General features: G+C 72.8%; 51 protein-coding genes and 2 pseudogenes (2 of these 53 running past the window's edge). 26 read left to right on the forward strand and 27 right to left on the reverse strand.

The window, feature by feature from the left end; translation table 11 throughout:
- Positions 1–184, reverse strand: the start of a protein-coding gene (locus LQ326_RS17845; protein WP_234538170.1) for a DUF4230 domain-containing protein. 449 nt of this gene lie to the left of the window's left edge; the window shows 184 of its 633 coding nt (coding positions 1–184); it begins with the start codon at positions 182–184; the stop codon falls past the left edge of the window.
- A gap of 234 nt (positions 185–418) precedes the next feature.
- Positions 419–1,231, reverse strand: coding sequence for a helix-turn-helix transcriptional regulator (locus LQ326_RS17850; protein ID WP_234537876.1), 813 nt, complete (start codon positions 1,229–1,231; stop codon positions 419–421).
- A 77-nt stretch (positions 1,232–1,308) separates the two neighbouring features.
- On the opposite strand from LQ326_RS17850, the gene LQ326_RS17855 reads away from it, so the two are divergent.
- Positions 1,309–2,025: an SDR family NAD(P)-dependent oxidoreductase gene (locus LQ326_RS17855; RefSeq protein WP_234537879.1), complete on the forward strand. Its 717-nt coding sequence runs from the start codon at positions 1,309–1,311 to the stop codon at positions 2,023–2,025.
- A 240-nt stretch (positions 2,026–2,265) separates the two neighbouring features.
- Here the strand turns inward: LQ326_RS17855 and LQ326_RS17860 are convergent, their stop codons facing one another.
- Both LQ326_RS17860 and LQ326_RS17865 read right to left on the reverse strand, forming a co-directional pair.
- Positions 2,266–2,658 carry an anti-sigma factor antagonist gene (locus LQ326_RS17860; protein WP_234537880.1) on the reverse strand — a complete coding sequence of 131 codons (393 nt, stop codon included), beginning with the start codon at positions 2,656–2,658 and terminating at the stop codon, positions 2,266–2,268.
- 171 nt (positions 2,659–2,829) lie between these two features.
- Positions 2,830–3,258, reverse strand: coding sequence for a MarR family winged helix-turn-helix transcriptional regulator (locus tag LQ326_RS17865; RefSeq protein WP_234537882.1), 429 nt, complete (start codon positions 3,256–3,258; stop codon positions 2,830–2,832).
- Between the two features lie 116 nt (positions 3,259–3,374).
- Between LQ326_RS17865 and LQ326_RS17870 the strand changes: the two genes are divergently transcribed.
- Positions 3,375–4,832, forward strand: coding sequence for an aldehyde dehydrogenase family protein (locus tag LQ326_RS17870; protein ID WP_234537884.1), 1,458 nt, complete (start codon positions 3,375–3,377; stop codon positions 4,830–4,832).
- Positions 4,833–4,857: 25 nt separating this feature from the next.
- Positions 4,858–5,964 carry an NAD(P)-dependent alcohol dehydrogenase gene (locus tag LQ326_RS17875; RefSeq protein ID WP_234537886.1) on the forward strand — a complete coding sequence of 369 codons (1,107 nt, stop codon included), beginning with the start codon at positions 4,858–4,860 and terminating at the stop codon, positions 5,962–5,964.
- Positions 5,965–5,974: 10 nt separating this feature from the next.
- Here the strand turns inward: LQ326_RS17875 and LQ326_RS17880 are convergent, their stop codons facing one another.
- A complete protein-coding gene (locus LQ326_RS17880; RefSeq protein WP_234537888.1) occupies positions 5,975–6,925 on the reverse strand; it encodes an NADP-dependent oxidoreductase in 951 nt (316 codons plus the stop codon).
- Between the two features lie 155 nt (positions 6,926–7,080).
- On the opposite strand from LQ326_RS17880, the gene LQ326_RS17885 reads away from it, so the two are divergent.
- Positions 7,081–7,926 (forward strand): hypothetical protein, encoded by an 846-nt coding sequence (locus tag LQ326_RS17885; protein ID WP_234537890.1) that lies wholly within the window; start codon positions 7,081–7,083, stop codon positions 7,924–7,926.
- 4 nt (positions 7,927–7,930) lie between these two features.
- On the opposite strand, the gene LQ326_RS17890 is transcribed toward LQ326_RS17885, so the two are convergent.
- Both LQ326_RS17890 and LQ326_RS17895 read right to left on the reverse strand, forming a co-directional pair.
- On the reverse strand, positions 7,931–8,497 hold the full coding sequence (locus tag LQ326_RS17890; protein WP_234537893.1) for a TetR/AcrR family transcriptional regulator: 567 nt from the start codon (positions 8,495–8,497) through the stop codon (positions 7,931–7,933).
- Positions 8,494–8,856 (reverse strand): DUF1304 domain-containing protein, encoded by a 363-nt coding sequence (locus LQ326_RS17895; RefSeq protein ID WP_234537896.1) that lies wholly within the window; start codon positions 8,854–8,856, stop codon positions 8,494–8,496. The genes LQ326_RS17890 and LQ326_RS17895 overlap by 4 nt, the downstream gene beginning before the upstream one ends.
- 347 nt (positions 8,857–9,203) lie before the next feature.
- Between LQ326_RS17895 and LQ326_RS17900 the strand changes: the two genes are divergently transcribed.
- The 5 genes from LQ326_RS17900 to LQ326_RS17920 are packed head-to-tail and all read left to right on the forward strand — an operon-like array spanning position 9,204 to position 13,653.
- On the forward strand, positions 9,204–11,027 hold the full coding sequence (locus LQ326_RS17900; protein WP_234537898.1) for a sensor histidine kinase: 1,824 nt from the start codon (positions 9,204–9,206) through the stop codon (positions 11,025–11,027).
- Positions 11,028–11,032: 5 nt separating this feature from the next.
- A complete protein-coding gene (locus LQ326_RS17905) occupies positions 11,033–11,452 on the forward strand; it encodes a roadblock/LC7 domain-containing protein (protein ID WP_181806189.1) in 420 nt (139 codons plus the stop codon).
- On the forward strand, positions 11,449–11,820 hold the full coding sequence (locus LQ326_RS17910) for a DUF742 domain-containing protein (protein WP_234537899.1): 372 nt from the start codon (positions 11,449–11,451) through the stop codon (positions 11,818–11,820). Before LQ326_RS17905 ends, LQ326_RS17910 begins: the two co-directional genes overlap by 4 nt.
- Positions 11,801–12,406, forward strand: coding sequence for a GTP-binding protein (locus tag LQ326_RS17915; protein ID WP_234537901.1), 606 nt, complete (start codon positions 11,801–11,803; stop codon positions 12,404–12,406). The genes LQ326_RS17910 and LQ326_RS17915 overlap by 20 nt, the downstream gene beginning before the upstream one ends.
- Entirely contained in the window at positions 12,403–13,653 is a 1,251-nt protein-coding gene (locus LQ326_RS17920; protein ID WP_234537903.1) for a cytochrome P450, read from the forward strand. Before LQ326_RS17915 ends, LQ326_RS17920 begins: the two co-directional genes overlap by 4 nt.
- A gap of 203 nt (positions 13,654–13,856) precedes the next feature.
- On the opposite strand, the gene LQ326_RS17925 is transcribed toward LQ326_RS17920, so the two are convergent.
- The 4 genes from LQ326_RS17925 to LQ326_RS17940 form a co-directional block, all read right to left on the reverse strand.
- Positions 13,857–15,587 carry a hypothetical protein gene (locus LQ326_RS17925; protein WP_234537905.1) on the reverse strand — a complete coding sequence of 577 codons (1,731 nt, stop codon included), beginning with the start codon at positions 15,585–15,587 and terminating at the stop codon, positions 13,857–13,859.
- Between the two features lie 292 nt (positions 15,588–15,879).
- Entirely contained in the window at positions 15,880–16,050 is a 171-nt protein-coding gene (locus LQ326_RS17930) for a hypothetical protein (protein WP_234537907.1), read from the reverse strand.
- 177 nt (positions 16,051–16,227) lie between these two features.
- Positions 16,228–17,862 carry an amidohydrolase gene (locus tag LQ326_RS17935; protein ID WP_234537908.1) on the reverse strand — a complete coding sequence of 545 codons (1,635 nt, stop codon included), beginning with the start codon at positions 17,860–17,862 and terminating at the stop codon, positions 16,228–16,230.
- A gap of 12 nt (positions 17,863–17,874) precedes the next feature.
- The gene (locus tag LQ326_RS17940; protein WP_234537910.1) at positions 17,875–19,368 is read right to left on the reverse strand and encodes an APC family permease; all 1,494 of its coding nucleotides are present in this window, start codon (positions 19,366–19,368) and stop codon (positions 17,875–17,877) included.
- A gap of 126 nt (positions 19,369–19,494) precedes the next feature.
- Between LQ326_RS17940 and LQ326_RS17945 the strand changes: the two genes are divergently transcribed.
- Positions 19,495–20,223, forward strand: coding sequence for a TetR/AcrR family transcriptional regulator (locus LQ326_RS17945; RefSeq protein WP_234537912.1), 729 nt, complete (start codon positions 19,495–19,497; stop codon positions 20,221–20,223).
- A 52-nt stretch (positions 20,224–20,275) separates the two neighbouring features.
- Positions 20,276–20,668 (forward strand): VOC family protein, encoded by a 393-nt coding sequence (locus LQ326_RS17950; RefSeq protein WP_234537914.1) that lies wholly within the window; start codon positions 20,276–20,278, stop codon positions 20,666–20,668.
- A 6-nt stretch (positions 20,669–20,674) separates the two neighbouring features.
- Here LQ326_RS17950 and LQ326_RS17955 read toward each other — a convergent pair whose 3' ends face one another.
- Complete coding sequence (locus LQ326_RS17955; protein ID WP_234537915.1) at positions 20,675–20,980, reverse strand: DUF4235 domain-containing protein; 306 nt, start codon at positions 20,978–20,980, stop codon at positions 20,675–20,677.
- 16 nt (positions 20,981–20,996) lie between these two features.
- Positions 20,997–22,013, reverse strand: coding sequence for a glutathione S-transferase family protein (locus LQ326_RS17960; protein WP_234537917.1), 1,017 nt, complete (start codon positions 22,011–22,013; stop codon positions 20,997–20,999).
- A 196-nt stretch (positions 22,014–22,209) separates the two neighbouring features.
- Between LQ326_RS17960 and LQ326_RS17965 the strand changes: the two genes are divergently transcribed.
- A complete protein-coding gene (locus tag LQ326_RS17965) occupies positions 22,210–23,181 on the forward strand; it encodes a cation diffusion facilitator family transporter (protein ID WP_234537919.1) in 972 nt (323 codons plus the stop codon).
- A gap of 105 nt (positions 23,182–23,286) precedes the next feature.
- Here LQ326_RS17965 and LQ326_RS17970 read toward each other — a convergent pair whose 3' ends face one another.
- On the reverse strand, positions 23,287–23,727 hold the full coding sequence (locus LQ326_RS17970; RefSeq protein ID WP_234537921.1) for a nitroreductase family deazaflavin-dependent oxidoreductase: 441 nt from the start codon (positions 23,725–23,727) through the stop codon (positions 23,287–23,289).
- Between the two features lie 130 nt (positions 23,728–23,857).
- Positions 23,858–24,490 (reverse strand): LysE family transporter, encoded by a 633-nt coding sequence (locus LQ326_RS17975; RefSeq protein ID WP_234537923.1) that lies wholly within the window; start codon positions 24,488–24,490, stop codon positions 23,858–23,860.
- Positions 24,491–24,783: 293 nt separating this feature from the next.
- Between LQ326_RS17975 and LQ326_RS17980 the strand changes: the two genes are divergently transcribed.
- Together LQ326_RS17980 and LQ326_RS17985 are read left to right on the forward strand one after the other, a co-directional pair.
- The gene (locus tag LQ326_RS17980) at positions 24,784–26,025 is read left to right on the forward strand and encodes a cytochrome P450 (protein ID WP_234537925.1); all 1,242 of its coding nucleotides are present in this window, start codon (positions 24,784–24,786) and stop codon (positions 26,023–26,025) included.
- Positions 26,026–26,037: 12 nt separating this feature from the next.
- Entirely contained in the window at positions 26,038–26,238 is a 201-nt protein-coding gene (locus tag LQ326_RS17985; protein WP_234537927.1) for a ferredoxin, read from the forward strand.
- A 202-nt stretch (positions 26,239–26,440) separates the two neighbouring features.
- Here the strand turns inward: LQ326_RS17985 and LQ326_RS17990 are convergent, their stop codons facing one another.
- Positions 26,441–27,364: a sigma-70 family RNA polymerase sigma factor gene (locus LQ326_RS17990; RefSeq protein ID WP_234537930.1), complete on the reverse strand. Its 924-nt coding sequence runs from the start codon at positions 27,362–27,364 to the stop codon at positions 26,441–26,443.
- 69 nt (positions 27,365–27,433) lie between these two features.
- On the opposite strand from LQ326_RS17990, the gene LQ326_RS17995 reads away from it, so the two are divergent.
- Positions 27,434–28,111: an FMN-dependent NADH-azoreductase gene (locus tag LQ326_RS17995; protein ID WP_234537933.1), complete on the forward strand. Its 678-nt coding sequence runs from the start codon at positions 27,434–27,436 to the stop codon at positions 28,109–28,111.
- A 2-nt stretch (positions 28,112–28,113) separates the two neighbouring features.
- Here the strand turns inward: LQ326_RS17995 and LQ326_RS18000 are convergent, their stop codons facing one another.
- Positions 28,114–28,665: a TetR/AcrR family transcriptional regulator gene (locus LQ326_RS18000; RefSeq protein WP_234537936.1), complete on the reverse strand. Its 552-nt coding sequence runs from the start codon at positions 28,663–28,665 to the stop codon at positions 28,114–28,116.
- 85 nt (positions 28,666–28,750) lie between these two features.
- On the opposite strand from LQ326_RS18000, the gene LQ326_RS18005 reads away from it, so the two are divergent.
- The 3 genes from LQ326_RS18005 to LQ326_RS18015 all read left to right on the forward strand — a co-directional run bounded on the left by LQ326_RS18005 (position 28,751) and on the right by LQ326_RS18015 (position 30,827).
- Positions 28,751–29,209 (forward strand): nuclear transport factor 2 family protein, encoded by a 459-nt coding sequence (locus LQ326_RS18005; protein ID WP_234537937.1) that lies wholly within the window; start codon positions 28,751–28,753, stop codon positions 29,207–29,209.
- Positions 29,210–29,229: 20 nt separating this feature from the next.
- Positions 29,230–29,763: a flavoprotein gene (locus LQ326_RS18010; RefSeq protein WP_234537939.1), complete on the forward strand. Its 534-nt coding sequence runs from the start codon at positions 29,230–29,232 to the stop codon at positions 29,761–29,763.
- A gap of 95 nt (positions 29,764–29,858) precedes the next feature.
- Positions 29,859–30,827: an aldo/keto reductase gene (locus LQ326_RS18015; protein WP_234537941.1), complete on the forward strand. Its 969-nt coding sequence runs from the start codon at positions 29,859–29,861 to the stop codon at positions 30,825–30,827.
- An 85-nt stretch (positions 30,828–30,912) separates the two neighbouring features.
- On the opposite strand, the gene LQ326_RS18020 is transcribed toward LQ326_RS18015, so the two are convergent.
- Positions 30,913–31,695, reverse strand: coding sequence for a phytanoyl-CoA dioxygenase family protein (locus tag LQ326_RS18020; RefSeq protein ID WP_234537943.1), 783 nt, complete (start codon positions 31,693–31,695; stop codon positions 30,913–30,915).
- Positions 31,696–31,764: 69 nt separating this feature from the next.
- Here LQ326_RS18020 and LQ326_RS18025 point away from each other — a divergent pair, with 69 nt between their 5' ends.
- Positions 31,765–32,661 (forward strand): helix-turn-helix domain-containing protein, encoded by an 897-nt coding sequence (locus LQ326_RS18025; protein WP_234537945.1) that lies wholly within the window; start codon positions 31,765–31,767, stop codon positions 32,659–32,661.
- A gap of 414 nt (positions 32,662–33,075) precedes the next feature.
- Positions 33,076–34,947, forward strand: coding sequence for an RICIN domain-containing protein (locus LQ326_RS18030; RefSeq protein WP_234537947.1), 1,872 nt, complete (start codon positions 33,076–33,078; stop codon positions 34,945–34,947).
- A 12-nt stretch (positions 34,948–34,959) separates the two neighbouring features.
- Here LQ326_RS18030 and LQ326_RS18035 read toward each other — a convergent pair whose 3' ends face one another.
- From LQ326_RS18035 to LQ326_RS18055, 5 genes are all read right to left on the reverse strand, one after another.
- Entirely contained in the window at positions 34,960–35,445 is a 486-nt protein-coding gene (locus LQ326_RS18035; RefSeq protein ID WP_234537949.1) for a universal stress protein, read from the reverse strand.
- 16 nt (positions 35,446–35,461) lie between these two features.
- Positions 35,462–36,721, reverse strand: a complete 1,260-nt coding sequence (locus tag LQ326_RS18040) for an arsenic transporter (RefSeq protein ID WP_234538171.1) — start codon at positions 36,719–36,721, stop codon at positions 35,462–35,464.
- A gap of 99 nt (positions 36,722–36,820) precedes the next feature.
- A complete protein-coding gene (locus LQ326_RS18045) occupies positions 36,821–38,074 on the reverse strand; it encodes a polysaccharide deacetylase family protein (RefSeq protein ID WP_234537951.1) in 1,254 nt (417 codons plus the stop codon).
- Between the two features lie 190 nt (positions 38,075–38,264).
- Positions 38,265–38,966 (reverse strand): DUF4232 domain-containing protein, encoded by a 702-nt coding sequence (locus LQ326_RS18050; RefSeq protein WP_234537954.1) that lies wholly within the window; start codon positions 38,964–38,966, stop codon positions 38,265–38,267.
- 126 nt (positions 38,967–39,092) lie between these two features.
- Complete coding sequence (locus tag LQ326_RS18055) at positions 39,093–40,490, reverse strand: serine/threonine-protein kinase (RefSeq protein WP_234537957.1); 1,398 nt, start codon at positions 40,488–40,490, stop codon at positions 39,093–39,095.
- A 46-nt stretch (positions 40,491–40,536) separates the two neighbouring features.
- On the opposite strand from LQ326_RS18055, the gene LQ326_RS18060 reads away from it, so the two are divergent.
- The 5 genes and pseudogenes from LQ326_RS18060 (at position 40,537) to LQ326_RS18080 (ending at position 47,670) form a co-directional block, all read left to right on the forward strand.
- Entirely contained in the window at positions 40,537–41,085 is a 549-nt protein-coding gene (locus tag LQ326_RS18060; RefSeq protein WP_234537960.1) for an RNA polymerase sigma factor, read from the forward strand.
- Positions 41,086–41,264: 179 nt separating this feature from the next.
- Positions 41,265–42,464 carry a glycosyltransferase gene (locus tag LQ326_RS18065; RefSeq protein ID WP_234537962.1) on the forward strand — a complete coding sequence of 400 codons (1,200 nt, stop codon included), beginning with the start codon at positions 41,265–41,267 and terminating at the stop codon, positions 42,462–42,464.
- A 350-nt stretch (positions 42,465–42,814) separates the two neighbouring features.
- Entirely contained in the window at positions 42,815–45,040 is a 2,226-nt protein-coding gene (helR, locus tag LQ326_RS18070) for an RNA polymerase recycling motor ATPase HelR (protein WP_234537965.1), read from the forward strand.
- A 160-nt stretch (positions 45,041–45,200) separates the two neighbouring features.
- Positions 45,201–45,577, forward strand: a pseudogene (locus LQ326_RS18075) (toxin Doc).
- Positions 45,578–46,041: 464 nt separating this feature from the next.
- On the forward strand, positions 46,042–47,670 hold the full coding sequence (locus LQ326_RS18080) for an RICIN domain-containing protein (RefSeq protein ID WP_234537968.1): 1,629 nt from the start codon (positions 46,042–46,044) through the stop codon (positions 47,668–47,670).
- Positions 47,671–47,893: 223 nt separating this feature from the next.
- On the opposite strand, the pseudogene LQ326_RS49225 reads toward LQ326_RS18080, so the two are convergent.
- Positions 47,894–48,004 (reverse strand): annotated as a pseudogene (locus LQ326_RS49225) (Rv1265 family protein); the annotation flags it as partial.
- Between the two features lie 385 nt (positions 48,005–48,389).
- Here LQ326_RS49225 and LQ326_RS18090 point away from each other — a divergent pair.
- Positions 48,390–48,812 (forward strand): subtilase-type protease inhibitor, encoded by a 423-nt coding sequence (locus LQ326_RS18090; RefSeq protein ID WP_234537971.1) that lies wholly within the window; start codon positions 48,390–48,392, stop codon positions 48,810–48,812.
- Positions 48,813–49,162: 350 nt separating this feature from the next.
- On the opposite strand, the gene LQ326_RS18095 is transcribed toward LQ326_RS18090, so the two are convergent.
- The 3 genes from LQ326_RS18095 to LQ326_RS18105 all read right to left on the reverse strand — a co-directional run.
- Entirely contained in the window at positions 49,163–50,665 is a 1,503-nt protein-coding gene (locus LQ326_RS18095; RefSeq protein WP_234537974.1) for an MFS transporter, read from the reverse strand.
- Positions 50,666–51,038: 373 nt separating this feature from the next.
- Complete coding sequence (locus LQ326_RS18100) at positions 51,039–53,858, reverse strand: NHLP bacteriocin export ABC transporter permease/ATPase subunit (RefSeq protein ID WP_234537975.1); 2,820 nt, start codon at positions 53,856–53,858, stop codon at positions 51,039–51,041.
- A 1-nt stretch (position 53,859) separates the two neighbouring features.
- A protein-coding gene (locus LQ326_RS18105; RefSeq protein WP_234537977.1) for an NHLP family bacteriocin export ABC transporter peptidase/permease/ATPase subunit crosses the window boundary here: on the reverse strand, positions 53,860–55,675 show its 3' portion. It continues 407 nt past the right edge of the window; 1,816 of the gene's 2,223 nt are visible here — the last part of the coding sequence; the start codon falls outside the window, past its right edge — the gene reads right to left on this strand; its stop codon occupies positions 53,860–53,862.

Below are 55,675 nucleotides of genomic sequence, written 5' to 3' on the forward strand. Positions count from 1 at the left end.
TGCCGGAGGCCGCGTCGTAACGGCTCATGTCCTGGATGGACTTGAGCAGCGCCGGGCCGGTGTTGTCGCGGGTCTCCGTGCCGAACAGGTCCTTGATCCCGGGCAGCACCGCCAGTTTGATCCCGGCGAACAGCACCACGAGCACCAGCACCAACGCGGTGACCAGTTTCGCCCAGCCGGGCATGCGCCGGGGCCGGGCCGTGACGGGAGCCTCCGGTACGGAGCTCGCCTTGCTCTCCTTGGTGGAACTCGCCATGTGACGGTCCTCCTTTCCAACGACACGCATGCCCGCCAAAACCCCTGCCAGACCGTGCTGTCGGCGGATTGAGACACCTGAGGCAGGATTGATACACGCGGTGGCGTGACGCGCCCGGCGGGCTCGCGGGCGGGGCGCCCACCGCCCCGCCCGGAAGGCCGGTCAGGACCGTGCGGCCAGCTCCGCGATCCGGCGCGCCGACGCCGAACCCGGGTCCGCGGTGACGAGGACGACCTCCTGGTCGTCCTCCGGTACCAGCAGGACGTCGCAGTTCAGCCGCAGCCGGCCCAGTTCCGGATGGTCGACGACCTTGGCGCGGTGTCCCGGGGCGTGCACCGGATGGGTGGTCCAGATCCGCCGGAACTCCTCGCTCCCGGCGCGCAACTCGCCCAGCAGAGAGGTGAGACGCGCGTCGGCCGGATAGCGCTCGGCGGCCCGCCGCAGCCGGGCCACCACGATGTGCCCGAACTCCTCGGCGCTGGAGCTCTCGTACATCCGCCCCTGGCCGAGGAAACGCCGGCGTGCCAGGTTGGTCGTGCCGTCTCCCAGGTCGCCGCCGAGCAGCAGCTGGGCGAGGGGGTTCCAGGCCACGAGGCCGTAGGCCGCGTCGGTGACGATCGCCGCGGTGTCGGGCAGCCGCTCCAGCATCCGCGCGACGTGCGGGCGCACCTGCCGGACGGCCAGGGTGCCGGGCGGTGGCGCGGCCGAGCCGGCCAGCCGGAAGAGGTGGCTGCGCTCGGCGGGGGCCAGCCGCAGCGCCCCGGCCAGGGCGTCCAGGACGCGCGGAGAGGGGCGGGGAGCGCGGGCCTGCTCCAGGCGGACGTAGTAGTCGACGGAGATGTGGGCCAGCCCGGCGACCTCCTCGCGGCGCAGCCCGGGGGTACGGCGGTCGGTGCCCGGCGGCAGCCCCACCGACTGCGGGCGCAGCCCCGCCCGGCGCTCGCGCAGGAAGCGGGCCAGTTCCTGCCTCGCCATGCCGTCGTCGCCTCCTCGTTCCGCCTGGTACAGGTGGTCCCTGGCAGGGCGGACGCGGCCGGGGGACCGTGGCTGTCATGAACGATCGCACAGCACTCGTCACCGGTGCCAACAAGGGCATCGGCTTCCACGTCGCCAGGCTGCTGGCCGAGCGGGGTTTCCTCGTCCACGTCGGTTCGCGGGCCGCCGAGCGCGGCGAGCGCGCCGTGGCGGAGATCGGCGGCAACGCTCGGCTCCTCGTACTGGACGTCACGGACCCCGGCAGCGTCGAGCGGGCCGCGGCCCGCGTCGGCCGTCTCGACGTCCTGGTCAACAACGCCGGTGTCCAGCCGGTCACCGGCACCCCCTCCGAGACCGGCGTCGACGGCTTCCGGCAGACGTACGAGGCCAATGTCTTCGGCGTCGCCACGGTCACCAACGCCTTCCTGCCCGCCCTGCGCCGCTCCCCCCACCCGCGCGTCGTGAACGTCTCAAGCGGCACCGCGTCGCTCACCTGGAGTACCCGGCCCAACCCGCAGTTCGCCGAGGGCGTCCCCCGGTCCGCCGCCTACCGCACCTCCAAGGCCGCGCTGAACGCGCTGACCGTCCTGTACGCCCAGGAACTGGCCGACGACGGGATCAAGGTGAACGCCCTCGCCCCGGGGCGGCGGGCGACCGACCTGGTGCCGGGTGCGGCCGCCGGGGGCGGCGACCCGGCCGAGGGCGCGCAGGGTGTCGTACGGCTGGCGCTGCTGCCCGACGACGGCCCCACCGGCGGGTTCTTCTCCTGGGACGGCACACCCGTGCCGTGGTGAGAGCGGCGCGGTCCGCAGCCTGAGCCCGTAGCCCGCCGTGCGAGCCTCTCGTGGCGTGTGACCGGTCACGTCGAGCGCGGCCAGGTCCTCATCAATCCCGCCGCCTCCTCGCGGGGGACGAGGGCGGCCGGGCACCCCGCTCTTCGAGAGCTCGCGGTCCGCGGGGGCGGGCGGACCGTCGGCGCCGGGCGGTACGAGAATCCTGCCGGAGTTCCGCAGGCGACCAGGGTGACAACGGTGTCACAAGGTGCCGGACGTGGCCTCGGGCTGGCCCAGGGCCGCGTCCAGCGTCGTCCTGGGCGGCAGCAGCCGCGACAGCCCGGTCACCTTCAGCACCCGCAGGGTCAGCGGGTGCGCGCAGACCAGCTGGAGCTGTCCGCCGCGCTCCAGCACCCGGCTGCGCGCCCGGTACAGCAGCCGCAGCCCCGAGCAGTCGAAGAACTCGACAGGCAGCAGGTCGATCACCACGCGGGCGTTCGTCTGGCCGGTCACCCGGTCCAGGTGGGGTGCGATCTCCGTGGCCGCGGCGATGTCGATCTCCCCCCGCAGCTCCAGCACCGTGTGGCCGCGGTCCTGATGGATGCGCAGGTGCCGGGAGAGCGGAGCGGGATCCTGCCGGGGTTCCTGGCGCACGACGACATCACCTCCCACCCCTGCCGGTTCAATTCCGTTCCCCGCCTTGCAAGTTACCCTCGATGGAGGGAATTTGAGCATGTTCGATTGACATATGTCTGCTGCTTCGGCCCGCCATTTTCTGTGGCGTGCGCGACAGTCGGGGAACCGGCACGTGAGAGCGCTGCTCTGCTAGGAGAGCGCGTGCCACGCCTTGCTCAGTGCCAGGCGGAACTGTTCCTCCTGGTGTGCGGTGAGTTCGCGGACCATCCGCTCCTCCAGTTCCCGCACCGGGCCGGCGACCCCGGCGAGCAGTTCGCGCCCGGCGTCGGTCAGCAGGATCAGCAGCTCGCGCCGGTTGCGCGGATTGCGCTCCCGCCGGATCAGCCCACGCGCCTCCAGCGACCGTACGAGGTCGGCCATCGACTGGGCGGTCACGAACGAGTCCCGGGCCAACTGGGCCGCCGACAGGCCGTCATGGCGCTCCAGGACGGTCAGGGCCGTGTACTGCAGCGCGGTGATCCCGGCGGGCCTCACCAGCTCGTCCAGGTGTGAGCGCACCACCAGCTCCACCTGCTTGATCATGTACAGCAGTGAGGGGCGTGTCTTTGTACCGACCATGCGTTCACCCTAGACCATTGACAGGAATCCTGTCTGTGGTGAGACTGCGGATCAGCGGCAAGACCAACAGGAATCCTGTTTGTTGAAAGCTAAGTGATCGACGCTGGGAGTGGGCAATGACGACCACCTTCGAGGCCGGACCGGGGCAGCTGTTCATCGGTGGACAGTGGCGGGAGGCCGCCGACGGGGCCCGGACGGAGGTGACCGACCCCGCCACCGGCCAGGTGATCACCACCGTCGCGGAGGCCGGGGCCGCCGACGTCGACGCCGCCGTGCGCGCCGCCCGCGAGACCTTCGACGCGGGGGAGTGGCCGGGGCTCAGCGGCCGGGAGCGCGGCCGTGTGCTGCACCGCGTCGCCGAGCTGATCCGGGAGAACGCCGCGGACATAGCCGCCCTGGAGAGCCTGGACGTCGGCAAGCCCATCACGCTCGCCGGGGCCGTCGACGTCACCAACGCGGCTAACGACTACGAGCACTTCGCGGCCCTCGCCCACTCCCTGGACGGCGCCGTCCGTGACGTCCCGCTCAACGCCCTCGCCTACACCCGCCGTGAACCCCTCGGTGTCGTCGCGGCCATCACCCCCTTCAACTTCCCGCTGATCCTGGCCGGTTCGAAGATCGGACCGGCCCTCGCCGCCGGCAACACGGTCGTCCACAAACCCGCCGACGAGACCCCGCTCAGCGCCCTCTACATGGCCGGCCTCTTCCAGAAGGCCGGCGTCCCCGACGGAGTCGTCAACGTCGTCACCGGCGCCGGACCGGTCGCCGGCGAGGCCCTGCTGCGCCACCCGGGCGTCGACAAGGTCGCCTTCACCGGCTCCACCGCCATCGGGCGGCACGTCGCGAGCACGGCCGGTCAGGCGCTCAAGCCGGTCACCATGGAACTCGGCGGCAACGCGGCCCACCTCGTCTTCCAGGACGCCGACCTGGACAAGGCCGTCGGCGCGGTCATCAAGGCCTTCGTCTTCAACACCGGCCAGTTCTGCATGGGCGGCCCGCGTCTCCTGGTGGCCCGCCCGGTCTACGCCACCCTGCTCCGCATCCTCGCCGAGGCCGTCCCCGCCGTCCCGGTCGGCGACCCGCGCGACCCGGCCACCGCGGTCGGCCCGATGGCGGGGGAGAAGCACCTGCGCAAGGTCGAGGAGTACGTCGCACTGGCCCGCGAGGAAGGGGGCCGCGTCGTCTGCGGCGGCGAACGCCTCGACCTGAACGGCGGCCACTACTACAAGCCGACCGTCATCGCCGACCTGCCAGGCGACTCCCGCGTGATCCAGGACGAGATCTTCGGTCCCGTCCTCACCGTGCAGCCCTTCGACTCCGAGGACGAGGCCGTCGCCCTCGCCAACTCCACGCCGTACGGCCTCGCTTCGGGCATCCAGACCGGCAACCTGGCCCGCGCCCACCGTGTCGCCGCCCGCCTCCAGGCCGGCATCGTCTGGGTCAACGACTGGGCGATGCTCGACCCCGCCGTCCCCTTCGGCGGCGTCAAGGCCTCCGGCTTCGGCCGCGAGTACGGCCCCGAGTCCCTCACCGCCTACAGCAAGGTCAAGTCCGTCGTCGTCTCGCTCGACTGAGCCCAGCAGACCAGGAGTTCGTACGATGTCCTTCACCACCCGGGCCGCCGTGGTCGAGTCCGGCGGCGCGCCCTTCACCCTCAGCGACGTCGAACTCGACGCGCCGGGGCCGTACGAGGCGCTCGTCGGCATGGTGGCCACCGGTCTGTGTCACACCGACCTCAGCGTGGCGAGCGGCGGGCTGCCCTTCCCGCTGCCCGGAGTCCTGGGCCACGAGGGCGCCGGCGTGGTCGAGGCCGTGGGCTCCGCCGTCACCGGCGTGGCTCCCGGCGACCACGTCGTGCTGTCCTTCACCTCCTGCGGCACCTGCCGCAACTGCCACGGCGGCCACCCCGCCTACTGCACCACCTGGCTGCCGCTCAACCTCATCGGCGGCCGGCGCGCCGACGGCACCGCCACCGTCAGCCGGGACGGCAAGCCGCTCGGCGGCCACTTCTTCGGCCAGTCCTCCTTCGCCGAGCGGGCGTTGGTGGCCGAGCGCAGCCTGGTCAAGGTCGACCCGGACGTGCCGCTGGAGTCGATCGCCCCGCTCGGCTGCGGGGTGCAGACCGGGGTCGGCGCCGTCTGGAACGTCCTGGAACCGGCCGCCGGCAGCACGATCGTCGTCCTCGGCGCCGGAGCGGTCGGCCTGTCGGCCGTCATGGCCGCCGCGCTCACCCCCGCCACCACGATCATCGCCGTCGACCGGCTGGCCGGACGGCTGGAGCTGGCACGGGAGGTGGGCGCCACCCACACCGTCGACGCGACCCGCGAGGACGTGCCCGAGGCCGTCCGGCGCCTCACCCGGGGAGCCGGCGCCGACGGCGTCGTGGAGACCACCGGCAACGTCGGTGTCCTCCGCCAGGGCGTCGACGCGCTGGCCGCCCGCGGCACCCTGGTCGTCGTCGGCGCCCCGCCCTTCGGCACCGAAGTCCCCCTGGACGTCAACGGACTGCTGGCCGGCAAGCGGATCGTGGGCCTGACCCTCGGCGACGCCGAGACCCAGGCCTTCATCCCGGCCCTGGTCCGGCTGGTCCGCGAGGGGCGACTGCCGCTGCACCGGCTGATCAGCACTTATCCGTTCGCCGAGATCGACCGGGCGGTGCGGGACATGAGCACGGGCAGGGCGGTCAAGCCCGTGCTCGTCTTCTGACCCGCGCGGATCAGTCCGTCACCAGGACCAGCTTCCCCGTGGTCCGGCCGGTGCCGCCCAGCTCGTGCGCCTTGGCGGCATCGGCCAGGGGGAAGGTCCCCGCGATCGTGGCCCGCAGCTTCCCCTCCTCGACCAGGCCGGCGACCGCCCGCATCCCGGCCCGGTCGGCGTCCACCAGCATCCGCACCGCCCGTACGCCCAGCCGGTCGGCCTCCTGGTACAGCTCGGGCGTGCCCACGGGCAGGATCGACACCACGATCCCGCCCGGCCGCAGCACGCGCAGCGAGGCCGTCGACGTGTCACCGCCGATCGTGTCGAGCACGACGTCGACGTCCCGGACCGTCTCGGTGACGTCCACGGACCGGTAGTCCACCGGCTCGTCCACGCCGATCTCGCGCAGGAAGTCGTGCTTGCCGGCGCTCGCGGTGCCGATCACGTACGCGCCGCGCGCCTTGGCGATCTGCACCGCCACATGTCCGACCCCGCCGGCCGCCGCGTGGATCAGCACCCGCTGCCCCGGCTGTACGTCCGCGTTCTCCACCAGGGCCTGCCAGGCGGTCAGCGACACCAGGGGCAGCGCGGCCGCCTGGACGTGGTCGATCCCGGCCGGCTTCGGCACCAGGGCGCGGGCCGGGACGATCGCGTACTCGGCGTGCGTGCCGTGGCCGAACGGGTAGGGCGCCATGCCGAAGACCTCGTCACCGGCCTTGAAGGCGGCGACGCCGATCCCGGTCTCCTCGACCGTGCCGGAGACGTCCCAGCCGAGGACGAACGGCGGCTTGCCCAGGAAACCGCCGTTCTCCCGGTGCTTCCAGTCGGTCGGGTTGAGGCCGGCCGCCCGCACCCGGACCAGTACTTCGTTGGGACGCGGCTTCGGCCGCGCCACCTCGATCACCTTCAGCACCTCGGGGCCGCCGAGGACGTCCTGGCCGATCGCGCGCATCGTGTTCACATCGTTCATGGTCACCCAGCCTGCCGGGACGCGCCCGGCGAGAAAACGGCACGATGGCCAACCTTCGATGGAATCGTGCCAGCCTTCTCGCTCTGACGCGCGTGAACGTTTCGGCCCGCTCGGCCGTCCACGGACGGCAACGGTGGCGAGCGGCAGGGGCGGGCATGCGCAGAGGGCTGGCGGCGACGGTACTGGTGGCGGCCGCGGTGGTGGGCTGTGACGGCGCGGGCGGACCGCCCGTCGTGGTGAAGGGGACGCCGCCGGCGACGCCGTACCGCGGGCCGCTGGACATCCCCACCGAGGAGACCGACGCGAGCACCCCGCAGGCCCTGCGCACCGCCTCCGGCGCGGCCGGCCGCGCGCTGGAGTGCGACGGGGAGATCCACTGGGGCATCGGGCCCGACGGCTGGAGCGAGGACGACGGCGGCGGCTCACCCGAGGACGGGCTGCGGCTCTTCTTCGACATGTTCGACCCGCAGGTGCCGCGCGGCGGCTACCGCGTGGAGCGCCGGGAAGCCGGCCGCGTGCTCTACTCCTACGACGTCGGCGGGCGCACGAAGGTGGCCGTCGTGGTCGCCAGGGACCAGAAGGACAGGCCCGGCTGGGGTCCGGAGACCAGCGCCTCCTGCGATCCCTCCGAGCTCCCGGCGAGTGTGACGTCGGGGCCGGGGTGGCCCGAGATCTGGGCCGACGCGCGTGGCCGCCGGGTGCCGGTCTCGAAGATCACCAGCTTCGCCGGCGCCGAGCACTGCGGCTGGCAGTCGGCGCACTTCCTGACGTTCGGCGGCAGGACCTACGTCCGCGACCCGTACGGCGTGTTCGCCGAGGGCCCGGAGCCGGCCGGACGCTACGACGGTGACGCCGCGCTGCCCGCCGGCGCGCACGACACCGGCTACCGGCTCCGCGACTGGCGCCTGTGGCTCACGGACGACGGCGACACGGCGTACGTCCGCACCTCGCACGGCGTGCAGGCCTGGCCGATGGAACGGCGCGCCTTCGCCTGCGACTGACCGGTCAGCGGCTCATGTGCAGGGCGACCAGCAGCTGCCAAGCCTGGTCCGCCAGTTCGTCCGGACCGGCGTCGAGCAGACCGTGCAGCCAGTCGGCCAGCACCCCGGCGAAGGTGGCGGCCACCGCCGAGGCCACCAGCGGGGCGTCCGCCGCGCCCACGAGCTCCCGCTCGGCGAGGCTGCGCGCCCGCAGATCCCGGTGCAGCACCCGGCCCAGCGGGCCGCCGCCGCCCGGTGCGAGCAGCTCCCGGTACAGGGCCGCGTGCGGAACCAGCCCGGCGAAGAACTCCCGCAGCGCCGGCGGCGCGTGCACCGGGTCCGGCCGGCCGCGCCAGGCGTGCAGCGCGTCCACGGCGTCCCGGACGACGTCCGCGCAGGCGTCTACCGCCAGCGCCTGAAGGCCGTCGTAGTGGACGTAGAAGGTGGCCCGGCCCACCCGGGCCCGGCGCGTCACTGCGGCCACCGTGACGTCGGCGAGCGGTCGTTCGGCGCACTCGTCGAGGAGGGCCGCCCGCAGCCGCGCCCGGGTGCGGGCGGCCCGCGGATCCGCCGCGGGCGGGCGGCCGGTCATCGGGCGGCGAGGACGGCGGCCAGTGCGAGCGCGCCGGGCAGCGCCTGCGCGAACAGGATCCGCCGGTTGGCCGTGGCCGCGCCGTAGATCCCCGCCACCACCACGCACGACAGGAAGAACACCCGGGCACCGAAGCCCGTCGGGTCGGCCACGACCAGCCCCCACACCAGGCCGGCCGCCAGGAAACCGTTGTAGAGACCCTGGTTGGCGGCGAGCGGCGCGGTCCGCCGGGCCAGCTCCGCGTCGAAGCCGTGGAAGCGCATCCCGGGGCTCTTCCGCCACAGGAACATCTCCAGCACCAGGATGTACGCGTGCAGCGCGGCCACCAGTCCCACCAGCACGTTCGCCAGGATTTCCATGATCGACGGACCCTCCCCATGTCTTGAACAGATGTCCATTATAACTGGACAGTTGTCCAGGACGTGGGGGTCCGTGCGAACCGGGGCGTGGCGGCGCATGTCGGGAAGTCGCAGCCGGGAATGGGTATTTGTTGATTTGCCGTTAACTGGCGGAGCGTGACGGAACCCTCACTTCCTCTGCCCGTCGAGGTTGATCCTTTCGCGTTCAAACCCGATAAGCTCCCTTCCGTCGCAGCGAGTTGACGCGCCCCATGGTGGGTCCGTCCCGCCGTGTGCACTCACGAGTGCGGCCTTCGCGCACTGACCCTGTTCACTGCTGATCGATTGTGTTGTTTCTAAGGATGCAGATGGAACTCGCCACTCCGCCGCCGGCGGCGCGGGCCCCTGTCGCCTGGTACAGCTGGTGGCTGATGCCGCTGGCCTTAGGGGGAGGGACGGTCGCCGCCACGTTCATGAGCTCGGAGCGAATAACCGCGGCCCTCGCCGGCGCCGCGGCCACCGTCGCGAGCTCTGTGTGCGTGCGGCTCCTGATTCGCTCGCAGCGTCAACTGCGCAGCTCCGAAGGGTCGTTCCGCAGCTCCCAGGCCGAGTACTCCCAGCAGTGGCAGCAGCATGTCTCGGGCCTGGAGCGCAAGTTCTCCACCGAGCGCGCCACGCTGGAGGCCCAGCTCAACGAGCAGTCGGCCGCGTTCGACACCCAGCTCGGTGAGCAGGCGTCCGCCTTCGAGACCCGGCTGGCCGACCGGACCGCCCACTACGACGCCCAACTGGCCGAGCAGGCCCGGGTGTACGAGGAGCGGCTCGCCGACCAGCTGAAGTCCTCCGAGGCGCAGCTCGCCGACCAGGCCGAGGTCTGGCAGGAGAAGGTCACGCACCAGCGGGCCGCGATCTCCCGGCTCGCCGACGAGCAGCTGCCCGAGGCGCTGAAGCGGTTGCGTGACGGCGACGCCATCGACGACCTGCTGCCCGTCACCGAGCAGTGCGCCAACGTCGACAAGGCCCTCCAGGCCGACCTGCGCCGCATCCTGCGTACCGCCCTGATCGCCGTGGAGGAGGAGTTCAACCGCTCCACCTCCGCCGAGCAGGCCGTGATCAGCATCGGCAACCGCATCCACGTCCTGACCAGCAAGCTGCGCGGCCGGCTGCACGAGATGCAGGGCGAGCACGGCCGGCTGCCCGCCGTGGCCCGCGGTCTCATGGAGCTCGACCAGGAGCTCGGCCCCGCCGACTCGCTCGCCGCCAGTATCGGTGTGCTCGGCGGCTCGGACCGCCCGGGCCGCCAGTGGCAGGAGCCCCAGCGCCTGCTCAGCGTGGTGCGCGGCGGCATCGGCCGGATCAAGGACTTCCACCGCGTCGAGGTCCGGCACCTGCCCGAACTCGGCGTCGACGGCGGTCTGGTGGACCACCTCACGCTGATCTTCTCCCACCTGCTGGACAACGCGGCTCGCTACTCGCCGCCCACCGAGCGGGTCGTCGTCTCCGGCAAGGAGGTGCCGAACGGAGTCGGCATCGAGATCCAGGACTCCGGCAAGGGCCTGAGCGAGGAGAAGAAGCGCGAGGCCGAGCACTCCCTGGCGGGCACCGCGGCCGGACCCGGTATCGGGGGCATCTCCGAGGACGCCAGCATCGGCCTGCGGGTCGTCGGCACCCTCGCCCGCCGCTACGGCATCCGGGTCACCTTCGCGGACTCGCCCTGGCTCGGTACCTCCGTGGTCGTCGTGGTCCCGCACAAGTTCTTCAGCCCGCTGCCCGCGGCCCCCGCCGCTCCGGTCCCCGTGACGGCCGCCCCCGCCGCCGCGTCCCCGGCGCAGGCGCACGGCTCGGTCGCCGTCGAACCCGTCAGTCAGCCGGAGCCGTCCGGCGAGGCCCAGGACATCACCCCGGGCGGACTGCCCCGGCGGCGCAGCCGGCGCCGTGCGGACGAGCAGCCCGAGGAGCGCGTCGTCCGCACGGAGGGCACCGCGTTCACCGCGGTCCCGCCGGAGGAGTCCTTCGCGGGCCTGGCCGCCTTCGCCACCGCCGGCCGCGTACCCGTCGCGGACGAACAGGCGGTCAGCGAGGCCGATCTGACCGGAGACCAAGACGTCGTGGCACCCGCGACCCCGGCCGGCGCCGATGACGCCGCCGCCGGGCGCGAGTCCACGGAGCACCGCACTGAAGAGAGCGACTAGTCCACATGACGCAACAGGGAACCGACGTGAGCTGGGCGCTCCGTGATCTGGTGGAGAGTATCCCGGAGATCCGTTTCGCCCTCGTGGCCTCCAGCGACGGCAAGGCCATCACTTCCTTTGGTGCCGAGGACCCCGACGACGTGGACCGCTTCGCGGCCGTGGTGGCGGGGCTGCAGGCCCTGGCCCAGCCGGTGGCCGAGCAGTTCGCCCGACAGGCCGGACAGCTGGGCCAGTTGCGGCTGGCGATGATCGAGGTCGACGGTGGTCACCTCTTCGTCGTACGGGCCGGTGTGGAGACGTATCTCGGCGTCCTCGCCCGGGAAGGACTCGACCAGGGGTTGCTCGGCCACCAGATGAGGGACCTTTCACGGCGGATGGGTGAGTTGCTCGGCACCTCTCCGCGCCTGGAGGAGCACTCTGGATGAGTGCTCCCCGCCGGCCCACGGATCCGTCCGGTCTCGAACGTTATTACGTCCTCACCGGGGGACGCAGCGGACCGGGCGGGTCGGCGTCGAGCCTCGACGTGGCCACCCTCGTCGTCTCTCGCACCGCCCCCGTCCCGGGGATGCAGCACGAGTACGAGGAGATAGTCCGGCGCTGCCGTGATCCGCTGTCGGTGGCCGAACTCACCGCACATCTCGGATTGCCCTTCAACATTCTCGCGGTGCTGTTGGCGGATCTGCTGGACGCAGGCCGTATTGAAGCCCGTGATCCCATTCCGGCGCACCACGCCGGACGCGGGCCTGACCTCGCGCTCCTCCAGGAGGTACTCAGTGGACTTGAAAGGCTTTGACCATCCCGGCGACCCCGGTGCCGGGGGGACCCGCTCGGTCAAGGTGATGATCGCCGGGGGGTTCGGCACCGGGAAGACCACCATGGTCCGCTCCGTCAGCGACATCAAGCCGCTCACCACCGAGGAGACCCTCACCCAGGCGACCGTCGGCGTCGACAACCTCATCGGCGTCGCGGACAAGGCCGAGACCACGGTCAGCCTCGACTTCGGCAAGATCAGCCTCAACGAGAACCTGATGCTGTACCTGTTCGGCACCCCCGGGCAGGAACGCTTCTGGTTCCTGTGGAACGGCCTGTTCAAGGGCGCGCTCGGGGCGGTGGTCCTGGTGGACACCCGGCGGCTGGCCTCCAGCTTCCGGGCCATCGAGGAGATGGAGCGGCAGAACGTGCCCTTCGTCATCGCCCTGAACGTCTTCCCGGACTGCAAGGAGCACCCCGTCGAGGAGATCCGGGACGCCCTCGACATCTCCCCGCACACCCCGATCGTGGCTTGCGACGCCCGTGACCGGGCCTCCAGCCGTGACGTACTGATCACCCTGATACGTCATCTGAAGGAGCGCTCCACCGCCGCACTGGAGCCCCGATGAACGACCAGAACCCCGACAGCCCCGGCACCCCTCGCGGTTGCCCGGTCGCGCACGGTTCGGCGGAGGTGGCCCGGCTGTACGGGCCCGAGGCGGCGACCGACCCGTTCGGCATCTACGAGCGGCTGCGCAAGGAGCACGGCTCCGTCGCGCCGGTGCTGCTGGAGGGCGACATCCGGGCCTGGCTGGTGCTGGGCTACCGGGACGGCCGGCGGGTGCTCGACAATCCCCGCCAGTTCGCCCGGGACGCGCGGATCTGGCGGGACTGGCAGGAGGGGCGGGTCGCCGAGAACCATCCGCTGGTTCCGATGGTGGCCTGGCGCCCCGACTGCGTGTCCCAGGACGGCGAGGCGCACCGCCGGCTGCGCGGTGCCGTCAACGACGGGCTCCAGGCCGCCGTGAGCCGTGGTATCCGGCGCCACGCCACGCATTTCGCCAACAAGCAGATCGACGCGTTCGCGGACCACGGCCGCGCCGATCTGGTGGCGGAGTACGCCGGCTACCTGCCGATGCTGGTCCTCACCCGCATCCTGGGGCTCACCGAGTCGGAGGGGCGCCAGCTGGTCGAGTCCAGCGCCATGGTGTTCCAGGGCGGCGAGGACGCGATACGCCACGACGGGATCATCAAGGAGATCCTCGGCGAACTCGCCGAGCGCAAGCGGACCGAGCCCGGCTCCGACCTCGCCACCGGCCTGCTGGAGCATCCGGCGGGCCTCGACCACGACGAGGTCGTCAGCCATCTGCGCCTGGTGCTGGTGGCCGGGCACAGCACGACCAGCAATCTGCTGGCCCGGGTGCTGCAGCTGATCCTCACGGACGCCTCCCGGCTCTCGGACCTGATCAGCGGTCAGCTGACCATCTCCGCGCTGGTGGAGGAGGTCATGTGGAACTCTCCGCCGCTGTCCGTCCTGCCGGGGCGCTTCGCCGTCAGCGACGTGGAACTGGGCGGGCACCGCGTCGAGGAAGGCGACCTGCTCGTCCTCGGTCTCGCACCGGGCAACCTCGACCCCGAGGTCCGGCCCGACCCGGACGTCTCCGTGCAGGGCAACGAGTCGCACCTGGCGTTCAGCGCCGGCCCGCACGAGTGCCCCGGGCAGAGCATCGGGCTGTCCATCATCGAGATCGCGGTGGACGTCCTGCTGCACCGGCTGCCGGGCCTGCGCCTGGCCGTGCCGCCGGAGGAGCTCACCTCGACCGCGTCCACGTGGATGTCCGTGCTGGACAGCCTGCCGGTCGAGTTCCCGGTATAGGTCCGCACGCGCCGCCGCCCGGCCGGGTCTCACCCGACCGGGCGGCGGCGTCGTCCCACCCGGCGGGCAGGCCGTCGGACAGCCCTGCTGGGCCCGTCCGGCGAGGCCGAGCGTCGGCGGTCTCACGGGAGCGGCCGCGGGCCTGCCGGCCGCTCCCGTTCGCCGGTGTGGCCGAGGCCCCCACCCGCGGCGCTGCCCGGGCGTCAGCCGTCGAGCCAGTCACCTGTTACGCCCGTGGGACGGTGTCCCGTGGCGTTCCAGAGGAAATGCGGGTGGGCGCAGCCGAACATGTAGGCGAGCAGGGCGGTGTCCTCCCGCCCGGTCCGAGGGTCGTGCAGGGTGTGGAATCTTTCGGATCCGACCACCCCGGCGTCCTGCTGGACCTCACGGGCACGGGCCGGGGACGGTGCGGCGCTGGACGCCTCCACGGCGGCGATGTAGGTACGGCGCAGGATCTCCCATGAGTTGTCGGTGTCGCCGTACCACGGGCCGTGCACTGCTTCGAAGGCGTGGAGCTCGGCGTCGAAGAGGGGCCATGTCCGGGGGTACTGGGCCCGGCAGCGTGCGGACAGCTCGGCGGTCCGGGGGCTGAGTGCCGGTACGGAGGGCCGCGGGCTGATGGTGAGGGTGGTGCCGTGGGTGAGGATGCCGGTGCACGCGTTGGGCTGCAGGTCGCACAGCGCGCACCCCTGCGCCGGGGGGAGGCCCTCGGTGATGCCGTCGAACCACAGGGCGTGGCGGCCCGTGAGGCCCATCCAGACGATGGTGGTGGTCATCAGCCAGGTGTTCCACATCGGGCGGTGCGCCTCGGGCGTGCAGCCGTACTTGACGAGGGCTATGGCGCAGGCGGCGTAGAGGGCCTTGGTGTGGGTGGGCATCTCGGCGAGCCAGAAGTTGCTGATCTCCCCGGTGAGGGCGTCGGCCCGTACGTCGGCCATGTCGTCGATGACGCGGCACAGCAGCAGGGCGGCGAGGTTCTCCTCCTGCCAGAGTTCGCTGTCGGGCGCGACGTGCCAGAACAGGCAGTCCAGCATCTGCAGGACCGAGTAGGTGCTCTGGCCGAGCGGGTTGGTCTGGGGGAGCGTGACACTGCCCGCGTGGTGCTGTCGGAGCCAGTACTCGTCGACGGACCGCTTGTGGGCGGCGAAGAGCCCGGAGACCAGGGCCCGTGCGCTGTTGGTGCTGAAACTCTCGGCCAAGCGGTCTTCCACGTGCTGGGTGAGGCGCGTGGTGTCGATGGTGTCGATCACGCGTTTGTATTCGTGGAAGACGAGGATGTCGTCCTCGAAGCGGTGACGGTGGCCGAGGTCTCGTTCGAGGTCGTTCATCTGCCGGGTCCAGGACCATCCACCGGTCAGGACGCTGTCGAGTTCCCGGCGGTACGGCCAGGTCTTGACAGCGAGGGGCCGCCCGGCGCTGTGCCGCCAGTGGTAGTCGTCCAGCGTGCGCGCGGGGGGCGTGGGCAGCCGGTGGCACAGCGGGCAGTCGCAGGCGGTTGTCCGCTCCTCCTCGCGCGGCGGGGTCAGTGCCCGGCTCCGCCAGGCCCCCTCCAGCATCGCGCAGGTCAGCCGGCAGATCTCGGCATCGGTGCCGACCTGCGGGAAGGCCGCTTCGATCAGGCGCAGGCTGGAGTCGAGGCGGCGCAGCCTGGCGTAGCCCTCCTCGTCGGGCGGGAGGAAGTCGCGCTGCGCCAGACGGAGAGCTCCCTCCACCCGCAGCGTGGTGCCGGAGTGCGGGGATCCGAGTGCGTCGAGCCGTTGCTGAGCGGCGTCCTGGCAGGCTCGGTACTGCTCCGTGCTCCCGTTGACGCGTTCCAGGAAGAGGCCGGCCAGGGTCTTCCCCGCCTCGGCGGGCTGGAGCAGGGCGCTTGGCCCCGCCGGAAGCAGGCTGTCGGCGGACGCCTTCGGAACGGCACCTACGCCTTGGGATGTCACACCGGTCTCCTTCAAGCTGTGGTCGTGGCAAGGGAATCGACCGACCGGGGTGCGTCGGCCGGTCGTGTCCGGGAATCTGCTGTCCCTGCCGCGTCGGCCTCGCCGCACAGCCGGACGCACGCGACCGGCTCCGGTTCAGGCTGTGAAACGCCCGCGAGGGCACGGCTGCCGCGTCGACGGCCGGAGAACGGAGCGAGGTCTCCCACCTGCCGCTCGACGCCGCAGGTCTTCCATGAACGGCCCGTCCCTGCCGAAGCACCCTTGCTACAGGACGAGCACCCGCGTGGCCGCCTCAGCCGTGGCGGCCGAAGGGCACTCGCGGCCCCTCAGGCACGGCGCGACCCCCGGGTCCGGGGCGGGCGGCCGCCCGCGGCAGGTGGCGCGACCGGCGGGCGCGCTCGAACTCCGGATGCTCGCTGACGGGGGTCTCGAAGGCCAGGCCGAACATGGCGTCCTGAGGCATGTGTTTCCTTTCGGGCAACAGTGCGCAGAGTCCCCCCGGTCCTGCGAACGGGTGGCCTGTCGGCCACCCGTGGACTCGAACTGGCCTTCGTGGCTCGAAAGTTGAGCCATGAAGCGTTACGAGGCTGCCCAAGCGTAAATGATCTACGCGTGACCTCGCCGTGACGTGTGTTACTGCTCATGCCTCCCCGGCCGAGTACACTCGCGCGCCCCCGACGTATGTGTGCGCGACCTGTGTGTCCGCGATGTGCTCCGGGGGACCGGTGAACGGATCGCGGTCCAGCACCACCAGGTCCGCGAGCGCGCCGACCGCCACCCGCCCGGTGTCGTCGAGGTGGTTCACATAGGCGGAACCGGCCGTGTACGCCCTGATCGCGTCGCCGAGTCCCAGTCGCTCCCCGGGCAGGAACACCGGCGCGTCGCCGCCCGGTTCGACCCGGTTCACCGCGACATGGATGCCCTGGAGGGGGTCGGGGCTGCTCACCGGCCAGTCGCTGCCGCCCGCGAGCCGCGCCCCGGAGCGCAGCAGCGACCCGAACGGGTACTGCCGCCCGGCCCGTTCCGGGCCCAGGAAGGGGATCGTCAGCTCGTCCATCTGCGGCTCGTGCGCGGCCCACAGTGCCTGGATGGTGGCGGTGGCGCCGAGCCGGGCGAAACGCGGTATGTCGGCGGGGTGCACGACCTGGAGATGTGCCAGGTGGGGCCGCGTGTCGCTGGGGCCATTGGCGGCCCGCGCGGCCTCCACGGCGTCCAGCGCGTCCCGCACCGCCCGGTCGCCCAGCGCGTGGAAGTGGCACTGGAAGCCGAGCGCGTCCAACTCGGCGACATAGGCGGGGAGTTGTCGTGGGTCGATGAAGCTCTTACCGCGATTGCGCGTCGCACAGCCGCACTTGTCCAGGTAGGGGTCGAGCAGCGCCGCCGTGCCGTTCTCGGCGACCCCGTCCAGCATCAGCTTCACCGTGCCCGCCCGGAACCTGCCGTGACTCAACGCGGCCCGTTTCTCCACGAGTTCGGGTATCTGCTCGGCGCCCCGCGCCCGGTCCCACCACAGCGCGCCGACCACCCGTGCGGTCAGCGAACCCTCCCGGGCGGCCGTGAGATACGCCTCGGACGGGTCGTCCATGCCGAGGAACTCCCCGACCAGCGCGTCCTGCCACGCCGTGATGCCGAGCGCGTGCAGGTGCCGCTGGGCGTGCAGCAGCGCCGCCAGCCGGTCCGCCGGGGCGGCCGGCGGGGCGAGCCGGCCGACCAGCTGCATCGCACCCTCCTGGAGCGTGCCGCTCGGCGCGCCGGAGGCGTCCCGGTCGATCCGCCCGTCGGCCGGGTCGGGCGTGTCGCGGCCGATCCCGGCCAGCTCCAGCGCCCGGCTGTTGACCCAGGCCCCGTGATGGTCCCGGTTGGGCAGATACACCGGCCGGTCCGGTACGACGGCGTCCAGCAGCTCCTTCGTCGGTGTACCGCCCTCGAACGCCTCCATGGACCAGCCGCCGCCCAGGATCCAGTCCCGCTCCGGATGCGCCCCGGCAAAGGCCCGGACGGCGGCCACGGTCTCCCCGGCGGTGCGCAGCCCGGTCAGATCGCACTGGGCCAGTTCGAGGCCGGCCGGGACCGGATGGACGTGCGCGTCCTGGAACCCGGGCAGCAGCAGCCGCCCGGCCAGGTCCACCACCTCGGTGCGCGGTCCGGCGAGTTCCCGCAGCTCCCCGGCGGAGCCGACGGCGGTGATGCGCTCACCGGTGACGGCGACGGCAGCGGCCGCCGGGCCCTCGGGGGTGAGGACGGGGCCGCCGGTGAAGAGCAGATCTGCGTACATGTGTCCTGTTTCTCAGTTGGGGATCGTGAGCAGTCGGGGCGCGTCGGCGTCCGTGCCTTCGCCGGTGCGGAAGTACGGCGAGCGGCGCACGTACTTCGCCCAGCCGGCCGCGACGAACCCGGACCCGATCATCGCCAGCGGGGTGGCCAGCAGGAACCAGCCGTTGTCCGCGCTGACCTGGAAGTGGTCGGCGGAGCTGTAGAAGGACCAGCCGAGACAGCCGCCGAGGCCCAGCAGGGCGAGCGCGCTCAACGCCGGCAGCACCACGGCCCGTACGCCCTGCCGCCAGTCCTCGCGCAGCAGCCGGCGAAAGCGCGCGGCGGCGGCGAGCGCGGTCAGCGCGTACGACAGGGCGACGACGATGCCGACGGCGTTCACCGTCGCCATGATCATGTCGGCGAGCCGCGGGATCACCAGGGCGAGCGCGGCGACCGCCGCGGCCAGCGCGCCGATCAGCAGGGTGCCGGCCGCCGGGGTCCCGTACCGGGCACTGACCCTGGACCACACCGGCCCGAGGGTACGGTCCCGGCTCATCGCGAACATGCCCCGGGCCGTCGGGATCACCCCGGCCTGGAGCGAGGCCACCGCCGAGAACATCAGCGCCACCAGCGGCAGCGCGGCCCACGGCTGCGAGGCCAGCCGGTCGCCGAAGAAGGCCAGCCCCTCGGCCCCGTGCCCGGCCAGCTCCTTCTCGGAGAGCACGCGCTGGAACGCCACCGAGCCCAGCAGGAACAGGCCCAGCATGGTCACCAGGGTGATCAGTCCGGCCCGTGAGGCGTCCCGGGGGTCGCGGACCTCCTCGTTGACGCTGAACGCGGCCTCGAAACCCCAGTAGCAGAACACCGAGAGGAGCAGGCCCTGGGCGAGAGCGGTGGCCGACGGGATCGCGAACGGGTCGAACCAGCTCAGCCTGAAGGGGTGGGGACCGGTGACGACGCCGTAGCCGCAGAACCCGAGCAGGACCACGTACTCGAAGACCAGCAGCCCGGTCTGCAGGCGGGCGGCGGTGCGGATACCGGTCACGGCGGTGACGGTGACGGCGGCCAGGACGACGATGCCGACAGCCGTGGTCTGGGCCGTCGAACCCGGGTCGAGGGCGAGCGAGCCGAGCCGGTGCGCTCCGGCCTCACCCGCCAGTTGCAGCATGGCGGATCCCGTGACCGCCGTGGTGTACGCCAGGAAGGCCACCGTCGCCACGATGTTCACCCAGCCGACCATGAAGCCGAGCCACGGACTGAGCGAACGGCCCACCCACACATAGCCGTTGCCCGCGTTCGGTTCCACCCGGTTCAGCCGCGAGTAGGCACCCGCGATGCCGAGGACCGGCAGGAACGCCAGCAGCATGATGGCCGGCAGATGCAGCCCGACCACCCCGGCCGTCACCCCCAGACCGATGCCGATGCTGGTGGTGGCGGCCGTACTGGACGCGGCGACCGCGACGCCGTCGAGGACGCCCAGGGATCTGCGCAACCCAGGGGGGTCCGCCACGTAGGGCTGGTCGGTCATGGCCGGCACACTCCGCTCCGCACCTGGGGGCCACTGGCCGGCCCCGGTGACGGGACATGAAACTGCCGGTCCGCTTCACAGGTCAACGGTGTTGTCATAAGGTGCGCCACCAGGGAGGGAGACCCCATGAGCGAACGCGTCGTCCCGGCTACCGCCCGGCAGCGCCGGCGCCCCACCAAACAGGGCGTGGTCCTCTCCGGGGAACTGATCGTCGAGACCGCGATGCGGCTGATCGAGGAGCACGGCGCCGACGCCCTGTCCGTGCGCCGCCTCGGCCGCGCCCTGGGCGCCGACCCCAGCCCGCTCTACCGCTACTTCCGGCACACCGACGAGCTGATGCTCGCCATCGCCGACGAGCTGATCGGCCGTACTCTGCGGGGCTGGCGGCCCACCGGCGACTGGCGCGCCGACCTGCGCGAGCTCGGCCTGCGCATGCACGCCGGCGCCCTCGCCCATCCGCGGGCGGCGACGCTCAGCGCCCATCGGGTGACCGGGCGGACGTACGAGATCCAGGCGGTCGAGACCATCCTCGGGATACTGCGGAACGCCGGTTTCCCGGATGCCGAGGCGGTCCGCGTCTACCACGCCTTCGTCGACCAGGCCCTCGCCTACGGCGCCCTCGACTCCGCCAGCACCGCCCTGCCCAAGCCCGCCCGGGACGCCGAGGCGGACGTGTGGCGGGCGACCTACGCCCGGCTGCCCGCCACCAGCCACCCGCACATCGCGGCCACCGCCCGCCATCTGGTGGCCTCGATGCGGAACAGCTCCTATCCGGCCGCCCTCGACCTGCTGCTGACCGCGGCCGAGGCCCGGCTGGCCCAGTCGCGCGCCGGGAAGCGGCTGGTGGGCGACTGAATCCGCCGATCGGGGACAGACGTGCCCGGGAGAACCTTCCGAGGGAGGAAACATGGCACTGGTGACCGCGGCCGTCGTGGTGCTCGACTGCGCAGAGCCCGAGAAACTCGCCCAGTTCTACCGGGAGTTCCTGGACGCCGAGGACGGCGAGGCCTCGGCCAACCTGGTCGAGATCCGGGCCACCGGCGGCTTCCGGATCGCCTTCCGGCGCGACGTCAACGCGGCCCCGCCGAGCTGGCCGCGGCCCGAGAACTCGCTCCAGGCCCATCTCGACTTCCTGGTCGAGGACCTGGACGAGGCCGAACGGCGGGTGGTCGGCCTCGGCGGACGGCCGATCGAGACGAAGGACCCGGCCGGGCCGTACGAGGAACGCGGGTACGCCGACCCGGCCGGACACTCCTTCACCCTGCGCCTGATGCCGCCCTCCGCGCCCAAGCAGGGCTGAGCCCGCTCAGTCCCGGCCGCCCTTCCGGGGCACCGGCCAGACCCCGGTGGAGCGCTCTACGGCCGTCGCGCCGGTGCGGTCCACGGCGCTGCGCACCACCGCGAAGACCGCCCCCTGGACCGTCGCGGCCAGCAGCACCTCGCCCCAGCCGCGGTCCCGGTCCAGGGCGTCCGGCGCGTCCCGCTCGCCGCGCAGCGCCATCCAGGTCCGGCGGAAGACCAGGGTGCCCAGCGCTCCGGCAGCCCAGCTCAGCACCCAGCCGAGGGGCGCGTAGACGAGGGGGAGCTTCAGCTTCTTCGTGCTCTTGGCCATGCCTGCCTCCGCGTTGTCAGGGCCGCCCCGCGGCCGGGATCTCCTCGGCCGCCGGCACCGGGCCGGGCGGCGTCCCGTCCCCGAAGGGCCGGCCGCCGAGCTCCTCCCGGTGATGGGGCGTCAGCCACCCGGCGAGATCCGGCCCGAGGGGGACGACACGGGTCGGGTTGATGCCGGTGTGGACCTGGTAGTAGTGCCGCTTGATGTGGTCGAAGTCGACGGTGTCACCGAATCCCGGCGTCTGGTAGAGGTCCCTGGCGTACGCCCACAGCACCGGGTTCTCCGCGAGCTTGAAGCGATTGCACTTGAAGTGGCCGTGGTAGACGGCGTCGAACCGCACCAGCGTGGTGAACAGCCGGATGTCGGCCTCCGTGATCGTGTGCCCGACCAGATAGCGCTGCCCGGCCAGCCGCCCGGCGAGCAGCTCCAGCCGCCGGAACACCCCCGCGCACGCCTCCTCGTACTGCTGCTGCTCGTGCGCGAACCCGGCCCGGTACACCCCGTTGTTGACGTCCTCGTACACCTCGGCCGTCACCGTGTCGATCTCGTCGCGGTGCCGTGCCGGGTACAGGTCCGGCGCACCGTCCCGGTGCAGTGCCGTCCACTCGGTGGCCAGGTCCAGGGTCAGCCGCTGGTAGTCGTTGGTGACCAGCTTCCCGCTCGGCACGTCCACGACCGCGGGCACGCTCACCCCGCCCCGATACCCGGTCTCCCGGCGGTCGTAGGCCTCACTGAGGTACCGGATGCCGAGTACCGGGTCACGGCCGCCGGGGTCGAGGGTGAAGCGCCAGCTGCGGTCGTCCTGGATCGGATCGGTGACGGCCAGCGACAGGGCGTCCTCCAGGCCGAGCAGCCGCCGGGAGATCAGCGCCCGGCCGGCCCACGGGCAGGCGCGGCTGACCACCAGCCGGTACCGTCCGGCCGCCACCGGCCAGCCGTCGCGTCCGTCCGCGGTGATCCGGTCCGTGAAATGACTGGGGGACCGGCTGAAAGCCCTGTGCCCCAGCGCGCTGTTGCCGTCGCCGCCGTTCATCGCGTCCTCCTCGCCGAGGGGCCGCCCCCGGCCGACCGGGGCCCCTGAGTCATGCGTTCCCCGGTTTCCGCCTTTCGCACGGAGTGATCAGCGCCCGTCGGGGCAGTCGGCGGTCGTGAGCAGGACGTCGTCGCGGAAGCATTCGGACCGGAAACGCTCGGAGCGGGAACACGCGGAGGAGGAGAACTCGCAGGAGATGAGCCCGGATCAGCAGCGCCCGGACCAGTCGAAGGCGGACCACAGGACACGCCTGACCGTGTTCGTGGCGCTCGCCGCCAATCTGGTGATCGCCCTCGCCAAGGCCGTCGGCGGTGTCGTCGCCGGCTCGCCCGCGCTGCTGTCGGAGGCCGCGCACTCCGTCGCCGACAGCCTGAACGAGGTGTTCCTGCTGGCCGCCCTGCGCCGCAGCCGCCGCCCGCCGGACACCCGGCACCCCTTCGGCTACGGCAAGGAACGCTTCTTCTGGGCGCTGCTCGCGGCCGTCGGGATCTTCGTCATGGGCGGCTGCTTCTCCTTCTTCCAGGGCGTGGAGGCACTGCGCGACGGGGCGCAGGAGAAGCTCAGCGGCTATGTGGCCGGCCTGGTCGTGCTGTGCGTCGCCCTGCTCGCCGAGGGCGCGTCCCTGTACCGGGCGGTGCACCAGGCCCGCGGCGAGGACCGGGGGCTGCGGGACCCGGCGCTGCGGACGGTGATCGCCGAGGACGGCACCGCCGTGCTCGGCGTCTGCCTCGCGATCGCCGGCATGGCCCTGCACATGGTCACCGGGCAGGTGGTCTGGGAGGCGTCGGCCTCGCTGGCGATCGGCGCCCTCCTGGTGTTCGTGGCCTACCGGCTGGGCGCCGACGCCCGCGACCAGCTCATCGGGGAGGCGGCGGATCCGGAGCTCAGCGACAGGATCCGGGAGCAGCTCGCGGCGGAGCCCGAGATCGACAGCGTGGAGGCGCTCTTCACGATGCGGCTGGGTCTCGAGACCACCATGGTGGCGGCCCGGATCGACCTGGTGCCGGGACTGGACAGCGAGGAGGTGGAGGAGGTCCTGGTGCGCATCAAGGGGGCGCTCGCCGAGACGTTCACCGAGGCCGGACAGATCTTCCTGGACGTGACCGACCGGTCCGCGCAGGAGGCACGGGAAAGCCCCGCCGCGACGGGGGAACGCGGCGGGGCCTGACATTCGGCTGCCCGGCCCGGCGCCGGTTCATGCCTGTCGGAAACAGATTTTTCTAAATTCCGACGGTCCCAGGCCAAAATGGATTCCCGGAACCGTCACTTCCCCCTACTTCGGTTCCAGCACGAACACCGGGATCTCCCGGCTGGTCTTCTTCTGGTAGTCGGCGTACGGCGGGTACGCCGCGACGGCCCGCTCCCACCATTCGGCCTTCTCCGCACCGGTGACCTCACGGGCGGTCATGTCCTGCTTGACCGGCCCGTCCTGGAGCTCGACGAGCGGGTGCGACTTGACGTTGAAGTACCAGACGGGATGCTTGGGCGCGCCGCCCTGGGAGGCGACCAGGGCGTACTTCCCGTCGTGCTCCACCCGCATCAGCGGCGTCTTGCGGATCTTCCCGCTCTTCACACCCAGGGTGGTCAGCACGATCACGGGCAACCCCGTGTCCATCAGAGTCGTGCCCTCCTTCCCACCCGAGCTCTCGTACAACTCGACCTGTTCGCGTACCCAGGCGGCCGGGCTGGGCTCGTACTCGCCCTCAAGAGGCATGAGGTCCGTCCCCTCGTCGCTTCCATGGCTGACGCCATGATTCAACACCGGGAGTGCCCCGGATCATCCGCGCGACACCGGCCCCGACGGGAAGCCGCCCGCGTCGCCCGCGCCGCCGGCGCACCGGCCGTCAGCCGGGCTGCAGCGCCATCCGCGCCGCCAGCCCCAGCATCACGCAGCTCGACAGCAGCGCCGTGATCAGGCGGCCCCGGTGACCGGTCAGGGCCCTGCCGAGGAGCGCGCCGCCGCTCGCCAGCAGCAGCTGCCAGCTCGCGGACGCGGCGAAGGCCGCGAGGACGAAGACACCCTGCTCCACCGGTCGTACCGGCTCGGCGGAACGGGTGCCGACCACCAGGGCCGCGAAGTAGATCACCGTCGTCGGGTTGAGCAGCGTGATCCCGAGGAGGCCGAGATACGCCCGCCCGGGACCGGGTACCGGCCGTTCGGCCCGGGCCGCGAGCCGCTGTTCCCGGAAATGGCGCAGCGCGAGGGCCGCACCCCGCACGGCGAGCGCCACCAGCACCAGCGCCGAGACCAGCCGCAGCGGACCGAGCACCGGCAGCAGCGCCGTCGCCAGCGCGGCGCCGCCGGCCGCCGCGAGCAGGGCGTACAGGCCGTCGGCCGTCGCGACGCCGAGCGCGGCGCAGGCGCCGGTCCGCAGTGACGTGCGAGCCGTGAGGGACACTAGATATGTGCCGACCGCGCCGACCGGGACGGCGATCCCGTACCCGGCGAGCAGGCCGGCGACGAGCGTGGCCGTCATGCGCGTGCGGGCTCGGGCCTCCAGGGGCGCCCCGGCTGCTGCTGGACCCGCACCCGGCGCAGGGTCGCGGTGGTCAGCGGCAGAGCGGCGTCAGGAGAGTTCATGCGCAGATCCTGTGACCCGGCTCGCCGCACCGGCAAGCGAATTTCGGCGCGGAATCGTCCACCGGCCCTATGCGATCAGGCCAGAACGGCGGATTCACCGATGTGGCCGAACTTGCGGTCGTCCTATAGATGCCCAGGGCATCTAATGATGATCGGCACGACGTACGACATTCGTCTGCGAGGTCTTCCATGAACGAACTGACGGACCTGACGGAACCCGCTGCTTCCGTCCGCCCGGCGGACCCTGTGGCGTGGCCGCAGGACCGCACGTGCCCCTACCACCCGCCCACCGGCTACGACCCGCTGCGCGACGGCGCCCAGCTGTCCCGTGTCACCCTCTACGACGGCCGTACCGCGTGGGCGGTCACCGGCCACGCGGCGGCCCGCGCGCTGCTCACCGACCCGCGGCTGTCCAGCGACCGCCGGCGCGAGGACTTCCCGATGCCGAACGCCCGGTTCGCGATCGCCCGGGAGCGCCGCCAGGTCGCCCTGCTGGGCCTCGACGACCCCGAGCACCAGACCCAGCGGCGGATGCTGATCCCGGATTTCACCCTCAGACGCGCGACCGGGATGCGGCCGGCGATCCAGCGGATCGTCGACGGGCTGCTGGACAGGATGATCGCCGCAGGGCCGCCGGCCGACCTGGTGAGCTCCTTCGCGCTGCCCGTGCCGTCCATGGTCATCTGCGACCTGCTCGGCGTGCCCTACGCCGACCACGAGTTCTTCGAGGCGCAGTCCCGGCGGCTGCTGCGCGGTCCGGCGCCCGCCGACTCCCTGGACGCGCGCGACAGGCTGGAGGCCTATCTGGGCGACCTGGCCGACCGCAAGAGCCGGGACGAGGTGCCCGGCGACGGCGTCCTCGACGACCTCGTCCACGAACGGCTGCGCGCGGGCGACCTGGACCGCAGGGAGGTGGTCGCGCTCGCCCTCATCCTGCTGGTCGCCGGGCACGAGACCACCGCCAACATGATCTCGCTCGGCACCTTCACCCTGCTCCAGCAGCCCGAGCGGCTCGCCGAACTGCGTGCCGACCCCTCGCTGGTGCCCGCCGCCGTCGAGGAACTGATGCGGCTGCTGTCCATCGCCGACGGGCTGCTGCGCGTCGCCCTGGAGGACATCGAGGTGGCCGGCACCACCATCCGCAAGGGCGACGGCGTGCTCTTCGCGACCTCGGTCATCAACCGCGACGAGTCCGTGTACGACGACCCCGACACCCTCGACTGGCACCGTCCGGCCCGCCACCACGTGGCCTTCGGCTTCGGCATCCACCAGTGCCTGGGCCAGAACCTGGCCCGCACCGAGCTGGAGATCGCCCTGCGCACCCTGTGGGAGCGGCTCCCGGACCTGCGGCTCGCCGCACCGCCGGAGGAGATTCCCTTCAAACCCGGCGACACGATCCAGGGGATGCTGGAACTCCCCGTGACCTGGTAAGAGGCTTCCGCCATGCACATCGAGATCGACCGGGACGTCTGCATCGGCGCGGGGCAGTGCGCCCTGACCGCCCCGAACGTCTTCACCCAGGACGACGACGGCTTCAGCGCCCTGCTCCCCGGCATGGCGGACGGCGGCGGCGACCCCCTGGTCCGCGAGGCGGCCCGCGCCTGCCCGGTACACGCCATCACGGTCGAGGAACCGACAGGCTAGGGCCGGTTGCGAAAGTGCCGTCTGCCGCGCGACGCCCGGCACGCTCCCCCAGAGGGGGTGCCCCACTCGGCGCACCGCCCGAAAGCCCGGGTACGCCCAGTACGAGGGCTTCCGGGCGGGGTCCCCCCAGAGCACGCGCCGGACGCCGCGCGGCCGCCCTTCGGGCGACGACGTCTTCGCGACAGTCCCTGGAACGGAGGGCTCACCACGAGCTTGGTGAGCCTTCCGCGGCGTCTGGCGCCCAGTCGGCCGCCGGCACGTCGAGCACCGCCAGCTTCAGGCCGCGCAGCCGCGCCGGGTCGGCGACGACCTCGTACGCCGTCACCCGGTCGCCCTCGACGGTGACCCGCAGGACGTACCGCAGCTGTCCCCGCGGGGCGACCACGAGGCCGACCCGGCCGTCGACCAGGGCCGGTGCGGCGAACCGGGCGCGCTCGCGCAACAGCACCGTGCCCTCCGCGACCGCCCGGGCACCCCGCAGCTCCGCCGCCACCCCCGGCGGCAGCGTCGCGGGATCGGCGCGCCGGACCACGTCCTCTGCGAGCAGGCCGAGCAGCGCGTCCAGGTCACCGCCCCGGGCGGCGGCCAGGAACGCCTCCACGACCTCGCGGTGCCGGTCCTGCTCGGCGGCCGGCACCGCGGGTGTGCCCCGCACCTTGTGCCGGGCCCGGCTGGCGAGCTTCTTCGCGGCCGGCAGCGAACGGTCGGTGATCGCCGCGACACGGTCGAACGGCACCCCGAACAGGTCGTGCAGCACGAACGCCACCCGCTCCGCCGGGCTCAGCGTCTCCAGTACCACCAGCAGGGCGAGCCCCACCGAATCGGCCAGCACCGCCTCCTCCTCGGGCCCGGCGCCGGCCGCGCGCTCCGGGAGGTCGTCGCCGTACGGTTCCTCAGGGTGAGCGGTCCGGGCGCGCAGCATGTCCAGGCAGACGCGGGAGACGACCGTCGTCAGCCAGGCGGTGAGGTTGCCGATGCCGGCGCCGCCCGCCCGGCTCAGCCGCAGCCAGGCCTCCTGGACCGCGTCGTCGGCGTCCCGGGCCGAGCCCAGCATGCGGTGGGCGACCGCCCGCAGCCGCCCACGCCTCGCCTCGAACTGGGCCGCCAGCTCGTCATGCCGGTCCATGAGGTCACCTTTCCGCCGCGTGCTCCGTCACCTCCTCGACGCATCCGGACCGACCGAGGTGACCACCCCATGCTGCTGCACATCGACTCCAGCGCCGACGCGACCGCCGACTCCGTGACCAGGCGCCTCACCGCCGAGTTCGCCCGTGCCTGGCGCGCCGGGCACCCGGCGGCCCGGTACCGCCACCGCGACCTGGCGGCCAGCCCGGTGCCCCCGCTCACCGGCGCCTACACCACTCTGGGCCGCCGGGCGGAGCGGGAGGGCTTCGTGCCGCCCGCCAAGGTGCCCGCGCTGATCGAGAGCCCGGCCGAGGCGCGCGAGTGGGAACAGACCCTGCCCCTGATCAGCGAGCTGTCCGCCGCGGACACCGTGCTGCTCGGCGTGCCCATGTACAACTTCGCGGTGCCCGCCGCCCTCAAGGCGTGGATCGACCGGGTGACCTTCCCCGGCGCCTTCGCCCACCCGGACACGGGGGAGAGCCTGCTGTCCGGCACCCGGGTGGTGGCCGTCCTCGCGCGCGGCGGCGCCTACGGTCCGGACACCGGCCGGGCGGCCCTGGACTTCCAGACCCCGTACCTGAAGACCTGGACGGGCCGGCTGGGCGTCCGGCCCGAGCGCCTCCATCCGGTGGCCGCCGAGCTGACCCGGGTCGACGTGCTGCCCCACCTGGCCGGCCAGGAAGAGGCGGCCGCGGCCTCCCTCGCCGAGGCCCGCGCCCGGCTCTCGCGGCTCGCCGCCGCGAGCTGACCTCATCCGGCGCGCAGCAGCACCCGGGCCGCCGCGCGGGCCTCGGCCGCGGGCTCCGTGCTCCCGGTGACGCCCGCGGTGACCATCGCCCCCTCGGCGAGCAGGAACAGCGGCGCGGTGAGCGCGGCGTCCAGCCCGGCGTCGGCCACCAGCTGCGCGAGGTAGTCCCGGAACGCCCGCTTGTGGTCCCGCACCTGGGCCACCACCCGCGGCGAGGTGGCGCCGAGCTCGCCGTACGCGTTGATCCAGGCGCACCCCCGGAAGTCCGCCTCGCCGAACCACCCCTCCAGCCAGTCGAAGACCGCGAGCAACCGCTCCAGGGTATCCTCGTGCCGCCGGACGTGCTCGGCGAGCCGCTGCCGCCAGCGCACGTCCCGCCGCTCCAGATAGGCCTCCACGAGCTGCTCCTTCGCGGGGAAGAGCTGGTAGAGCCGTTTCAGGGAGACCCCGGAGGCGCCGCGTATGTCGTCCATGCCGACGGACTGCACCCCGCGCCCGTAGAACAGCCGCTCGGCGGCGTCCAGAGCCTGTTCACGCGCGACTGTGCTGTCCATGGGTCACTCCTTGACGTGAGAACGTGCGTTCTCCTAGGGTAGCGGTCATCGGGAGAACGCGCGTTCTCCGCCGAAGGAGAAGCTCATGGCCGACCGCCCGCCCCTGCCGCCCTTCACCCGGGAGACCGCCCTCCAGAAGGTCCAGGCCGCCGAGGACGCCTGGAACACCTGCGATCCCGAGCGCGTCGCGCTCGCCTACTCCGAGGACTCGGTCTGGCGCAACCGCGGCACCTTCGTCACCGGCCGCGCCGCGATCGTCGAGTTCCTCACCGCCAAATGGGCCCGCGAACTCGACTACGCGCTCCGCAAGGACCTGTGGGCCTTCGACGGCAACCGCATCGCGGTCCGCTTCCAGTACGAGTGCCACGACGCGGACGGCCGGTGGTGGCGGTCGTACGGCAACGAACTGTGGGAGTTCGACGACCACGGACTGATGACCCGGCGCGAGGCCAGCATCAACGACGTGCCGATCGAGGAGCACGAGCGCCGGATCCACGGTCCGCGCCCGGAGTCCGAGCGGGGCCTGTCCTTCCCGCTCCGGTAGCGCCCGCATAGGGTTCCCGGATGACCGATGAGCCCCGCAAGCCCTTCCTCTGCCTCGTCGTCTGCGCCGCCGGCATCGCCGCGGGCGTCGGCAGGCTCATCTCCGCGGCCCAGGAACGCGGCTGGGAGGTCGGGGTCATCGCCACACCCGCCGCCGTGAACGGTTTCCTCGACATCGCCGAGGCCGAGGCACGCACCGGCCGCCCGATCCGGTCGGCCTGGCGCAGGCCCTCCGATCCGCGCCCCTTCCCCGCGCCGGACGCCGTGGTCGTCGCCCCCGCCACCTTCAACACCGTCAACAAGTGGGCGGCCGGGCTCGCCGACACCCTCGCCGTCGGCACCCTGTGCGAGGCCCTGGGACTCGGCGTCCCGATCGCCGTCCTGCCCTGCGTCGCCGACGCGCTCGCCGCTCACCCGGCCTACCAGGAGAGCCTGACCCGGCTGCGCGCGCTCGGCGTCCGCTTCGGCGACCCCTACGGCGGCGAGGCCGAAGCGGACGGCGGCCGCCCCGAGTTCGACTGGGAACGAGCGCTCGACCTGCTGGAGCGGCGCTGACATCGTCCGACAATCACCGCCACGACACGAGAGCGGCCGCACGGCCGACGTACGCTCGCCTCTGTACGACGTGATCTCGACGGTGGGAGACAACGATGGAGTACGTGAAGCTCGGCCGCACCGGCCTGGACGCGTCCCGGATCTGCCTCGGCTGCATGACCTACGGCCTGCCCGACCGCGGCACCCACGAGTGGACCCTCGACGAGGAGGCGTCCCGCCCGCTGATCCGTCAGGCGCTGGAGGCGGGCATCAACTTCTTCGACACCGCCAACGTCTACTCCGACGGCACCAGCGAGGAGATCGTCGGCAAGGCGCTGCGCGACTTCGCCCGGCGCGACGAGATCGTCCTCGCCACCAAGGTGCACGGCCGGATGCGCCCCGGCCCCAACGGCGGCGGCCTGTCCCGCAAGGCGATCCTCACGGAGATCGACCACAGCCTCGCCCGCCTCGGCACCGACTACGTCGACCTCTACCAGATCCACCGCTACGATCACGCCACGCCGATCGAGGAGACGATGGAGGCTCTGCACGACGTCGTCAAGGCGGGCAAGGCCCGCTACATCGGGGCGAGTTCGATGTACGCGTGGGAGTTCTCCAAGGCCCAGTACACGGCCGAGCTGAACGGCTGGACCAGGTTCGTCTCCATGCAGGACCACTACAACCTCCTCTACCGCGAGGAGGAGCGCGAGATGCTCCCGCTCTGTGCCGACCAGGGGGTGGGCGTGCTGCCGTGGAGCCCGCTGGCCCGGGGCCGGCTCACCCGCGACTGGGGCACGGTCACCGAGCGCAGCGCCACGGACGGCTTCGGCAACCGCCTCTACCAGGAGGGCGACCGCGCGATCGTCGAGGCGGTCACCCGCATCGCCGGCGACCGGGGCGTGCCGCGCGCCCAGGTGGCCCTGGCCTGGCTCCTCCACCAGCACACGGTGACGGCCCCGATCATCGGAGCCGCCAAGCCGAACCACGTCGAGGACGCGGTGGCGGCGGTGGAGCTGGAGCTGAGCGACAAGGAGCTCGAAGAGCTGGAGCGGCCCTACGGTCCCCATCCCATCTCCGGCCACTGAGACGCGCCCTCTCGGAGGCGCGGGACTGTGCCGAAGTGCGGCTCCGCCGCGTGGGCGCGGCCAACTCCCGCCCACCCGCCCCGCATCACAACCGCTCGGTCCCGCACGGACCACCCCCTTCGCTCTCCGGCAAAGGAACAGGTTCCCCACCCATGGACAACGTCCGGTAGTAGCCCCCGATCCGCTCCGCCGACCGCCCCACGTAGTGACCGATGAACGACCGACGGAACCGGCCGGCGGAGCGATTGGGCTGTGACCCGTGCACCAGACTCCCGTTGAAGAACAGCACGTCGCCCGGCCCCATGTCGACCGGCACCGCCGCGAGCCCCGCCGGCGGTGCCACGTACTCCCGGGCGAACGACAGCTGCGCATCCGACTCCTCCGGGCAGAACAGGTCCATCCGGTGCGTCCCCGGCACCACCTCGAGCCCGCCGTTCTCCCGGTCGATCGCCTCACAGGCGACCCACGCGGCGACGCACGTCCCCGGCTCCACCCGCAGATAGAAGTTGTCCTGGTGCAGCGCCTGCCCCCGGGCCCCGGGCGGCTTGAAGTAGAACATGCTCTGCGCGGCCAGCACCTCCTCCCCGAACAGCGCCTCCAGGACCACCCGGAGCCGCGCGTCCAGCAGGAACCGCAGCGCGAGCGCGCTGATCTCATGGGGCTGCATCACCCGGGGGTACCGGTGCAGCGGATCCGCCGTCGGCTTCGGCTCGAAGTGCCCCGGCACCACCCGCCCCGCCGCGTGCAGCGCCGCGAACTCCGCGCACAGACGGTCGATCTCGTCGTACCCGAACAACCCGCGTACGACGGTGAACCCGTCCTCGTCGAACTGCCGCGGGATGCCGGCGTCGATGCCCGGGACTGTCATGCTCGCACTCCTCGCTCCGGTGCTCCTGACCTGTCACGCTAGGCCGACACGCCGACGGAGAGGATGCCCATGAGCGCTGTGGAGCTGCCCGGCACTGCTGCCCCGGCCCCGCCGCCGGGCATGGTCGTCACCGGCCGCTACGACGAGGGTCCCGGCTACCGGGTCAACCGGCCTGCGGGGTCGAGCAGTTGGCTGCTCACCTGGACGACGGAGGGCCACGGCCTGCTCCGGCAGGGGGCGGTCGAGACCGCCACGCGCCCCGGCGACCTCGTCGTCCTCGCCCCCGGCGTCCCGCACGGCTACGCGGTCGGGCCCGGCGCGCGCCACTGGCGGTTCTGGTGGACCCACTGCCAGGTGCGCCCCCACTGGACGCAGTGGCTCGGTCCCCGCTCCCTCGGCGACGGCGTGTACGCCGCCGGTGCCCCGAAGGAGACCCACGCCCGGATCGAGGCGGCCTTTCGGCGGGTGCTCGCCGACTCCCGCTGGACCGGCACCGGCGCGCCGCCCGCCCCGGCACCCGGCGACGGCCCCGTCGCCGTCGCGCACGGCAGCGCGGCGCGCGAACTCGCCCTGTGCGCACTGGAGGAGGTGGTGCTGCTCGCGACCGCCGGCCCGTCCCGGGCGGCACCCGGCCGAACGGACCGGGACGAGCGGGTGCGCCGCGCCGAGGAACTGATCGCCGCCGACCCGGGCGCCTCGCACACGGTCCGCTCGCTCGCCGCGCGTGTCGCGCTGTCGCCGTCCCGGTTCGCCCACCTCTTCACCGCGCGGACCGGTGTGCCCCCGATGCGCGCGCTGCGCGAGGCGCGGCTGCGACACGCCGCCCGGCTGCTGGAGAACACCGACCTGACCGTCGAGCGGGTCGCCGCCGCGTCCGGATTTCCCAGCCCGTTCCACTTCAACCGGGTTTTCCGAGAACGATACGGCGTCCCGCCCGGCGCCTACCGCTTGGGCGAACGCCCCTGATGTACTGGTTCATTGGTTCACGGGCGCCGGCCGGCCGGCGGCTTGTGCAGGTTGGGCCGTAGTCCAATGGTTGCCGTCGAAACCGGGGCGGCCGGTCCTGATTCCCCGCGTCAATTGCGATGTCGATACAGCGACAAGGCGCGGACTCCTGCATTGACGTTTCGTCAAATTATCGCGGCGCACGGGTAATACGCAAAACCCAGAGATCCCTTGTTCTGCTCTGCTGGCCTGTGCAAAGGTGTGGCGTGTCGGCATGCGGACCATTATTTTCGACCGCCGCGTACGCGAGGCCGCTCCTCGTGTGCCGAACCCCCCAACAAGCCCATCCGGCCTCGGTGTCGGCCGGGTCGCATACCGGTCGCATACCAGTCGGTATGGGCTGAATCCCGCGTTGCGTCTGGAAGGAATGCAGCCGTGAATGACGCAGGCCTGGGGAATTCCCCTACCCCCGCCCGGCCGTTCGACGTCACCGACGAGCAGCTCAGCGCCGAGCTCAAACAGTGGACGGGCACCGCACCCGCCCTGCACCCCGTCGGTGAACTTCTCGACCGGCACTGGGAAGCGGCCTTCGCCTACGCCCGCCTGTGCGCCGACGGGACGCGCGGCGCGGGAATGCTCACCACCGCCGCATTCACCCGGCTCTTCGGCGAATCCCTCCGTCAGACCGGCCCCACCGCCGCGTGGCGTCCCCAACTGCTGGTCACCGTCCGGCGCATAGCCGCCGAATGGGACAACGACGGCCGCGGCGAACTGCTCCACCCCCAGCTGCGCGGCGGCAAGGGCGAGCGGGCCGCCTCCCGGCTGCTCCCGCCCTCGAACCGGCGGCTGCTCTCCCGAGCCTTCCAGCGGCTCACCCCGTCCTCGCGCACCGTGCTGTGGCACACCGAGGTCGAGTCGGAGCCGCTGGCGGCACCCGCGGCGCTGCTGGGCCTCGACGAGCAGGACGCGGAGGTCGAACTGCGCCGGGCCCGGGAGCGGATGCGCGAGGAGTGCATCCAGGTGCACCGCGAACTCGCCCACGAGGACGAGTGCCAGCGCTACGTCCGGATGATCGACGTGACCTTCCGGCGCGGCGGGATCGACGTCGACCGGGACCTCCAGCAGCACCTGAACGGCTGCAAGCACTGCAGGTACACCGCCGACCAGCTGTACCAGTTCAACGGCGGCGGCCTCGGCATCGCCCTCGCCGAGGCCGTGCTCGGCTGGGGCGCCCGCGCCTACATGGAGTCCCGGGCGGGAGTGACCGAGCAGCCCGCCGAACCCCCGGCCGTGCCCGCCGCCGGGTTCGCGGGCGGGGAGGCGTTCGCGCCGCCGGCCGCCCCGGCCAAGGACCTGGTCGTGCACCCCGCCGCCTCGCGCCGCGCCACGCAGCGGGCCGCCCGCCGGGTCCGCCGCCGCAACCTCACCGTGGCCGTCGGCACCGTGAGCGGCCTGGTCGTGCTGCCGCTGGTGCTGTGGTCGGTGCTCGGCTCCGGCGACGACGGCGCCCCGGCCACCGCCAAGCCGTCCGGCACACCGGCCGGCACCTCCACCTCGGGCCCGTCCTGGATCGGCACCAGCCAGACCACACAGGGCACCCTGCGCGGCCGGCTGCACAACATCGCCTCCGGCCTGTGCATCGGCGTGGTCGGCAAGAAGGCCGTCAAGGGCGCCGAGACCGAGCTCGCCGAGTGCTCCTCCACCGCCGGCCAGCAGTGGACGTACGAGGGCGACGGACTGCTGCGCAACGCCGCCGCCCCGGGCCTGTGCCTCGACTCGCACCTCGGCTACTCCGTCCGGCTCGCCCCGTGCGCGGCCGAGACCGGGACCAAGGCCAAGAGCGTCCACTACGACTTCACCCTCCAGGGCGCGCTGGTGCCCCGCTGGGACCAGGATCTGGCGCTCGCCCCGGCCGCCACCGACGGCGGCGGCGCCCTGGTCGTCAAGACCCGGGCGGACGTCAGCGCCCAGCGCTGGGTGATGGACACCTCCCAGCCCGACCTGCAGATGCAGATCGTCAACTGGGACGCCGACAGCACGCCGTCCCCGGCCGCCTCCGCCACCCCGACGGCCAAGGCCGCGCGGCCAGCCACGCCGGCGCCCGCCCCGTCCGCCTCGAAGACGACCGCGCAGCCGGCACCGTCCAGCACCCCCGGCTACAACCCGTGCGCCGAGTACCCGGGCTACTGCTACGGCTCCGGGGACGGCCAGTACGGCGGCGGTGGCTACGGCGGCGGTGGTTACGGTGGTGGCTACGGCGGCGGTTGGGGCGGCGGCTACGGCGGCGGGGAGCACTACGGCCGCTGAGCCGGCGCGGGCTCAGGGGCGCGGCGGCGGTGGCGGCAGCGTCGTCAGGTCCGGCGCCGCCTCCGGCCACACCAGCAGTACCGGGCAGGGCGCGTGGTCGACGACGAACCGCACCGCCTTGCCCAGGCTGTGCGGCCCCAGCCGGGACCGGTCGCCGTCCCGGGCCAGGACCAGCAGATCGGCGCCGTCGGCGGCGGCCACCACCTCCCGCTCGGCCCGGCCGATCCGCTCCAGCCGGGTGCACGGCCGCCCCAGCCGGGCCGCGGCCGCGTCCAGCAGTTCCGCCGCGGACGTCCCGCCGAGCTCCAGCAGCCGCCGCTCCGGGTCCGGTTCCGAGCCGGCCCGGCCCAGCAGCCCCGCGAAGGCGCCGTGCGCGAGATCGGCCACCGGCTCGTCCACGTGCAGCAGCACCACCTCACCCGCGCCTCGCGCGTAGCCGCGCGCCGCGTCCACACAGGCGGGCCAGGTCCCCTCGACCAGCCAGACGATCACCCGCATGCCCATGGCCTCCCGTCTAGACTCCGACCACCTGGAGCGCTCCCCACAGTGCCACCACCGCCCCGCACAGCGCGGCCGGCACGGCGAGCAGGCCCAGCCGGGTGAACTCCCCGAGGTCCACCCCATGGTCGTGCTGGTGCACGATCCTGCGCCACAGCAGCGTCGCGAGCGACCCGGCGTAGGTGAGGTTCGGTCCGATGTTCACCCCGAGCAGCACGGCCAGCACCGCGCCCGGCCCGGCCGGCGCGGTCAGCGGCAGCAGCACCAGCACCGCCGGCAGGTTGTTCACGATGTTCGCGAGGACGGCGGCGAGCGCGGCGACGCCGAGCAGCGCCGGCAGCCCGGTTCCGCCCGGCAGCACCTGCCCGAGCGCGTGGGCGAGTCCGTTGTCCACGACCGCCCGCACCACGATCCCGAGCGCCAGCACGAACGCCAGGAACGCGGGCGCGGTCGCCTTCACCACCGTCAGCGGGGACGCCCGACGCCGTACCAGCGCCCGTCCGGCCAGCACCAGCGCGCCCGCGCACGCCGCCCACGCCGGGTCGATGCCGACCGCGGAGGTGAGCACGAACCCGGCGAGCGTGCAGGCCACCGTCACCAGCGCGAACAGCGGCAGCGGGGGCGGCTCGCCGGGTTCCCCGGAGCCGGGGGCCGACGAGGACAGGTCACGGGCGAAGAACCGCCGGAACACCAGGTACTCGGCGCCGATGGCCACCAGCCAGGGCAGCACCATCAGCGCCGCGAACCGGGTGAAGCCCAGCCCGCTCGCCGCGAACGCCAGCAGGTTCGTCAGATTGGACACCGGCAGCAGCAGCGAGGCGGTGTTGGACAGGTGCGTGCAGGCGTAGACGTGCGGCTTGGCCCGTACCCCGGACCGGGCCGCCGTCGCGAACACCACCGGAGTCAGCAGCACCACCGTCGCGTCCAGACTCAGGACGGCCGTGATCACCGATGCCAGCGCGAACACCGCGGTCAGCAGCCGCACCGGCCGCCCGCCCGACCACCGGGCCATCCACGCCCCGCAGGCCCGGAACAGGCCCTCCACATCACAGAAATGGGCGAGCACCAGGACCGCGGCGAGGAAACCGACGACCGGCCCCAGCTGCTCGGCCTCCGCCCGCGCGTGGTCGAGGGAGATCGCCCCGGTGGTCACGACGATTCCCGCCGCGGGTACGGCGAGGACCGCCTCCGGCCAGCCGCGCGGCCGGATCACGGCCCAGGCGAGGACGGCGACGAGCAGGAGGACGGACAGGGTCTCGGCGAGCGGGGTGTTCAGGGCGGGTTCCTCAGCAGCGTGATCAAGTACGGCCCGCCCATGAAAGCAGATGAAAACTAATGAACACAGATGAACTCAGATGAAAGGAGATGGACCCGATTACTGGGACGGGCTGCCCGCCGCGCCCAGGAACTCCGCCCAGCCGCCCACCGGCGCCTGCCCCGGGTTCAGCGTGCGCAGCTTGCGCAGCACCGCCGGGTCCTGCGCCTCCAGCCACGCCACCAGCTGCTTGAAGGACACGAAGCGCACGTCGTCGTGCTGGGCCATCCGGCCGATCGCCTCTTCCACGGCGTCCATGTAGATGCCGCCGTTCCAGCGCTCGAAGTGGTTGCCGATGAAGAACGGCGCCCGGTTGGTGGTGTACGCCCGCTCGAATCCCGCCACGTAGCTGTCGCGGGCCTGGGTGCGCCAGGCGTCGTACCGGGTCTTGTCGCCCAGCGGATTTCCGGCGGACTGGTTGTACATCATGTTGTAGTCCATCGACAGGACCTGGAAGGAGTGCCCGGGGAACGGTATGGACTGCAGGGGGAAGTCCCAGATGCGGTTGCCCTGCACCTTGCCCGGCCAGATCTGCAGGCCGCCGGGGGAGGAGGCGTCGTACTTCCAGCCGAGCGCGGCGGCCGTGGGCAGCAGGTTGCTCTGGCCTTCCAGGCACGGGGTGCGGCCGCCGGTCAGCTCCTTGCGGTAGTCGAAGGGCAGCGGCTCCAGGTCGGTGAAGCCGGTGTTCGTCTTCCACTTGGTGACGAAGTCCACGGCCTGGTCGATCTCGCTGCGCCACTCGGCGGGCGACCAGTTGCGCACCCCGTCGGAGCCGCAGAAGTGGCCGTTGAAGTGGGTGCCGATCTCGTGGCCCTCCAGCCAGGCCGCGCGCACCTGCTGGAGCGTGGCGTGGATGTGCCGGTCGGACAGGTAGCCGATCGCGGAGGCGCCGACCGCGTGCTGCGGGGGACGGTAGAGGCTCTTCTTCGACTCGGGCAGGGTGTAGATGCCGGAGAGGAAGAACGTCATCTTCGCGCCGTGGTCCGCGGCCACCTTCCGGAAGCGGGAGAACAACTGGTTGCTGAGCTCGCCCGCGCCGTCCCAGGAGAACACCACGAACTGCGGCGGCTTGGTGCCGGCCGCCAGCCGCGTCGCCTTCGGCTGGTGCGGCTGCGCTCCGGTGTCGGCGGTGGAGCCGTCACCGATGAGCTTCAGCGGCCTGGCCGGCGCGCCGCCGCCTTTGCCGTCCGCGGCCGGACCGCTGCCGCCGAGCGTCCAGTCGCCGTTCGAGCACCCCGACACCGCGCCCAGGGCACCCAGGGCCCCCGCCGTCGCGCCCGCCGTCAGCACCCGCCTGCGAGAGATGCCGCTCATGTCCGCCCCGATTCCGTCGTCCAGGCCCCTGGTGGAGCCCCGCTGCCATGTGGTCGACGGGTTCGATGGGCGGTGCGGCGGAAAAGATCGGAGCCGGCCGCGCGTGTTGCACGTCTGTGACAGTTGTGGCCCGGACGTGACGAACCCCGCTGCCCGGGGGAGAGGGCAGCGGGGTCCGGTCAGGGGGTGGTCAGGCGCCGGTACCGGCGCTGAACACGTTCAGGCGCACCGAGGAGGCGTTCCCGGAGACCGGGACCGCGCCGCCCGTCCAGGCGACCTTCAGTGAGTCCCGCTCGTCCGGCGGGGTGACCAGCAGCGCGGCCGGAGTCGCCGTCTTGGCGCCGCTGACCTCCGGGTTGGAGAAGGTCAGCCCCGCCCAGGCGCTCTGGCCCGGCTTGAGGGTGACCGTCGCCGCGGTGCTGCCCGACTCGCGCTGCGGGTCCGGGCCGAGCTGGGTGCCGGAGGCGTTCACGAAGGCGGCGCCCGGGTAGCCGCGCACGGTGCAGGTGCGGCCCGACTTGTTGGTGAGCACGATCGGGAAGTTCTCCTGACCGGCCCCCGGGTTGTTGGCGCCCACCGAGGCGGACAGGTCCGAGGTGTGGCAACGGGTGCCGGCCGCGGTGGCGCTGCCGGTCTTGGTGGAGCCGGTCGACGAACCGCCGCTCGTCGCCGAGCCGCCGGTCTGCGAGGACCCGGTGCCGGACGGGGCGGCGGAGGTGTCCGAGGTGTCCGTGCTCGACGCGTTGCCGGTCGCGGGCGCCGCCGTGCCCGACACCGACTCCGGGGACGTGCCCTGACCGCCGTTGCCGCAGGCGGTCAGCAGGCCCAGGGCGGCGACCGTGCTCGCGAGCAGGGCGGCCCCGCGCCGCAAGGACTGGGACGTGTGCGCCATGTGGATCAACACTCCTGGATGTCGTGGTACGCCCGCGAGGCGTGCCCGAGGCGCTCCGTGCGCCGTCACTTCCATCCGATGCCAGAAACAGCGGAAAAGTTCGGGGGCACGCCGGGATTCGTCGGGTCAGGTGACCCGAAGCGACCGGAGTATGCCATCCGTGGTGCTCTTGTCGACGGCGCCCTTCTGCCGTACCTGCACGTACACCTGGGGCCGGCTGTCCCCGCCGGCCGGACCGAGGGCCGCCTCCTGGATCGAGCCGCCCGCGCCGGAACAGCCGCTCCAGCTGCGGACCTGCCCCTTCCAGTCGCTGCTGGTGAAGGCGCGGCTGCCGTCGTAGTGGCAGCCGGAGTGACTCAGGGCGTTCACCTTCGCGGTGACGTTCCCGTGCGCGCTCACGCCGATGAACACGCCGTTCACCGCGGCTGACAGGTCCTGCCACTCCGACACGTCGTCGGCGACCTCCAGGCCGGGCTCGTGCCCGGCGGTCAGCCCCAGGGCCTGCGGATTCCAGCCCGAGTCGCGCAGCTCGCCCGCCCAGCCGGACGGCACCTCGGCCGTCACCCGCCCGGTGGAGTCGGCGACCCGCGTCCCGTCCCCCGCCGCCCCGCCCCGGTCGATCATCGTGACCGCGAGTGCCGTGCCCCCCGCGGCGAGGACCGCGGCGACGGTCAGGGTGACCGCGTTGAGCCGCCTGCGGACACCGTCCAGCCGCCCCGGCCGACGGGCCGCCGCGGCCGCCGCCAGCCGGTCCAGCTCGTCCGCGAAGGCCTGCGCGGACGGCCAGCGCCGCTGCCGGTCCGGCTCCAGGGCCCGCATCAGTGCCCGCTGCACGTCGTCCCCGAGGTCCGGCCGCAGCCGCTCCGGCCGGACGACCTGCCCGGGTGCCGCCGGCACCGTCCCGGTCACCAGCTCGTAGCCGACCGCGCCCAGCGCGTACACGTCGGCGCGGGCGTCGATGCCCTCGCCGGGCCGGGCCTGCTCCGGCGGCTGGTACCCCGCCGAACCGGCCGCCAGCGTGAGCCCCGACGCCTGCGCCAGGCTCTTCGCCAGCCCGAGGTCGGCCAGCAGCACCCGGCGGGTGCCGTCCTGCGCGGTGCGCAGCAGCACGTTGGTCGGCTTGATGTCCCGGTGCACGATCCCCGCGCTGTGCAGGTCCGCCGCGCCGCGCGCCGCCAGCGCGGTCAGCCGCAGCGCGTCGGGCACCGGCAGCGGGCCCGCCCCGAGCAGGTCGGCGAGGGTGCCGGCGTCGGCGTACTCCATGACGAAGTACGGCCGCCCGTCCGGGAGCTCGCCGATGTCGTAGACCTGCACCACGCGCTTCGAGTCGGCCCGCCGCAGCAGCCGCGCCTCGGACAGGAAACGATCGTGGACGTCGAGGCGATGGGACCAGTTGTCGGCGAGCACCTTCACCGCCACCGGGGCGTCCAGCTGGTCGTCGTGGGCGAGCCAGACCGTCCCGAAGGCACCGGTGCCCAGGCGCTGTTCGAGGCGATAGCGGCCGATCCGCTCCAGGGGTTGCATACGACTATCATGCCTGTCCTGAGATCGACTTCGAGGGGGACCTCCCGTGCCGGACGCCGCGCTGACCGAAGACCTCGCCCGGCGGGCCGCGGCCGGCGACCAGGTGGCCCTGAACCAGCTGCTCTCCGAGGTCTGGCCCGACGTCGTACGACGCTGCGGGCGGTTCCTGCCGTGCCGGGAGGACGCCGAGGAGGCGGCCCAGGACGTGCTGCTCCAGATCTCCCGGAAGATCTCCACGTTCGAGGGCCGCAGCCGCTTCAGCACCTGGCTGTACACGGTCGTCGCCAACTGCGCCCGGCAGAAGTACCGGGACCTGAAACGACGGGCGGCGGAGCAGCCGGCGGCCATCGAACCGGCCGAGCACGTCGACCCGCGGACGACGAGTGTGATCGCGGGGTCCCGGATCGATCTGCTGGAGGCGCTGGACCGGCTGGAGCGGGAACATCCGCAGCTGGTCGCGCCGCTCGTCTACCGGGACATCTGCCAGCTGGACTACGCCGAGGTCGCCGAGCGGGTGGGGATCCCGCTGGGCACGCTGAAGTCCCGGCTGCACGAGGCACGCAAGCAGGTCCGGCCGTGGCTGAGTGCGCCGTGACAGCGCCGTGACAGCAGAAAGGGCCGCACGTCGGCGGCCCGGAGGAAACACAGGGCGAGGAGGTCTTCTCCTTGCCCTTCTTAACGTATAGCGCACTGGGGGGCTTGCGGCAAGGCCCCCCTGGTCCCGCAGAATCGCTGGCCGAAGCCAGGAACCACGGTATTTGGGGGATGTGCGACGTGCGTGTGCTGTTGATGGGATATGGGTCGCGCGGCGATGTCGAACCGCTCGCGGGACTCGCGGTGGCGCTGCGGAGGCTCGGCGCCGAGGCCCGGGTGTGCGCCCCGCCGGACGAGGAGTTCGCGGAGCTGCTGGGCCGTGCGGGCGTGCCGCACGTGCCGTTCGGGCCGTCGGTGCGCGCGCTGGTGACCCGGCCGAAGCCGGCACCGCAGGACGCGTTCAAACTCGCGCCCGAGCTGGTCGCCGCGCACTTCGGGACGGTCGCCCCCGCAGCCGAGGGGTGCGACGCGCTGGTGGCGAGCGGTCTGATGCCGGCCGGCGCGCGGTCGGTGGCCGAGAAGCTGGGCATCCGCTACGTGCTGGCCTGCTTCCACACGGCCGGGCTGCCGTCCTCGCGGTTCCCGCCGGCCGCCCGGCCGGGCCGCCCGGCCCCTGCCGACGCCGACCTGCCGACGCTGTGGAAGGCGGACGCCGAGCGGGTGAACGCCCTGTACGGGGAGGCACTCAACACGCACCGGGCCGCGCTCGGCCTGCCCCCGGTGGACAACGTCCGTGACCACGTCCTCACCGACCGGCCGTGGCTGGCGGCCGACCCGGGGCTGGCCCCCTGGCAGGACATGACGGATCTCGACCTCGTGCAGACCGGCGCGTGGCTGCTGCCGGACGAACGCCCGCTCCCGGCCGAGCTGGTGGCTTTCCTGGAGGCCGGCGCTCCGCCGGTGTACGTGGGCTTCGGCAGCATGGTCATGCGCGGCGCGCCGGACACCGCCCGGGTGGCCGTCGAGGCGGTGCGCGCCCAGGGCCGCCGGGTGCTGGTCGGGCGCGGCTGGGCGGACCTCGCCCCGGCCGACGGCGCCGACTGCTTCGCCGTCGGCGAGGTCAACCACCAGGCGCTGTTCCGCCGGGTCGCCGCCGTCGTCCACCACGGGGGCGCGGGCACCACGACGACGGCCGCCGTGGCCGGTGTGCCCCAGGTGATCGTCCCCCAGATCGTGGACCAGCCGCACTGGGCGGCCCGGGTGGCCGCGCTGGGCATCGGCGCGGCCCACGACGGCCCGGTCCCGACCGTGGAATCGCTCTCGGCCGCGCTCGCGACCGCCCTCACCCCCGGCACCCGGGACCGTGCGGCCGCCGTCGCCGGCACGATGCGCACCGACGGAGCGACCGTGGCCGCGCGCCTGCTCCTCGACGGCGCCTGAGCCGTACACACGGCCACCGTGGCCCCTCCGTGCGGGGCGCGGGGGCCGTATCGATCCGCGGCGCCGCCGCGTGGGCGCGACCGGTCCCGACGGCCCCGCGGTCCCGCCCGGCCGCAGCCCGCCGCGAGCCCCTGACAGCAGTCCCGACGGTCCCGCCCGGCCGCAGCCCGCCGAGAACCCCTGACAGCGGTCCGGTTCGGGCCGCAGCCCGCCACGAGCCTTGACGACGGTCGTCGTCCCGCCCCCCTGTTCGTCCCACACCTCTGTTCGTCCCCCCTGTTCGTCCCGTCCCTCCGGACGCCCTGCCGTACGTGCCCGCCGCCGCGCGGCCTCCCCACGGAGCTGATGCATTGAACCCCCTGACCACCAGCGCCTTCGACCTGCCCGAAGGCCTCTCCGCCAAGGCCGACCCGGCCCTGATCGCCGACGACGAGCGGCACCTGGCCGCCGTCGCCGAGTGCCTCGCGCAGTCGATCGCCGAGCTGGCCGACCGCCTCGAAACCGAGCTCAGGGCGCCGGGCGGCACCGGCCGGGCGGCGATGGACCGGGACGCCGAGGTCCACCGGCTGAGCGGACGGCTGCGCACCCTGCGCCGCTTCGGCCTGGACCTCTGCCTGGGACGCATGGTCGGCGCCGACGACCCCGGACCCGTGTACATCGGCCGGCTCGGCCTCACCGACGGCACGGGCCGCCGGCTGCTGATCGACTGGCGGTCACTGGCGGCCGAGCCGTTCTTCGCGGCGACCCACGCCGACCCGATGGGGCTGCGCAGCCGCCGCAGGTACCGCTGGCGGGACGGCCGGATCAGCGACTACTGGGACGAGGTGTTCACCGCCGACGGGCTCGACGGCCACGCCGCGCTCGACGACCAGTCCGCGTTCATCGCCAGCCTGGGCGCCGACCGGTCGGAGCGGATGCGCGACGTGCTCGCCACCATCCAGGCCGACCAGGACGCCATCATCCGCGCGGGCTCCCGGGGCGCCCTGGTCGTGGACGGCGGCCCGGGCACCGGCAAGACGGTCGTCGCCCTGCACCGCACGGCCCACCTCCTGTACTCCGACCCGCGTCTCGGCCACCGGCGCGGCGGAGTGCTGTTCGTCGGCCCGCACCGGCCCTACCTGAACTACGTCCGCGACGTCCTCCCGAGCCTCGGTGAGGAGGGCGTGCAGACCTGCGTCCTGCGGGACCTCGTCGACGAGGGCGCCGCCGCGGCGGTGGAGGCCGACCCGGAGGTGGCCCGCCTGAAGTCGTCGGCGGACATGGTGCGGGCGATCGAGACGGCCGTCCGCTTCTACGAGGAGCCCCCCGCCCGGGGCATGACGGTCACCACCGACTGGGCCGACCTGCGGCTGAGCGCCGACGACTGGGCCGACGCGTTCCGGGCACCGGGCCCGGGCACCCCGCACAACGAGGCACGCGAGCAGATCTGGGAGGAACTGGCCGACATCCTGCTGGGCAAGTACGACGGCGACGACGTCCCGCCAGAGGAGTTCCGCAGGTCGCTGCGCGAGGACACGGAGCTGGCCGACACCCTGAACGGCGCGTGGCCGCTGCTGGAGGCGACCGACCTGGTCTCCGACCTGTGGTCGGTGCCCGCCTATCTGCGGATGTGCGCCCCGTGGCTGGACCGCGACGAGGTCCGGCTGCTGCAGCGCGCGGAGCCGCGGGCCTGGACGGTCTCCGACCTGCCGCTGCTGGACGCGGCCCGGCAGCGGCTCGGCGACCCGCAGGCGGCGCGGCGCAGACAGCGGCACGAGGCCGTCCTCGCGGCCCAGCGCGAGCGCATGGCGCAGGTCGTCGACAACCTGATCGGGGCCGCCGCCGACTCCGGCGCCGACGGGGACGACGGGGAGGGCCTGGTGAGGATGCTCCGCGGCGAGGACGCCAAGGTCAGCCTGGTCGACGAGTCCGAACTGCCCGTCCCGGCCCCCGGTCTTCTGGCCGGCCCGTTCGCGCACATCGTCGTCGACGAGGCCCAGGAACTCACCGACGCGGAATGGCAGATGCTGCTGCTGCGCTGCCCGTCCCGCAGCTTCACCATCGTCGGGGACCGCGCCCAGGCACGGCACGGGTTCCCCGAGACCTGGCAGGAACGGCTGGCCCGGGTCGGGTTCGACCGCGTCGGCCTGGCCTCGCTCAGCATCAACTACCGCACCCCGCGCGAGGTCATGGCGCAGGCGGAGCCGGTCATCCGGGCCGTGCTCCCGGACGCCAACGTGCCGACCTCGATCCGCGGCTCGGGCCTGCCCGTGGTCCACGGATCCGTGGCGGAGCTCGACGGCATCCTCGGCGGCTGGCTCGCCGCCCACGCCGAGGGCGTCGCCTGCGTGATCGGCGATCCCCGCTTCACACCGGCGTCCCGGATCAGCTCGCTCACTCCGGAGCTGGCGAAGGGACTCGAATTCGACCTGGTCGTCCTTGTCGACCCGGACAGGTTCGGCACGGGCGTCGCGGGCGCTGTCGACCGCTATGTCGCGATGACCCGCGCGACCCGGCAACTGGTCGTCCTGACGAGCGACCAGGACGAGGACCGACCGGGACGAGCGACCGGGACGTCGGCCGGGGCGAGCGACTGACTGAGCAGGTCCCTGGCCGCCGGCGGGCGTTCGCTGGTCTTCGTCACCGCCGAGACCGTCGACGCGCGCGGCGTGGTGGTGCCCGATGCCGAGCACCTCGTCTCACGCCGCCGAGTTCCCCGAGGACGAGCCGCCCGCGAAGGGCGAGGCCGCCTGACCCGTGCCGCCGGTCATCCACATCGACGTGCCCTGGCTGCTCCGGCGCCACGAGGAAGTCATGCCGGGGCGGCCCGCCGTCAACGACTTCTCCGCGCCGGTCGCCGCCGTCGCCCGAAACGGGCCGATCCGCCCCGGCTCGGCGTGGACTCCGACGCGGCCCGGCGGGCCGCCGCGCTGCCGCACACCCTCGCCCCGCTCAAGCCGCTGCCCTCGGCCGACGCCAGGTTCGCCGGTGCGACCGCCGTGGCCTACCTGTACGTCAGCGGCGTCGGCATCGACCCGGCTTACGGCGCTCTCGTCGACCTCACCCGCGACCTGATGAGCGGCGAGGCCGACGTCTACGCGGCGGCGGACCGGCTCCGTTCCTGGCAGCTCTGACACCTGCCCGGACGCGCAGGCGAGTCGCCCCGGCGCCTCAGGGCCGCCGGCCGAGGGCGGGAGGAACGGGGCCGGCGGCCTGCTACGCACGAAAGAGCCGCCGTTTCGCGCGGGGCCTCGCGAGGAGGGCCGGACATCAGTGGACCACCCGTGCGGGCGGGCCGGGAGCGTGCGTGCGGGGCCGGCGCGGGCGTGCGGTTCACACGGGGTGCGCGGAAAGGTGAATGGGGCCATGAAGGGGCAATAGCCACCGCTGCCTTTCTGACTTTCTGTCAACGCCGTCGATGTCGTACGGGTGCCTTGTTGCTTGTGTGAGACTTGTGCGAGGGTGAATACCCGCGCGGGGTAATGGCCGGGGATCATTTCGGCAGTTGGGGAAGGCGACCGACACCGCGTCGGCGAATTCCCGCTCCCCGCAGGCGCACCGAAGAGGTACGCACCATCGCACCAAAGGAATCCGCTCCGTGCCCACCCCCCATCCGCCTCGCCCTCCCTATCCGCCGCCCGGGGGTGGTGCGGGGGAGTCCGACGAGTCCCTCGCCGCCCCGCTGCGAGCCGGATCCGACATCGAGGCCTCCCGGTCCGCCGCGCTGCTCATGGCCCGGCACTGGCGACCCGTTCAGGAATACGCGGCCATCTGCCTCGCCGTCTCCGGGCCCATCGCGCACATGGTCGCGGCCGCCGCCTTCCATCAGGTCCTGGACCGGGTGGCCCTGGGAGAGACGGCGGACGCGATCCGGCCGCGCCTGCTGGTCACCGTCCGGGACACGGTCGCCAACTGGTCCGCGGAGGACCGAATAGCGGAGGTTCTTCCCGACCTCGGGAAACCGGCCGGCGGTCGTGGTATGCGCGCCACGAAGTCCCTGACACCGGAAAACCGCACCCTCGCCGAGCGTTCATTCCTGGGTCTTCCGGCGCTCGCCCAGAGCCTGCTCTGGCATGTCGAGGTGGAGGCCGAGCCGATAACCGTACCGGCCGGTCTGTTGGGCATGGACACGACTACCGCGTCGGCGGCTCTCGAAGACGCCCGGGAGAAATTCCACGAGGGCTGTGTCCGCGCCCACCGGGATCTCGCGCCGTCCCAGGAGTGCCGCTACTACAACCGGCTGCTCGACGTACCGATCCGCCGCGGCGGCGCCCTGCTGCCGGACGTCCAGGAGCACCTGGCGCAGTGCCCGTACTGCCGGGCCGCCGCCGAACAACTCGGCCATGTCGACGGCGGACTGGGGGTGCTGCTCGTGGAGGCGGTGCTCGGCTGGGGAGCCCGCCGCTACCTCGACTCGCGCCCGGGCCGCAAGGGCGCACAGGAAACTCCCGGCGGCCGCGCCGCCCGGCGCGCCGGAGGCGGCGGGCGCCGCCGCGCGGCCGCCCGGACCCGGATCCTCGCCCGCATCCCCGTGCCGGTGCGCCGCCCGCCGGGCTCCTGGTCGTCGAAGACGCTGCTGACCAGTGTCGGAGTGGCCGGGGCGGGACTGCTCACCTCCGTCCTCGCCGTCAGCGCGCTGTCCGGCGGCGGCGACGGCGGCGACGCGGTCGCCACATCGGGCCTGGTGCCCGGCGACTCCGAGCCCGAGGCGACGCCCACCTCCGGCACGGCCGGGCTGCCCGTCGCCGACCACACCACCCGGCTGCGCAACGCCGCCGCCCAGCTCTGCCTGGACATCAACGGTGACCCGACGGCCGGGGCGAGCGTCGTGCTCGCGGTGTGCTCCTCGGCCTCGACCCAGCAGTGGACGTACGAGAGCGACGGCGAACTGCGCAGCGCGGCCGGCAAGAACCTGTGCCTGGACTCGCACGCGGACGCCGGGGTGGTCATCCTCGGCACCTGTGCCGAGGCCGGGGCCGAGCGCGGCAAGGACGTGCGCTACGACCTCACCGGCCAGGGCGAGTTGCTGCCGAGCTGGGACGAGACCCTCGCCCTCGCCACGGGCGGTGTGGACCCCGGCTCCGACATCGTGGTCAAGGTCCGCGACCACACCAGCGCCCAGCGCTGGCTGACCGACGCCCCGGCACCGTCCCAGAGTCACGGCTCACTCTCCATCGCCGGGAGCGGCGGGCCGTCCGCGCAGCCGGCGGAACTGGCCGGACACTGAGCGCTCCGCCGGAATCGCCGTGGTCCGCCGGTCGTTCGTCCGCGGCGCCGTCGTGGCTGGTCGCGCCCAGGCGGCGGTAGCCGCACCTGCGATACGGCGCCGTGCGCCGTCGGGGCGCCGCCGAGCGGCCGGTCTCACTCCTCGTCGGCGTCCGGGCCCCGGCCCGGACCCGCTCGACGTACTCCAGCGACTCCCGCCGTTCGGTCAGCCACTCGTCGGTGTGCCGCTGGACCGGCCGCACGCCCCAGGCCGGCGCCGCACCGCGGCTGCGTGCCACGCCGCCGGCGACCAACGTGTCCAGCACCTGACGCCCGGGCAGGCGCGGCCGCGTCACCGCCGGGGCTGCCCCATGCGTGAGCAGCGCCCGCTGCCCGGCGCACCGTCAGCGGGCGCATCCCCGGGCCCACTTCGGTTGCGGCACGAGGGCAAGGGCTTGCCCTGAAGCCGGCCGCCGACGGAAGCGGAATGTTTCAGGACGATTAACGAGGCGGTGAGATCCGGCCATCCGGCCGCTTCGGGTGATCAAGAACCGCTCCGTTGCGGGGTCGGCATGTTCGAATTCCGTGACTTCACGCCACTGATTCAATACGCAATGTTACTGAAACCTGTGGGTTGGATGTGTGTTTCGGCGGCGGACTCGGCAGAGTGGCGCCCGCCGCCCCCGGCACCCACCGGGCCGAGGGGCGGCACCCGTCGAATCGAGCGGAAGGATGCACACGATGCGAACCACCGCGCGCTGGGCAGCGACCCTCGGCCTTACGGCCGTCGCCGTCTGCGGACCCCTCACGAGGGCCGCCGTCGCCGCCCCGAGCTCGCTCTACGCCCCCTCGGCCCTGGTGCTCACCACGGGCCACGGCACAGACGCGGCCACCGCCACGCCCGAGCGCGCCGTCACCCTGAACTGCGCCCCGAGCGCCTCCGGCACCCACCCGGCCGCCGCCCAGGCGTGCGCCGAACTGCGCGGCGCTGGCGGTGACTTCGACGCACTGGCGCCCAGCGCCGATGTGTGGTGCACCAAGCTGTACGACCCCGTCGTGGTCACGGTCGAGGGCGTCTGGCAGGGCAAGCGCGTCTCCTACGAGCACACCTTCGGCAACCAGTGCATGAGGGACGCCTACGGGGCGAGCGTCTTCGCCTTCTGAGCCCGGGATCGCACGGTCTTCGTGACTGCCGGGCAGGTCCGTAACTGGGGAGTGCGGCCCCTGGGGCGGGGACCTGCGATCTCGTGACGGGGGTCGGACGGGCGGAGTGGGGCCGCCCGCCGACCCCCGGCATCACTGCCGCTCCCCGGCCCTCCCGTCCCGGGGAGTGCCGGGGAGCGGCGGGAACCGTCTCGGCAGCCCGCGGCCCGCAACAGCCGCGGATTCCGGGGCACTTCGCACACCGGCCACCGCGCACCCTCGGACGGCGACGGCGAGCCATGGCAACGGCGAGGGGCCACCGCCTCCCTGCTGACGGTGACCCCTCGGTCCCTGCTGCGGCTCCGCGTACGTCACATGTGAACAACCGGCGCCGCGTCCGCGTCCTGCAGCGGCACCCCCCGCCGGAACAGCAGGAAGGCGATCACCGCGCCCGCCGCGAACATGCCGGCCGACCACCAGAACGCGGTCGTGTAGCTCTCGATCGTGGCCTGGGCCTGCACCAGCTTGTTGGTGGCGTCCTTGCCGGCCAGGTAGTCCGTCGCGGCGCTCGCCGCGAGCGTGTTGAGCAGCGCCGTACCGATCGAACCGCCCACCTGCTGCATGGCGTTGACCGTCGCCGAGGCGACACCCGCCTCGTCGGCCGTCACCCCGCCGGTGGCCAGCTGCATGGATGCGGGCATGACCAGGCCGAGGCCGAGACCGGTGATGACCAGCTGCGGGAGCACCGAGCCGACATAGCTGGAGCCGACGCTGATGCCGCCCAGCCAGGCCATGCCGACCGCGGAGATCGCGAAGCCGAGCGGGACGACCGCCTTCGGCCCGATCCGCGGTACCAGGACCTGCGTGCCGACCTGGGCCGTCACCATCAGGGCGCCGATCATCGGCAGGAACGCCACGCCGGTCTTCGTGGGGCTGAAGCCGAGGTTCAGCTGCAGGTAGTAGGTGAGGAAGAGGAACACGCCGAACATGCCGCCCGCGGAGATCAGTACGGCGAGGAACGAGGCCGCCCGGTTGCGGTCCAGCAGGATGCCGAGCGGCAGCAGCGGGTACCTGGCCTTGGTCTGCCACCAGGCGAAGGCCGTCAGCAGCACCACGCCGGCGAAGAGGAAGCCCCAGGTCAGCGGGGAGCCCCAGTCGTGCGTCTCGGCGTTGGAGAAGCCGTAGACCAGCGAGAACAGACCGGCCGCGACCAGGACCGTGCCCGGCACGTCCAGCTTGGAGTTCCCGGCGTCCCGGTGGTTGTGCAGCAGGGCCATGCCGCCCGCGAAGGCGACGACGGCGATCGCGACGTTCACGTACAGGGTCGAGCGCCAGTCGAACGTGTCGGTGAGGACACCGCCGAGCAGCAGGCCCACCGCGCCGCCGGCGCCGGCGATGGCACCGTAGACACTGAAGGCGCGGGCCCGCTCACGGGCGTCGGTGAACGTGGTGTTGAGCAGGGAGAGCGCGGTCGGGGCGAGCAGCGCGCCGAAGGCACCCTGCAGGGCGCGTGCGGTGACCAGCATCCCGAAGCCGCTCGCGGCACCGCCCAGCGCGGAGACGGCGGCGAAGCCGACGACTCCTACGAGGAAGGCGGTCTTGCGGCCGAACAGGTCGGCGATCCGCCCGCCGAGCAGCAGCAGGGAGGCGAAGCTGAGGGCGTACGCCGTGACGATCCACTGCCGGTTGCCGTCGGAGAACCCGAGGTCGGCCTGGGCGGACGGGAGGGCGATGTTCACGATGGTGGCGTCGAGCACGACCATCAGCTGGGCGATGGCGATGACCGCGAGGATCCACCATCGCTTCGAGGACGCGGCCGGGGGTGCCTCCTCGGCACCGACGCGGACGTCGTCGGTCAGTGTCTTCTCAGACATGCGGAACCACTCCAGGGAAGTCGTTCGGGATTCACCGAGAAGCCGCTTCGATGCCACGGCGCCTGCAGAACCGCGAACGAAACGGTTTCGTACACATCGAGCGTAGACCACTTTCAGCGAAACGGCAACGTTTCGCTGGCGCGGCGAGGCCGCCGCGCCGGCACGGAACGGCAGGTGCACCCACCTGGGGGCGCGGGCCGAAGCTGATGTGCGGCAACCGCCGCGTGGGGCGACCGGCCTCCGGAGAACACCGCCGCCCGCGACAGCGCCGGGAGAGTCCGCCGCTCCCGGCGCTGGAAGGAGTACTACCAAGGCTGTTCCGGCGCCGGCCTGGCCGCCGACGGCCCCGGCCCCGGCAGCGAGGCCGGACCGGTCACGCCAGCTGCCGCCGGACCAGCTCGTGCAGGCGCCCGCCGGTGTCGGCGAGCAGCTGGGCCGGCGCGCCCTGCTGGGCGACCTTGCCGTCCTCCATCACGATCACCCGGTCGGCGTCCATGACCGTCGACAGCCGGTGGGCGATCACGATCCGGGTGGCGTTCAGCTTGCGGGTGCTCTCGATGACCGTGCGCTGGGTGTCGTTGTCGAGCGCACTCGTCGCCTCGTCGAAGAACAGGATGCGGGGGCGCCGGATCAGCGCCTGGGCGATCATCAGCCGCTGCCGCTGGCCGCCCGAGATCGCGCCGCTCCCGGCGACGATCGTGTGCAGCCCCATCGGCATCCGCTTGATGTCCTCGGCGAGGCCCGCCATCTCGGCCGCTGCCATCGCCTCCTCGGGGGTGTACGGCTCGGTGCCGCAGATGACGTCCAGGATCGAGCCGGTGAACGGCTGCGCGTGCTGGAGCACCACCCCGCACTGGCGGCGGACCGCCGACCGGTCCAGCGCGCCGAGGTCCTGGCCGTCGTACAGGACGCTCCCCGAGACCGGCTTGTCGAAGCCGATCAGCAGCCGCAGCAGCGTCGACTTGCCGCAGCCGCTGGGGCCCACGATCGCGACGAACTCGCCCGGGCGGACGGCGAACGAGACGTCGTCCAGGACCAGGGGACCGTCGTCCGCGTACCGGAACGAGAGGCGGCGGGCCTCGACGGCGCCGGACAGCGGGCCCGGGCGGGTGCTGGCGGTGCGCACCTCGGGCGCGGCCTCAAGGACCGGCTTGATCTCCTCGAAGAGGGGAAGCGCGGCCACCGCCGACACGAACGAGCCGGTCAGCTGGGTGACCGAGGTGAGCAGCATCGTCACCGACGTGTTGAAGGCGAGGAAGGCCGCGGCGTCCATGGCCCCCTTCGCCGGGCCCGCCAGCAGCATGAACATCAGCAGGGTGCAGACCGGGAGATAGACCGAACCCAGCACCGAGGTGAGGTTCTTGATCCGGCCCACCTTCTGCTGGAGTTCCCGGCTGCGCGCGAACTCACCCGCCCAGGCCGCGTACGCGTAGTTCTCGGCCGCGGCCACCCGCAGCTTCGGCAGGCCCCGCAGGGTCTGGAAGGCCTGGTTGTTCAGCTTGTTGCCGAGCACCACCAGCCGGCGCTGCCAGCGCACCTGCCACAGCCCGAGCCCCAGGAACAGGGCGGCGATCACCACGAGCATGGCAAGGGCCGCCAGCGCCATCGGCACGCTGTACCAGAACAGCAGGCCCAGGTTCATCGCCCCGACGGTCACCGACTGGGCGACCACCGGGCCGACCCCCGCCAGCAGCCGGCGCATCGCGCTGACGCCCATCGCCGCGCTGGCCAGCTCGCCGGTCGAGCGCTGGGTGAAGAACTTGGTCGGCAGCCTCAGCAGCCGGTCCCAGACAGCCGGTTGCAGGGTCGCCTCGATCCGGCCCTCCAGACGGAGGATGGTCAGGTTCTCCAGGAGCGTGAACGCGGCCGACACCACCGCGCTGATCATCACCGCCAGACAGACCTGCGCGATCAGGTCCGTCTGGGCCTTCGGCACGTACTCGCCCAGCACCTTGCCGGTCGCGATCGGTACCAGCGAGCCGATCGCCACGGTCACCAGCCCGGCCAGCAGCAGACCGCCGAGGTCCCCGCGGGTGCCGCGCATGCTGAAGCGGAGCAGGCCGAGCGGGCTGAGCGCCTTGTCGGGCAGCGGACGGTAGAACATCACCGCGCGCGGCTCGAACTCCGCCGCGTTCGCCTTCTCGATCGGGGTCTCCCGGCCGGTCGCCGGATGGACGGCCACATAGCCGCCGCGCCGCCACAGCAGCGCGACCGGCGCGCCGGACAGGGCGCGGTGCCCGACCAGCGGGCCGACGTCGTCCCGCCACCAGCGGCCGTCCAGGCGTACCGCCCGGGTCCGCACCCGGGAGGCGAGGGCCGCCCGCTCCACCGGATCGATGCGGTCGCTCTCGGTGCCGCTCTGCGCGGGTTTCGCGAGGGTGATGCCGGCGGCCTCGGCGACCAGCCTGCAGGCCGCGTAGGAGGCGTCGGCGTCGGCGGCCGTGGTGCGCTTGGCCGCCTTGCCGATGGAGGCGAGCAGGGTCCGGTCGGCCTGGGCGCGGACCGCCTCACCGGCCTTGATACCGGCCGCCGTCCGCGTCTCGTGGGTGCGTTCCAGCTGCTCGATCCACCGGTCCAGGGTGGTCAGCAGCCGGTACTGCTGGTCGACCATGCTCTGCCACAGCGCCGGGTCCATCAGCAGGTCGGCGGCCGCCTCCGCGCCGTACAGCGAGCCGTACTGCACGCTGCCCGGCGGCACCTGCATCCAGAAGACGTCGTCGTCGGTGGGGGCCGCGGCACGCTCGCTGGCCGTCATCGGGGCCTGGAAGAGGATGGACAGACCGCGGCCCGTGCCGAGGGCGAGCGCGTACTCCAGGGGGCTGGTGACCGGCGGGACGTACTGGGGGTTGCCGTACTCGTCGTAGGACCAGGTCTGGGTACCGGCCGGCTGGTACAGCTCGCGCAGCCCTACGCGGTGCACGACGCAGTCGCGCAGCGGGCGGGCCACCAGGGTGTGCTGCGGGCCCGCGACCGGGCCGAGCAGCAACGCGCCGGCCTCCAGGCGGCCCAGGTGGTGCCAGTGGCCCTGCTGTTCGGCGTCCACCGCGAACAGGTCCAGCGCACCGGACGCCACCAGCCACAGCACCTGCGGGCCTTCGAGGTCGAGGCGGGTGAAGCCGGCGCAGTCGATCCGGGTGCCCAGTGAGCCGAGCGCACCGAGTACGAGGTCGCCTTCGCCTGCGGTCGTCGTCATCTCATCGCTCCCTGACCAGCGCGGCGTACGCCCCGCCGCGTGCCACCAGTTCGTCGTGCCGCCCGCGCTCCACGATCGTGCCGTGCTGGAGCACGACGATCTCGTCGCTGTCGCGCACCGTGCTCAGCCGGTGCGCGATGACGACACAGGCGCAGCCCCGGCGGCGCAGGTTGTCCATGACGATCAGCTCGGTCTCGGCGTCCAGGGCACTGGTCACCTCGTCGAGAACGAGGATGCTCGGCCGGCGTACCAGCGCCCGCGCGATCTCCAGGCGCTGGCGCTGGCCGCCGGAGAAGTTGCGGCCGTCCTGCTCGACCTTGCTGTGGATGCCGCCGGGCCGGCGCGTCACCACGTCGTACAGGGCCGCGTCCCGCAGCGCCTCCACCACCGCCTCGTCCGGGATCGAGGGGTCCCACAGCGCCACGTTGTCGCGCACCGAGCCCTCGAAGAGGAAGACGTCCTGGTCGACGAAGGACACGGAGGCGGCCAGTGCGCCCCGCGGGATGTCCTCCAGGCGCTGCCCGTCGATGCGGATCACGCCCTCCCACGGGGAGTAGAGACCCGAGATCAGCCGGGAGACCGTGGACTTGCCGCTGCCCGAGCCACCCACCAGGGCGACCTGGCGGCCGGGGCCGACGGTCAGGTCGAAGCCGGTGAGCAGGGGCTTGTCCAGCGGGCTGTAGCCGAAGGTGATGTTCTCCAGCTCGACATGGCCCTGCAGCCGCCGGGTGGATTCGCCGGCGCCGGGGCGGGCGTAGACCGGGTCTGCCTGGAAGTTCTCCACGTCCTTGAGGCGGGCCACGTCGGCCGCGAAGTCCTGGATACGGCCCGCGACGCCGTTGAGCCTGGTCAGCGGGGCGGTGAAGCGGGTGACCAGGGACTGGAAGGCGACCAGGAGGCCGACCGAGATGCCGCCCTCGACCGCCCGCATGCCGCCGATCCACAGGATCAGCGAGCTGTTGAGGGTCGCGAGCGTCGGCGCCACCACCCCGAGCCAGGCGCTGGGCACCCCGAGCCGCTGCTGCTCCTCCAGGGTGGCCGCGTGCTGTCCGGCCCACCTGCGGAAGTAGCCGTCCTCGCCGCCGGTCGCCTTCATCGTCTCGATCAGCTGGAGGCCGGTGTAGGAGGTGTTGGTGAGCCGGGCGGTGTCCGCGCGCAGCTTCGCGGTCCGGGTCGCGCGCAGCCGTACGACCAGCCGCATCGCCACGATGTTCAGCAGGGCCACGCCGATGCCGAGGAAGGTGAGCTGCACGTCGTAGGTGTAGAGGAGCACCGCGTACAGGACGACGACCACCGCGTCCACGCCGGCCGCCGCCAGGTCGCGGGCCAGGGTCTCGGCCACCTGGTCGTTGGACTGGAGGCGCTGCACCAGGTCGGCCGGGCTGCGCTGCGAGAAGAAGGTCACCGGCAGGCGCAGCAGGTGGCGCAGGAAGCGGGCGCTGGACAGGGTGGAGGAGACGATCCGGCCGTGCAGCAGGTTCGCCTGCTGCAGCCAGGTCAGCACCAGGGTGAGCAGGACGCAGGTGCCCATCGCGGCGAACAGCACGGTGAGCAGCGAGGTCTGGCCGCCGATGAGGAACAGGTCGATGTACTGGCGGCTGAGCGCGGGCACCGCCGCGCCCACGGCCACCAGCAGCAGGCTGGCCAGGACGGCGGCCGGCATGGTGCCGGCGGTGCCGCGCAGCCGGGCCGGCATCGCGCCCAGGATGCCCGGCCGCCGGCCGCCCCGCTCGAAGCCGTCGCCCGGTTCCAGGACCAGCACGACACCGGTGAAGCTGCCGTCGAACTCCTCCATGGGCACGAACCGGCGGCCCTTG

The sequence above is a fragment of the Streptomyces shenzhenensis genome (genome assembly GCF_021462265.1).
Lineage (GTDB): Bacteria > Actinomycetota > Actinomycetes > Streptomycetales > Streptomycetaceae > Streptomyces > Streptomyces shenzhenensis.

Excerpts from the sequence above, each read along its gene's own strand:
- LQ326_RS17895 (WP_234537896.1), bottom strand. The coding sequence starts at position 8,856 with ATGGAAATCCTGGCGAACGTGCTGGTGGGACTGGTGGCCGCGCTGCAC.
- LQ326_RS17935 (WP_234537908.1), bottom strand. The coding sequence starts at position 17,862 with ATGTACGCAGATCTGCTCTTCACCGGCGGCCCCGTCCTCACCCCCGAG.
- LQ326_RS17890 (WP_234537893.1), bottom strand. The coding sequence starts at position 8,497 with ATGACCGGCCGCCCGCCCGCGGCGGATCCGCGGGCCGCCCGCACCCGG.
- LQ326_RS17850 (WP_234537876.1), bottom strand. The coding sequence starts at position 1,231 with ATGGCGAGGCAGGAACTGGCCCGCTTCCTGCGCGAGCGCCGGGCGGGG.
- LQ326_RS17985 (WP_234537927.1), top strand. The coding sequence starts at position 26,038 with ATGCACATCGAGATCGACCGGGACGTCTGCATCGGCGCGGGGCAGTGC.
- LQ326_RS18010 (WP_234537939.1), top strand. The coding sequence starts at position 29,230 with ATGACCGATGAGCCCCGCAAGCCCTTCCTCTGCCTCGTCGTCTGCGCC.
- LQ326_RS17980 (WP_234537925.1), top strand. The coding sequence starts at position 24,784 with ATGAACGAACTGACGGACCTGACGGAACCCGCTGCTTCCGTCCGCCCG.
- LQ326_RS18050 (WP_234537954.1), bottom strand. The coding sequence starts at position 38,966 with ATGGCGCACACGTCCCAGTCCTTGCGGCGCGGGGCCGCCCTGCTCGCG.
- LQ326_RS17975 (WP_234537923.1), bottom strand. The coding sequence starts at position 24,490 with ATGACGGCCACGCTCGTCGCCGGCCTGCTCGCCGGGTACGGGATCGCC.
- LQ326_RS17995 (WP_234537933.1), top strand. The coding sequence starts at position 27,434 with ATGCTGCTGCACATCGACTCCAGCGCCGACGCGACCGCCGACTCCGTG.
- LQ326_RS17940 (WP_234537910.1), bottom strand. The coding sequence starts at position 19,368 with ATGACCGACCAGCCCTACGTGGCGGACCCCCCTGGGTTGCGCAGATCC.
- LQ326_RS18020 (WP_234537943.1), bottom strand. The coding sequence starts at position 31,695 with ATGACAGTCCCGGGCATCGACGCCGGCATCCCGCGGCAGTTCGACGAG.
- LQ326_RS17870 (WP_234537884.1), top strand. The coding sequence starts at position 3,375 with ATGACGACCACCTTCGAGGCCGGACCGGGGCAGCTGTTCATCGGTGGA.
- LQ326_RS17920 (WP_234537903.1), top strand. The coding sequence starts at position 12,403 with ATGAACGACCAGAACCCCGACAGCCCCGGCACCCCTCGCGGTTGCCCG.
- LQ326_RS18035 (WP_234537949.1), bottom strand. The coding sequence starts at position 35,445 with ATGCGGGTGATCGTCTGGCTGGTCGAGGGGACCTGGCCCGCCTGTGTG.
- LQ326_RS17875 (WP_234537886.1), top strand. The coding sequence starts at position 4,858 with ATGTCCTTCACCACCCGGGCCGCCGTGGTCGAGTCCGGCGGCGCGCCC.
- LQ326_RS17930 (WP_234537907.1), bottom strand. The coding sequence starts at position 16,050 with ATGCCTCAGGACGCCATGTTCGGCCTGGCCTTCGAGACCCCCGTCAGC.
- LQ326_RS17945 (WP_234537912.1), top strand. The coding sequence starts at position 19,495 with ATGAGCGAACGCGTCGTCCCGGCTACCGCCCGGCAGCGCCGGCGCCCC.
- LQ326_RS17900 (WP_234537898.1), top strand. The coding sequence starts at position 9,204 with ATGGAACTCGCCACTCCGCCGCCGGCGGCGCGGGCCCCTGTCGCCTGG.
- LQ326_RS17950 (WP_234537914.1), top strand. The coding sequence starts at position 20,276 with ATGGCACTGGTGACCGCGGCCGTCGTGGTGCTCGACTGCGCAGAGCCC.
- LQ326_RS17865 (WP_234537882.1), bottom strand. The coding sequence starts at position 3,258 with ATGGTCGGTACAAAGACACGCCCCTCACTGCTGTACATGATCAAGCAG.
- LQ326_RS18045 (WP_234537951.1), bottom strand. The coding sequence starts at position 38,074 with ATGAGCGGCATCTCTCGCAGGCGGGTGCTGACGGCGGGCGCGACGGCG.
- LQ326_RS18000 (WP_234537936.1), bottom strand. The coding sequence starts at position 28,665 with ATGGACAGCACAGTCGCGCGTGAACAGGCTCTGGACGCCGCCGAGCGG.
- LQ326_RS18025 (WP_234537945.1), top strand. The coding sequence starts at position 31,765 with ATGAGCGCTGTGGAGCTGCCCGGCACTGCTGCCCCGGCCCCGCCGCCG.
- LQ326_RS17955 (WP_234537915.1), bottom strand. The coding sequence starts at position 20,980 with ATGGCCAAGAGCACGAAGAAGCTGAAGCTCCCCCTCGTCTACGCGCCC.
- LQ326_RS17960 (WP_234537917.1), bottom strand. The coding sequence starts at position 22,013 with ATGAACGGCGGCGACGGCAACAGCGCGCTGGGGCACAGGGCTTTCAGC.
- LQ326_RS18005 (WP_234537937.1), top strand. The coding sequence starts at position 28,751 with ATGGCCGACCGCCCGCCCCTGCCGCCCTTCACCCGGGAGACCGCCCTC.
- LQ326_RS17910 (WP_234537899.1), top strand. The coding sequence starts at position 11,449 with ATGAGTGCTCCCCGCCGGCCCACGGATCCGTCCGGTCTCGAACGTTAT.
- LQ326_RS18015 (WP_234537941.1), top strand. The coding sequence starts at position 29,859 with ATGGAGTACGTGAAGCTCGGCCGCACCGGCCTGGACGCGTCCCGGATC.
- LQ326_RS17855 (WP_234537879.1), top strand. The coding sequence starts at position 1,309 with ATGAACGATCGCACAGCACTCGTCACCGGTGCCAACAAGGGCATCGGC.
- LQ326_RS18100 (WP_234537975.1), bottom strand. The coding sequence starts at position 53,858 with ATGACGACGACCGCAGGCGAAGGCGACCTCGTACTCGGTGCGCTCGGC.
- LQ326_RS17880 (WP_234537888.1), bottom strand. The coding sequence starts at position 6,925 with ATGAACGATGTGAACACGATGCGCGCGATCGGCCAGGACGTCCTCGGC.
- LQ326_RS17990 (WP_234537930.1), bottom strand. The coding sequence starts at position 27,364 with ATGGACCGGCATGACGAGCTGGCGGCCCAGTTCGAGGCGAGGCGTGGG.
- LQ326_RS17905 (WP_181806189.1), top strand. The coding sequence starts at position 11,033 with ATGACGCAACAGGGAACCGACGTGAGCTGGGCGCTCCGTGATCTGGTG.
- LQ326_RS18090 (WP_234537971.1), top strand. The coding sequence starts at position 48,390 with ATGCGAACCACCGCGCGCTGGGCAGCGACCCTCGGCCTTACGGCCGTC.
- LQ326_RS17970 (WP_234537921.1), bottom strand. The coding sequence starts at position 23,727 with ATGCCTCTTGAGGGCGAGTACGAGCCCAGCCCGGCCGCCTGGGTACGC.
- LQ326_RS17965 (WP_234537919.1), top strand. The coding sequence starts at position 22,210 with ATGAGCCCGGATCAGCAGCGCCCGGACCAGTCGAAGGCGGACCACAGG.
- LQ326_RS17885 (WP_234537890.1), top strand. The coding sequence starts at position 7,081 with ATGCGCAGAGGGCTGGCGGCGACGGTACTGGTGGCGGCCGCGGTGGTG.
- LQ326_RS18055 (WP_234537957.1), bottom strand. The coding sequence starts at position 40,490 with ATGCAACCCCTGGAGCGGATCGGCCGCTATCGCCTCGAACAGCGCCTG.
- LQ326_RS18095 (WP_234537974.1), bottom strand. The coding sequence starts at position 50,665 with ATGTCTGAGAAGACACTGACCGACGACGTCCGCGTCGGTGCCGAGGAG.